Annotated in this window: 54 protein-coding genes and 2 tRNA genes (1 of these 56 running past the window's edge); 29 read left to right on the top strand and 27 right to left on the bottom strand. The window is 69.6% G+C overall.

The features are described 5' to 3' along the window. The 4 genes from proB to ACIBCT_RS10670 form a co-directional block, all read left to right on the top strand. Positions 1 to 784, top strand: partial view of a glutamate 5-kinase gene (gene proB, locus ACIBCT_RS10685; RefSeq protein ID WP_344895813.1) — the 3' portion only. 341 nt of this gene lie to the left of the window's left edge; only the last 784 of its 1,125 coding nucleotides appear in the window; the start codon falls outside the window, past its left edge; it ends in the stop codon at positions 782 to 784. Positions 785 to 802: 18 nt separating this feature from the next. Continuing rightward, a complete protein-coding gene (locus tag ACIBCT_RS10680; RefSeq protein WP_399187146.1) occupies positions 803 to 2,092 on the top strand; it encodes a glutamate-5-semialdehyde dehydrogenase in 1,290 nt (429 codons plus the stop codon). A gap of 291 nt (positions 2,093 to 2,383) precedes the next feature. Continuing rightward, positions 2,384 to 2,518, top strand: coding sequence for a hypothetical protein (locus tag ACIBCT_RS10675; RefSeq protein WP_399187145.1), 135 nt, complete (start codon positions 2,384 to 2,386; stop codon positions 2,516 to 2,518). A 258-nt stretch (positions 2,519 to 2,776) separates the two neighbouring features. Continuing rightward, on the top strand, positions 2,777 to 4,513 hold the full coding sequence (locus ACIBCT_RS10670; protein WP_399187144.1) for a serine/threonine-protein kinase: 1,737 nt from the start codon (positions 2,777 to 2,779) through the stop codon (positions 4,511 to 4,513). A gap of 67 nt (positions 4,514 to 4,580) precedes the next feature. Here ACIBCT_RS10670 and ACIBCT_RS10665 read toward each other — a convergent pair whose 3' ends face one another. Next, a complete protein-coding gene (locus ACIBCT_RS10665) occupies positions 4,581 to 5,360 on the bottom strand; it encodes a neutral zinc metallopeptidase (protein ID WP_399187143.1) in 780 nt (259 codons plus the stop codon). Positions 5,361 to 5,633: 273 nt separating this feature from the next. Beyond that, on the bottom strand, positions 5,634 to 6,659 hold the full coding sequence (locus ACIBCT_RS10660) for a M48 family metallopeptidase (RefSeq protein ID WP_399187142.1): 1,026 nt from the start codon (positions 6,657 to 6,659) through the stop codon (positions 5,634 to 5,636). Positions 6,660 to 6,733: 74 nt separating this feature from the next. On the opposite strand from ACIBCT_RS10660, the gene nadD reads away from it, so the two are divergent. After that, on the top strand, positions 6,734 to 7,354 hold the full coding sequence (gene nadD, locus ACIBCT_RS10655; protein ID WP_399187141.1) for a nicotinate-nucleotide adenylyltransferase: 621 nt from the start codon (positions 6,734 to 6,736) through the stop codon (positions 7,352 to 7,354). 9 nt (positions 7,355 to 7,363) lie between these two features. Here the strand turns inward: nadD and ACIBCT_RS10650 are convergent, their stop codons facing one another. From ACIBCT_RS10650 to ACIBCT_RS10620, 7 genes are all read right to left on the bottom strand, one after another. After that, a complete protein-coding gene (locus ACIBCT_RS10650) occupies positions 7,364 to 8,593 on the bottom strand; it encodes a tyrosine-type recombinase/integrase (protein ID WP_399187140.1) in 1,230 nt (409 codons plus the stop codon). After that, on the bottom strand, positions 8,590 to 8,772 hold the full coding sequence (locus tag ACIBCT_RS10645; protein ID WP_399187139.1) for a helix-turn-helix transcriptional regulator: 183 nt from the start codon (positions 8,770 to 8,772) through the stop codon (positions 8,590 to 8,592). Before ACIBCT_RS10645 ends, ACIBCT_RS10650 begins: the two co-directional genes overlap by 4 nt. Before the next feature lie 22 nt (positions 8,773 to 8,794). Next, entirely contained in the window at positions 8,795 to 10,150 is a 1,356-nt protein-coding gene (locus tag ACIBCT_RS10640) for a replication initiator (RefSeq protein ID WP_399187138.1), read from the bottom strand. A 101-nt stretch (positions 10,151 to 10,251) separates the two neighbouring features. Then, on the bottom strand, positions 10,252 to 10,413 hold the full coding sequence (locus ACIBCT_RS10635) for a hypothetical protein (protein WP_399187137.1): 162 nt from the start codon (positions 10,411 to 10,413) through the stop codon (positions 10,252 to 10,254). Between the two features lie 69 nt (positions 10,414 to 10,482). Beyond that, on the bottom strand, positions 10,483 to 11,166 hold the full coding sequence (locus ACIBCT_RS10630) for a DUF2637 domain-containing protein (protein WP_399187136.1): 684 nt from the start codon (positions 11,164 to 11,166) through the stop codon (positions 10,483 to 10,485). A gap of 31 nt (positions 11,167 to 11,197) precedes the next feature. Continuing rightward, positions 11,198 to 12,562 (bottom strand): FtsK/SpoIIIE domain-containing protein, encoded by a 1,365-nt coding sequence (locus ACIBCT_RS10625; protein ID WP_399187135.1) that lies wholly within the window; start codon positions 12,560 to 12,562, stop codon positions 11,198 to 11,200. Next, positions 12,552 to 12,896 carry a hypothetical protein gene (locus ACIBCT_RS10620; RefSeq protein ID WP_362806054.1) on the bottom strand — a complete coding sequence of 115 codons (345 nt, stop codon included), beginning with the start codon at positions 12,894 to 12,896 and terminating at the stop codon, positions 12,552 to 12,554. The genes ACIBCT_RS10625 and ACIBCT_RS10620 overlap by 11 nt, the downstream gene beginning before the upstream one ends. Before the next feature lie 130 nt (positions 12,897 to 13,026). Here ACIBCT_RS10620 and ACIBCT_RS10615 point away from each other — a divergent pair, with 130 nt between their 5' ends. Next, positions 13,027 to 13,362, top strand: coding sequence for a winged helix-turn-helix domain-containing protein (locus tag ACIBCT_RS10615; RefSeq protein ID WP_399187134.1), 336 nt, complete (start codon positions 13,027 to 13,029; stop codon positions 13,360 to 13,362). Between the two features lie 13 nt (positions 13,363 to 13,375). Here ACIBCT_RS10615 and ACIBCT_RS10610 read toward each other — a convergent pair whose 3' ends face one another. Together ACIBCT_RS10610 and ACIBCT_RS10605 are read right to left on the bottom strand one after the other, a co-directional pair. Further along, the gene (locus ACIBCT_RS10610) at positions 13,376 to 13,552 is read right to left on the bottom strand and encodes a hypothetical protein (protein WP_399187133.1); all 177 of its coding nucleotides are present in this window, start codon (positions 13,550 to 13,552) and stop codon (positions 13,376 to 13,378) included. Further along, positions 13,549 to 13,764, bottom strand: a complete 216-nt coding sequence (locus ACIBCT_RS10605; RefSeq protein ID WP_399187132.1) for a hypothetical protein — start codon at positions 13,762 to 13,764, stop codon at positions 13,549 to 13,551. Before ACIBCT_RS10605 ends, ACIBCT_RS10610 begins: the two co-directional genes overlap by 4 nt. A gap of 151 nt (positions 13,765 to 13,915) precedes the next feature. Here ACIBCT_RS10605 and ACIBCT_RS10600 point away from each other — a divergent pair, with 151 nt between their 5' ends. Both ACIBCT_RS10600 and ACIBCT_RS10595 read left to right on the top strand, forming a co-directional pair. Beyond that, complete coding sequence (locus tag ACIBCT_RS10600) at positions 13,916 to 14,653, top strand: XRE family transcriptional regulator (RefSeq protein ID WP_362806046.1); 738 nt, start codon at positions 13,916 to 13,918, stop codon at positions 14,651 to 14,653. Positions 14,654 to 14,655: 2 nt separating this feature from the next. After that, positions 14,656 to 15,132 carry an NUDIX hydrolase gene (locus ACIBCT_RS10595; RefSeq protein WP_399187131.1) on the top strand — a complete coding sequence of 159 codons (477 nt, stop codon included), beginning with the start codon at positions 14,656 to 14,658 and terminating at the stop codon, positions 15,130 to 15,132. Here ACIBCT_RS10595 and ACIBCT_RS10590 read toward each other — a convergent pair. From ACIBCT_RS10590 to ACIBCT_RS10580, 3 genes are all read right to left on the bottom strand, one after another. Beyond that, positions 15,115 to 15,666 (bottom strand): HD domain-containing protein, encoded by a 552-nt coding sequence (locus tag ACIBCT_RS10590; RefSeq protein WP_399187130.1) that lies wholly within the window; start codon positions 15,664 to 15,666, stop codon positions 15,115 to 15,117. The genes ACIBCT_RS10595 and ACIBCT_RS10590 overlap by 18 nt on opposite strands. A 66-nt stretch (positions 15,667 to 15,732) precedes the next feature. Further along, on the bottom strand, positions 15,733 to 16,206 hold the full coding sequence (locus ACIBCT_RS10585; protein ID WP_399187129.1) for a GntR family transcriptional regulator: 474 nt from the start codon (positions 16,204 to 16,206) through the stop codon (positions 15,733 to 15,735). 11 nt (positions 16,207 to 16,217) lie between these two features. After that, a complete protein-coding gene (locus tag ACIBCT_RS10580) occupies positions 16,218 to 16,562 on the bottom strand; it encodes a hypothetical protein (protein ID WP_399187128.1) in 345 nt (114 codons plus the stop codon). 173 nt (positions 16,563 to 16,735) lie between these two features. Here ACIBCT_RS10580 and ACIBCT_RS10575 point away from each other — a divergent pair, with 173 nt between their 5' ends. After that, a complete protein-coding gene (locus tag ACIBCT_RS10575) occupies positions 16,736 to 17,470 on the top strand; it encodes an XRE family transcriptional regulator (protein ID WP_399187127.1) in 735 nt (244 codons plus the stop codon). Positions 17,471 to 19,337: 1,867 nt separating this feature from the next. Here ACIBCT_RS10575 and ACIBCT_RS10570 read toward each other — a convergent pair. Then, entirely contained in the window at positions 19,338 to 19,613 is a 276-nt protein-coding gene (locus ACIBCT_RS10570; protein ID WP_399187126.1) for a hypothetical protein, read from the bottom strand. Positions 19,614 to 20,255: 642 nt separating this feature from the next. Here ACIBCT_RS10570 and ACIBCT_RS10565 point away from each other — a divergent pair. Continuing rightward, a complete protein-coding gene (locus ACIBCT_RS10565; RefSeq protein ID WP_399187125.1) occupies positions 20,256 to 27,434 on the top strand; it encodes a LamG-like jellyroll fold domain-containing protein in 7,179 nt (2,392 codons plus the stop codon). Positions 27,435 to 27,875: 441 nt separating this feature from the next. Continuing rightward, the gene (locus ACIBCT_RS10560; protein WP_399187124.1) at positions 27,876 to 28,781 is read left to right on the top strand and encodes a WD40 repeat domain-containing protein; all 906 of its coding nucleotides are present in this window, start codon (positions 27,876 to 27,878) and stop codon (positions 28,779 to 28,781) included. Between the two features lie 254 nt (positions 28,782 to 29,035). Here ACIBCT_RS10560 and ACIBCT_RS10555 read toward each other — a convergent pair whose 3' ends face one another. Next, positions 29,036 to 29,185, bottom strand: coding sequence for a hypothetical protein (locus tag ACIBCT_RS10555; RefSeq protein WP_399187123.1), 150 nt, complete (start codon positions 29,183 to 29,185; stop codon positions 29,036 to 29,038). Between the two features lie 146 nt (positions 29,186 to 29,331). Between ACIBCT_RS10555 and ACIBCT_RS10550 the strand changes: the two genes are divergently transcribed. From ACIBCT_RS10550 to ACIBCT_RS10535, 4 genes are all read left to right on the top strand, one after another. After that, the gene (locus ACIBCT_RS10550) at positions 29,332 to 29,760 is read left to right on the top strand and encodes a hypothetical protein (protein WP_399187122.1); all 429 of its coding nucleotides are present in this window, start codon (positions 29,332 to 29,334) and stop codon (positions 29,758 to 29,760) included. A gap of 538 nt (positions 29,761 to 30,298) precedes the next feature. Next, complete coding sequence (rsfS, locus tag ACIBCT_RS10545; protein ID WP_344895858.1) at positions 30,299 to 30,706, top strand: ribosome silencing factor; 408 nt, start codon at positions 30,299 to 30,301, stop codon at positions 30,704 to 30,706. Beyond that, complete coding sequence (locus ACIBCT_RS10540) at positions 30,703 to 31,359, top strand: histidine phosphatase family protein (protein WP_399187121.1); 657 nt, start codon at positions 30,703 to 30,705, stop codon at positions 31,357 to 31,359. Before rsfS ends, ACIBCT_RS10540 begins: the two co-directional genes overlap by 4 nt. Before the next feature lie 203 nt (positions 31,360 to 31,562). Beyond that, positions 31,563 to 31,635 (top strand) — tRNA-Ala (locus ACIBCT_RS10535). A gap of 366 nt (positions 31,636 to 32,001) precedes the next feature. Here ACIBCT_RS10535 and ACIBCT_RS10530 read toward each other — a convergent pair. Genes ACIBCT_RS10530 through ACIBCT_RS10520 form a run of 3 tightly spaced genes read right to left on the bottom strand, consistent with a single transcriptional unit; the run spans position 32,002 to position 34,541 of the window. Further along, positions 32,002 to 33,318 carry a sensor histidine kinase gene (locus ACIBCT_RS10530; protein ID WP_399187120.1) on the bottom strand — a complete coding sequence of 439 codons (1,317 nt, stop codon included), beginning with the start codon at positions 33,316 to 33,318 and terminating at the stop codon, positions 32,002 to 32,004. Continuing rightward, positions 33,315 to 33,992 carry a response regulator transcription factor gene (locus tag ACIBCT_RS10525; protein WP_399187119.1) on the bottom strand — a complete coding sequence of 226 codons (678 nt, stop codon included), beginning with the start codon at positions 33,990 to 33,992 and terminating at the stop codon, positions 33,315 to 33,317. Before ACIBCT_RS10525 ends, ACIBCT_RS10530 begins: the two co-directional genes overlap by 4 nt. 42 nt (positions 33,993 to 34,034) lie before the next feature. After that, complete coding sequence (locus ACIBCT_RS10520) at positions 34,035 to 34,541, bottom strand: hypothetical protein (protein ID WP_399187118.1); 507 nt, start codon at positions 34,539 to 34,541, stop codon at positions 34,035 to 34,037. On the opposite strand from ACIBCT_RS10520, the gene ACIBCT_RS10515 reads away from it, so the two are divergent. Next, positions 34,531 to 34,731 (top strand): hypothetical protein, encoded by a 201-nt coding sequence (locus ACIBCT_RS10515; RefSeq protein ID WP_399187117.1) that lies wholly within the window; start codon positions 34,531 to 34,533, stop codon positions 34,729 to 34,731. The genes ACIBCT_RS10520 and ACIBCT_RS10515 overlap by 11 nt on opposite strands. A gap of 46 nt (positions 34,732 to 34,777) precedes the next feature. On the opposite strand, the gene ACIBCT_RS10510 is transcribed toward ACIBCT_RS10515, so the two are convergent. After that, entirely contained in the window at positions 34,778 to 35,890 is a 1,113-nt protein-coding gene (locus ACIBCT_RS10510) for a DNA glycosylase AlkZ-like family protein (RefSeq protein WP_399187116.1), read from the bottom strand. A gap of 342 nt (positions 35,891 to 36,232) precedes the next feature. Between ACIBCT_RS10510 and ACIBCT_RS10505 the strand changes: the two genes are divergently transcribed. After that, the gene (locus tag ACIBCT_RS10505) at positions 36,233 to 37,996 is read left to right on the top strand and encodes a PQQ-dependent sugar dehydrogenase (RefSeq protein WP_399187115.1); all 1,764 of its coding nucleotides are present in this window, start codon (positions 36,233 to 36,235) and stop codon (positions 37,994 to 37,996) included. A 59-nt stretch (positions 37,997 to 38,055) separates the two neighbouring features. Here ACIBCT_RS10505 and ACIBCT_RS10500 read toward each other — a convergent pair whose 3' ends face one another. Next, the gene (locus ACIBCT_RS10500; RefSeq protein ID WP_399187114.1) at positions 38,056 to 38,589 is read right to left on the bottom strand and encodes a DUF523 domain-containing protein; all 534 of its coding nucleotides are present in this window, start codon (positions 38,587 to 38,589) and stop codon (positions 38,056 to 38,058) included. Between the two features lie 140 nt (positions 38,590 to 38,729). Between ACIBCT_RS10500 and ACIBCT_RS10495 the strand changes: the two genes are divergently transcribed. The 4 genes from ACIBCT_RS10495 (at position 38,730) to ACIBCT_RS10480 (ending at position 41,705) form a co-directional block, all read left to right on the top strand. Further along, complete coding sequence (locus ACIBCT_RS10495) at positions 38,730 to 39,092, top strand: hypothetical protein (protein ID WP_399187113.1); 363 nt, start codon at positions 38,730 to 38,732, stop codon at positions 39,090 to 39,092. Continuing rightward, positions 39,089 to 39,469 (top strand): hypothetical protein, encoded by a 381-nt coding sequence (locus tag ACIBCT_RS10490; RefSeq protein WP_399187111.1) that lies wholly within the window; start codon positions 39,089 to 39,091, stop codon positions 39,467 to 39,469. The genes ACIBCT_RS10495 and ACIBCT_RS10490 overlap by 4 nt, the downstream gene beginning before the upstream one ends. 66 nt (positions 39,470 to 39,535) lie before the next feature. After that, on the top strand, positions 39,536 to 40,207 hold the full coding sequence (locus ACIBCT_RS10485) for an SRPBCC family protein (RefSeq protein ID WP_399187110.1): 672 nt from the start codon (positions 39,536 to 39,538) through the stop codon (positions 40,205 to 40,207). A 265-nt stretch (positions 40,208 to 40,472) separates the two neighbouring features. Then, positions 40,473 to 41,705 (top strand): CynX/NimT family MFS transporter, encoded by a 1,233-nt coding sequence (locus tag ACIBCT_RS10480; RefSeq protein ID WP_399187109.1) that lies wholly within the window; start codon positions 40,473 to 40,475, stop codon positions 41,703 to 41,705. A 179-nt stretch (positions 41,706 to 41,884) separates the two neighbouring features. On the opposite strand, the gene ACIBCT_RS10475 is transcribed toward ACIBCT_RS10480, so the two are convergent. After that, complete coding sequence (locus ACIBCT_RS10475; protein WP_399187108.1) at positions 41,885 to 42,658, bottom strand: MBL fold metallo-hydrolase; 774 nt, start codon at positions 42,656 to 42,658, stop codon at positions 41,885 to 41,887. An 89-nt stretch (positions 42,659 to 42,747) separates the two neighbouring features. Here ACIBCT_RS10475 and ACIBCT_RS10470 point away from each other — a divergent pair, with 89 nt between their 5' ends. Further along, positions 42,748 to 43,347 (top strand): CGNR zinc finger domain-containing protein, encoded by a 600-nt coding sequence (locus tag ACIBCT_RS10470; RefSeq protein ID WP_399187107.1) that lies wholly within the window; start codon positions 42,748 to 42,750, stop codon positions 43,345 to 43,347. Here ACIBCT_RS10470 and ACIBCT_RS10465 read toward each other — a convergent pair. After that, complete coding sequence (locus tag ACIBCT_RS10465) at positions 43,314 to 44,522, bottom strand: NAD(P)-binding protein (RefSeq protein ID WP_399187106.1); 1,209 nt, start codon at positions 44,520 to 44,522, stop codon at positions 43,314 to 43,316. The two genes, ACIBCT_RS10470 and ACIBCT_RS10465, sit on opposite strands and share 34 nt — an antisense overlap. A 105-nt stretch (positions 44,523 to 44,627) precedes the next feature. Beyond that, on the bottom strand, positions 44,628 to 45,512 hold the full coding sequence (gene sigJ, locus ACIBCT_RS10460; RefSeq protein ID WP_399187105.1) for an RNA polymerase sigma factor SigJ: 885 nt from the start codon (positions 45,510 to 45,512) through the stop codon (positions 44,628 to 44,630). Positions 45,513 to 45,622: 110 nt separating this feature from the next. Between sigJ and ACIBCT_RS10455 the strand changes: the two genes are divergently transcribed. From ACIBCT_RS10455 to ACIBCT_RS10425, 7 genes are all read left to right on the top strand, one after another. Beyond that, positions 45,623 to 47,053, top strand: coding sequence for an MFS transporter (locus ACIBCT_RS10455; protein WP_399187104.1), 1,431 nt, complete (start codon positions 45,623 to 45,625; stop codon positions 47,051 to 47,053). A gap of 19 nt (positions 47,054 to 47,072) precedes the next feature. Then, a tRNA-Ala gene (locus ACIBCT_RS10450) sits at positions 47,073 to 47,145 on the top strand. Positions 47,146 to 47,492: 347 nt separating this feature from the next. Next, entirely contained in the window at positions 47,493 to 47,921 is a 429-nt protein-coding gene (locus ACIBCT_RS10445) for a MarR family winged helix-turn-helix transcriptional regulator (protein WP_399187103.1), read from the top strand. A 68-nt stretch (positions 47,922 to 47,989) separates the two neighbouring features. Next, positions 47,990 to 48,955 (top strand): diacylglycerol/lipid kinase family protein, encoded by a 966-nt coding sequence (locus ACIBCT_RS10440; RefSeq protein ID WP_399187102.1) that lies wholly within the window; start codon positions 47,990 to 47,992, stop codon positions 48,953 to 48,955. A gap of 370 nt (positions 48,956 to 49,325) precedes the next feature. Continuing rightward, positions 49,326 to 49,799 (top strand): SRPBCC family protein, encoded by a 474-nt coding sequence (locus ACIBCT_RS10435; protein ID WP_399187101.1) that lies wholly within the window; start codon positions 49,326 to 49,328, stop codon positions 49,797 to 49,799. Positions 49,800 to 49,840: 41 nt separating this feature from the next. Then, positions 49,841 to 50,581, top strand: a complete 741-nt coding sequence (locus ACIBCT_RS10430; RefSeq protein ID WP_399187100.1) for an SAM-dependent methyltransferase — start codon at positions 49,841 to 49,843, stop codon at positions 50,579 to 50,581. Positions 50,582 to 50,747: 166 nt separating this feature from the next. Beyond that, on the top strand, positions 50,748 to 51,581 hold the full coding sequence (locus ACIBCT_RS10425) for a hypothetical protein (RefSeq protein ID WP_399187099.1): 834 nt from the start codon (positions 50,748 to 50,750) through the stop codon (positions 51,579 to 51,581). Between the two features lie 88 nt (positions 51,582 to 51,669). Here ACIBCT_RS10425 and ACIBCT_RS10420 read toward each other — a convergent pair whose 3' ends face one another. The 3 genes from ACIBCT_RS10420 to ACIBCT_RS10410 form a co-directional block, all read right to left on the bottom strand. Further along, entirely contained in the window at positions 51,670 to 52,917 is a 1,248-nt protein-coding gene (locus tag ACIBCT_RS10420; RefSeq protein ID WP_399187098.1) for a serpin family protein, read from the bottom strand. Between the two features lie 156 nt (positions 52,918 to 53,073). Next, positions 53,074 to 53,715, bottom strand: coding sequence for a hypothetical protein (locus ACIBCT_RS10415; RefSeq protein ID WP_399187097.1), 642 nt, complete (start codon positions 53,713 to 53,715; stop codon positions 53,074 to 53,076). A 144-nt stretch (positions 53,716 to 53,859) separates the two neighbouring features. Further along, positions 53,860 to 55,245 (bottom strand): selenium-binding protein SBP56-related protein, encoded by a 1,386-nt coding sequence (locus ACIBCT_RS10410; RefSeq protein ID WP_399187096.1) that lies wholly within the window; start codon positions 55,243 to 55,245, stop codon positions 53,860 to 53,862. Positions 55,246 to 55,746 lie beyond the last annotated feature (501 nt).

Below are 55,746 nucleotides of genomic sequence, written 5' to 3'. Positions count from 1 at the left end.
CATGATGCGCCGCTCGCACCACGTCAACGCCGAGCGCACGCTGGCCCGGCTGCTGGAGCTGGGCATCGTCCCGGTGGTCAACGAGAACGACACCGTGGCCACCGACGAGATCCGCTTCGGCGACAACGACCGGCTCGCCGCGCTGGTCGCCCACCTGACCCGGGCCGACGCGCTGGTGCTGCTGTCGGACGTGGACGCCCTCTACGACGGTGATCCCCGCCGTCCGGGTGCCCGCAGGCTCACCGACGTACGCGGGCCCGCCGATCTGGTCGGGGTCGAGCTCGGCAAGGGGGGAGCGGTCGGCACCGGCGGCATGGTCACCAAGGTGCAGGCCGCCACGATCGCCACCGGCGCGGGGGTCCCCGTGGTGCTGACCGCGGCCGCGCACGCGGCCCAGGCGCTGGCCGGGACCGACGTCGGCACCTACTTCCACCCGGGCGGGCGTCACCCGGGCACCCGCCTGCTCTGGCTGGCCCACGCCACCACCGGCCGGGGCCGGCTCCACCTGGACTCCGGCGCGGTCGAGGCCGTGGTGGGCCGGCGCATGTCGCTGCTGCCCGCCGGGGTCACCGGTGTCGAGGGCGAGTTCGCGGCCGGTGACCCGGTGGACCTGTGCGGGCCGCGCGGCCGGGTGGTCGCGCGCGGCCTGGTCAACTTCGACGCGGCCGAGATCCCCGGCCTGCTCGGCCGCTCCACCCGGGAGCTGGCGGCCAGCATGGGCCCGGAGTACGAGCGAGAGCTGATCCACCGCGACGACATCGTCATACTGGAAACCCACAACTAGTTCTTTTGGAGCGCGAAGATGTCCGAGGACTTCCTGAAGGTGGCCCTGGCGGCCAAAGAGGCCGCCGCCGAGCTGGCCCCGCTGCCGAGGGCGCCGAAGGACGCCGCGCTCCGGGTGGTCGCCGACGCGCTGGTGGCCGCGTCCGCAGAGATCGTCGCGGCCAACGCGCTCGACGTGCGCCGGGCGGGCGAGAACGGCGTGTCCGAGTACATGATCGACCGTCTCCGCCTGGACGAGGCCAGGATCGCCTCGATCGCCGAGGCGGTCCGCCAGGTGGCCGACCTGCCCGACCCGGTGGGCGAGGTGGTCCGGGGCAACACCCTGCCCAACGGGCTGGAGCTGCGCCAGGTGCGGGTCCCGCTGGGGGTCATCGGCATCGTCTACGAGGGCCGTCCCAACGTGACCGTGGACGCGGCGGCGCTCTGCCTGAAAAGCGGCAACGCCACCCTGCTGCGCGGCTCGTCCAGCGCGTACGAGTCCAACACGGTGCTGGTGAGGGTCATGCAGGAGGCGCTGGCGGGCACCGAGGTGCCGGCCGGGGCGGTCCAGCTGGTCCCGGGGACGTCCCGCGACTCGGTCAAGGAGCTCATGCGGGCCCGCGGCCTGGTGGACGTGCTGATCCCGCGCGGCGGCGCGTCGCTGATCAACTCGGTGGTGGAGGAGTCCACGGTCCCGGTGATCGAGACCGGGGTGGGCAACTGCCACGTCTACGTCGACGCGGACGCCGACGTCGAGCTCGCCGTGCAGATCCTGCTCAACTCCAAGGTCCAGCGGCCCTCGGTGTGCAACGCCGCCGAGACGGTGCTGGTGCACGCGGCCGTCGCCGACGCCTTCGTGCCGCGGGCGCTGGCCGCGCTGGCCGCCGAGGGCGTGACGGTGCACGGGGACGCCCGGATCGCGGCCTACGGCGACGTGGTGGCGGCCGGGGAGGAGGACTTCCGGACGGAGTACCTCTCGCTGGACATCGCCGCCGCCGTGGTCGACTCCCTGGACGAGGCGGTCGCGCACATCAGGAGGTACGGCTCGGCGCACACCGAGGCGATCGTGACCCGCTCGGTCGGCGCGGCGCGCAGGTTCGTCTCCCTGGTCGACTCCGCGGCGGTGGCGGTCAACGCCTCCACCCGGTTCACCGACGGCGGGGAGTTCGGGTTCGGCGCGGAGATCGGCATCTCCACGCAGAAGCTGCACGCGCGCGGCCCGATGGGCCTGCCGGAGCTGACCTCCACCAAGTGGGTCTACACCGGTGAGGGCCAGCTGCGCACCGCGCAGGGCACGGTCCTGGCCTCGACCGAGGCCTGTTCCCGGTAGCGCGACGACCGGCCTTCCGGCAGGCCGGTCGGGTGTGGTGTCCCGGCGGCACGGGTGCCGCCGGGACGTAGGGACGCCGGTGGGCGAGCCTGCCGGTTCGGCGGGCAGGTGGCGAGGGCGGCCCCTATGGTGTGACGGGCGCTCCGTGAGGGCTCGCACGACCCGTCGCGATTACTCGTAGTTATGGTGTGTCGCTCCGGGTAATCGGCATAGCTTATGGTTTGACTGGACTCCATGGAAATCGGAGTTGCATTCCTATTTATAGCTCTTGTTCTTTTTGGGGCTGATCGGGTGCTGCTGGTCCTGGAGAGCCGCGGCCATGTCACCTGGCGCCGGAGCAGGCGGCGTGACCTGTCGGCCGAGCCCACGGCCGGTCTCGACAGCCTGCTGGAGGACCCGGTCCGCCGGCCGCAGGACGGTCCCTGAGGCGCTTCACACGATCCGTCCCGGCCGGCCGGGTGGGGGAGGGGGCGCGGATCCGGCCGTACGGCGGCCTGCGTCACGGGGGACGGGTGCGTCCCGATGACGGGACACTTTCCGCAACTCCGGCGTGCCGCCGGGAAAACATCACTCTCGCCCGCTATGGTGTGGTCTCCTATGGCTGGAGAGCAGGGAAGCGAGCATGAGCGAGCGACCCGATAGGCGCAGCGGTCCCTGACCCATGTGGCCGACGCAGGAGGTCACGTGGGTCGTCTCGGGCGGGTCGGTCCTTACACGTTGCTGGAGCGTCTCGGCCGCGGCGGCATGGGCGAGGTCTACCTCGCCTCCGGGCGCCGGGGCGACAGCGTCGCGCTCAAGGTCCTCCACGACATGGTCGACGCCGACTTCGAGGCCCGCATACGGCTGGAGCGGGAGGTCCGCGCGCTCCGCAGGGTCGAGAGCCCCTACGTCGCCCGCGTCGTCGACGCCGACCTCGAGGGGGAGCGTCCCTACCTGGTCATGCAGTACATCGAGGGGGAGACCCTCCTGGAGCGGGTGCGCCGCGCAGGTCCCGTGGAGGGCGGCGGGCTGCTCACGCTCGCGCACGGCCTGGCCACCGCCCTGTCGATCATCCACGCGGCCGGGGTGGTCCACCGCGACCTCAAACCCGCCAACGTGCTGGTCGGCGAGGACGACGAGCCGGTGCTCATCGACTTCGGCATCGCCCACGTGCTGGACGCCACCCGGCTGACGCTGACCGGCACCTTCCTCGGCACCCCCGGCTACGCCGCCCCCGAGCTGTTCGCCGACGAGCCGGTGGGCGAGCCCGCCGACGTGCACGCCTGGGCGGCCACCGTGGCCTTCGCCGCGACCGGGCGCCCCACCTTCGGCCGGGGCACGGTCGAGGCGCAGATGTACGCGATCCTCAACGGGCAGGCCGACCTGGAGGGTGTCCCGGCCGCGCTGCTCCCCCTGATCCGCGCGGCCCTGCACCGCGAGCCCGCCAAGCGCCCCACCGCGGCCCAGCTGTGCGGCCGTCTCGGCCGTCTCGTCCGGGTGGCCCCGGAGGCGTCCCGCAGGCCGGGGCCGGCGGCCGGGAAGCAGGGGGCACGGGCCGGGGCCAGGGGCGACGCCGCCGGGAGCGACCGGCCGCCCCCCGGAACCGGTGAGACCGCCCGCGCCGGGCGGGGCCAGGCACCGGAGAGCGCGCGTACCGGCCGGGGATCGGTCTCCGAGGCCCCGCGTACGGGCCGGGGCTCCGTGTCCGACGCTCCGCGCGCCGGGCGAGGGGCGGTCTCCGAGACCTCTCGGTCCGGGCGGAGCGCCGCCGCGGAGAGCGCGCGCGCCGAGCGGGCCGCCACGGCCGAAGGCGCGCGTCCCGGGCGCCGGACCCCCGGAGGCACCGGGACCGTGCGGCGCGGGCCGGTGAGGAACCGCCCGGACAAGGCGGCCGGGGAGCCCGGAGCGCGAAGCGGGTCGGGGCCGCTGCCCGCGGGTAACGCGTCGCTGCTGTTGCTGGCGGTCCTCGCGGTGCCGTGCGTCGTGGCCACGGTCCTGTGGCCGGTGGCCACCTTCGCCGTGACCGCCCTGTTCACCACGCTGGCCCGGACGCTCTGGGTCGGGCACCGGCTGGTCAGGAGGCGCCGGTCGGCCAGGGCCCGGGCCGCGCTGCGGGTGGCGGGCTTCCCGTTCGTCCTCGCCGGTTCGCTGCTGACCGCCCTGGTGTGGCCGGGACTGCCTGCGGCGGCCCTGGCCGGGGCGGCGCTCTGGCTGACCTTCGGCGGCTCGCTGCCGCCGCACTGGTGGGAGGTCCCCGCGCCGGTCGCCCTGGCCGGGGTGGTGTTCGGTGTCGTCTGCGGCGGCGTGCTCGGCCGGGAGATCGAACGGATCGGGGCCGAGCTGGTCGAGCTCCGCAAGGAGGGGCTCCGCGCGCTGGCCGTGCTGGGCGGGTTCGTCGCCCTGTGCTCCGCGGCCGTACAGGCGATCGCCCTGCTGGTGTAGGGGCAGGGCCCGGGTCCGGGAAACCGGGTCCGGGCCCTGTGAGACGGCCGAGGCCGGGGCGGGAGGTCTAGGAGACCTTGGAGGAGGGGGCGCTCCAGGTGTTGCAGGCGCCCGGGTCGGCTTCGGCGTAACCGCGGGCCGACCAGGACACCCGGGTCGAGCCCTTGCCGAAGGTCCGGTCCTCACCCTTGTGGTCGCCGCTGGCCTTCAGGACGCCCGTCAGCTTCTTCCAGTCCCGGCTGCCGCGGCCGAGGGAGTCCTGGACGCTCCGGACGAACACGGCGCCCAGGCAGTCGCTCTGCAGGCTGTAGCGGCGGTTCTGCTCGTGCAGTTCGCCCTTGTTCCTGTACGGCGCCTTCTCGTACGCCGTGACGATGCCCGCCAGGCCCATCACGTGGCTTCCGTACAGCGCGCCCGTGGCGTGCAGCATCCAGAGGTCGTCGGTGCCCTGGAGCCAGTCCCGGCCGAGCCGGATCATGATCGTTCGCGACTGGAGGCAGTACATGGCGTACGATCCCGGTTCGGTCTCCAGCGTGTAGCCGCAGTACTTCTTCGGCAGCTTGTCGAAGAACACGACCTTCGGCTTGGCGAACGAGATCCCCGCGGCCGTGAGGTGCCCCTCCCACGCGGTGTCCAGGCAGCCGACGACGGCCCGGATGTACCGCTTGGCCTGGGCGCGGGAACCGTCCTTGATCGGCGGTTCGGTGCAGGTGGAGTCCGCGAGCCTGCCGGAGCCGTACAGGGAGTTCTCCGTCAGGGTCGAGTCCTTGATCGGGTAGGCGTGCGCCGTGCCCGTCAGGAGCATCGCGGCCGCCCCGGCCATAGCGATGATCATGCGAATTCTCATGAGAAACGATGGTAGGGGTAATGCTCGGCACCACAGTGGGCAAAGGAATTCTTTTTCGGTGTCCCGCCGTGGTCCGTCGCGTGAACCGGCCTGCCGGGCGCGTTCGCCGGGCGGGCCGCGTTTTCGCCGTCCGCGCCCTGTGCCGGGCGGGCCGCGTTTCCGTCCGGCCCCGGTCCTGCCCGCCGGGCGTGCTCAGGGCGGCGGCGCGGGCGGGGGAGCTCAGGAAAAAGGGCCCGGGTGACGATCCCCGGACCCCTTCGGTGGCACCCTCCGTCAATTTCCATCGCGGCGGGAGAAGCGGTTGAAGATGCGCTCCCCGGCGTTGACGGCACCCTCGGCGACGTCGCGCAGGACACCGATGAACGGGTCCTGCGACTGGGACCACGATTCCCGGTAGGAACGCGCGGCGGCCTTGATCTCCTCGGAGATCTTCGCGTTGGAGTCGTCGGCGCGGCGAGGGTACTCGCCGCCGACGATCCTGGTGTACTCCCCGCCGCGGCTCCACTTGTCGAGCTCGGCGACCCGGGAGACGGCGAACGGGTGGGTGGTCCCCAGCAGGTTGAGGACCTTGAGCAGGCCGTCGCGGACGTCGCCTGCGGTGTCGTACTCCCGGGCCTGGTCCAGGAAGGCCTCGACGTTCATCTCGTGCAGGCGCGAGCCTCCGGCGAGCTTCATCAGGGCGCGCATCGCGGCGTCCGGGTCCTGGCCGCAGAGCAGGCCGCCACGGTCGGCGGAGAGCTCGGACTTGCGGTGCCACTCCTCCAGGCCGGCCACGATCGCGCGCAGGCCGATGTAGCCGAGCGGGATCCAGGCGACCCGGGTGGCCAGGCGGGTGAGGATGTCGAGCATGGTGCGGTACACCGCGTGACCCGACAGGATGTGGGCGGTCTCGTGGCCGATGGCGAAGCGCTGCTCCTCGGAGTCCATCAGGTCGAGGAGGCCGGTCGTGACGACGATGAACGGGTCGTCGAAGCCGATCGCCTTCGCCTGCACCAGCGGGCTCTGCTGGACGTAGACCTCGGGAATGCGGTGCAGGTCGAGCGTGTAGGCCGCGTCGCGGCCCATGTCGTGCAGTGCTCGGAACTGCGTGTCACTGGTCCGTACGGCCGAGGCGAGGTAGATCAGGCGCAGGCGGCGCTCGCTGACCAGGCCGGACATCTGCTTGAGCACCGTGTCGAACCCGCTGAGCGACCGGAGGGCGACCAGCGCGGACCTGTCGGCGGGATGTTCGTAGGCACGTGAGCTGATGCCGGGGAGCTGCACGCGGTTGCGATCCGGGGTGGTGGTCATGCCCGGCATGCTACGTCGGCCTCGCCTGCCCTGCGCGGGGGGTGATTAAAAGCCGCGTGTGGCTTGCGCGTATGGTCCGTTTCATGATGAACGCGGCTACCGGCGGGACACGGCGGCGCCTGGGGGTCATGGGCGGCACCTTCGACCCCATCCACCACGGTCACCTGGTCGCGGCCAGTGAGGTCGCCCACCACTTCGATCTCGACGAGGTGGTCTTCGTGCCGACCGGGAAACCGTGGCAGAAGGCCGACAGGACCGTCTCGGCCGCCGAGGACCGCTATCTGATGACGGTCATCGCGACCGCCTCCAACCCGCGCTTCTCGGTGAGCCGCGTCGACATCGACCGGCCCGGCCCGACCTTCACCATCGACACCCTCAGGGAGGTCTCCGAGGCCTGGGGACCCGACGTCGACCTGTTCTTCATCACCGGCGCCGACGCCCTCGCCCAGATCCTGAGCTGGCACAACGTCGACGAGCTGTTCACCATCGCCCATTTCGTGGGCGCCACCCGGCCCGGTCACGTGCTGCACGACCCGGGCCTGCCGCACGGCAAGGTGAGCCTGGTGGAGATCCCCGCGCTGGCCATCTCCTCCTCGGAGTGCCGCACCCGGGTGGCCTCGGGGGAACCGATCTGGTACCTCGTCCCCGACGGGATCGTCCAGTACATCAACAAGCGCGGCCTTTACCGAGGACCGGAGGACTGACCAGGGCTTTCACCGTCCTGCCTCCGGTTCAGGGCACATCGAGGGCACATCGGCGAAGACGGAGTCGACGGCGGCTCTCGCCCGGTCGTCGGCGTCCGGCCACAGATGCGCATAGATGTTCAAGGTCGTCACAGCCGAGCTGTGGCCCAGCAGGTGCTGGATGGTCTTGACGCTCTCGCCGTACCGAATCAAGGCCGAGGCGTAGGTATGGCGGCAGACGTGCAGCCCGGTTCCCTGGGGGATGCCGACCGTGTCGGCCGCCAGCCGCCAGATGTCGCTCCACGTTCCCCGCTTGATCGGTGTGCCGCGCGATGTCGTGAACACCAACTCGGCCTCCCGCAGGAACGGTTGCCGGGGATTGGTCCGATCGATGATCTCGACTGCCTTCGCGGGGAACTCCTCGAGATGGGTTGTGAGAATGGTCGTGACGCTGTCAGACAGGGGGATCGTGCGATGACTCTTGGGTGTTTTGGGGGGCCCGAGGTAGACCTCATTGCCCTTTGCCGCGCTGGTGATGAGTTGCTGTTCGACCTTGAGGATCCTGCGCTGAAGGTCGATCTTCCCGATTTCAAGTCCGAAGATCTCGGAAGGGCGTAGACCCGTCCCTACAGCGGTCAGCACGATGGCTCGGTATCGGGCAGGGACGGCGTTCGCGAGTGCCATGACGGTCTGCACATCCAGCGGTGTGATCTTCCTTGTCTCCGGAGCAGGTAACCGGATGCCGACGCACGGCGAGTGCCCGATGACCCGGTCCCGGACGGCCGCCAGGAAGATCGAGCTCACGTAGCCGTACAGGACGTGCACGGTGGAGGGGGCGAGCTCCTCCGAGCATCGCCGTATAAGCGTCTGTACGTGCCCAGGACGGACGGAGGCCATGGTCTGCTCACCGAGTACCGGGTAGACATGGATGCGCAGCGCACGGTCCACCAGGGTGACGGTGGACTCCCTGTGCACCTGGCTCGTCCGCCACTGCTCGGCGAACTCCCGGAATCTGATCTTGCCACGGGCGGCATCTACGTACTGGCCCGAGGAGAGATCACTCTTGGTCTTCGCGTCGAACGTGTCGGCGGCCGACCGTTTCGTGAAGTTCCTCTTCCGCTGTTCGCCTCGGTCGTCTCGCCAGCGGACCTGCCAGCGCTCACCCTTGCCGTGGTCAATGGTGGGGGTTCGACCGTGCTCGGAGCACTTCGGGTCACCTGGCTTGGGGTGGGACTTGTGCCAGCGGTCGTAGACGGTCATGACTGCTCACGCACCCATGCATAGATCTCCTCGGGCAGGTAGCGCACATGACGACCCACTTTGTAGCCCTTAGGTCCTTTGCCGAGGTAACGCCACTGATAGAGGGTGTTCACCGGTAGGCCCAGGAAGTCGGACAGCCGTTGGACATCCCACATGCGTTCGTCGGTGGTCGTGCTCATAAGGCCTCCTCCATTGGGAGGATCACCGAGACGCCGGTGAGTGCGGCGGCGAGGAGTGCGTCACCGAGGGAGTGCCCCTTTCCGGCGTACTCCCATTCGGCGATGACGAGGACGGTGTCCTCGTCGAAGAGGGCAGCCGGCCGGTGGTGATCTCCTCGTCGCGGGCGTAGGTGGTGCGGTCGGCGCGGATGTCGCCGAGGGTGGTGGAGTAGTGGCGAGAACGGGTGGAGAAGTGGCCGCGGAAGCCGAGCATGTGGGCCCATTGGGTCAGCCGGAGGTCGGCCAGTTCGTCGAGGGCGCCGAGGCGCCGGCATTCGGCGATGAGGCGGCGGGGGTGTTCGCGGAGGTTGAAGGCGGCCAGGTCGTCGAGGGGGTTGATGCGTCGATCGAGGGTGCCGACGCATTCGGCGGCCTTGGTGGCGTACTTGGCGATGTAGCCGGCAACGGCCTGGTCGGTGAGGTCGCCGTCCAGGGTGATCGGGCGGGTGTCGATCTGTTCGCCCCAGTGCAGCACGCGGGCGGGTGCGTCGAGGACGGCCGGAGCGGTGACAGAGACGACGGAGGCGGCATGCCGTACGGCGTCCGTCAGGGTGTCGGTGGTGGCCCAGGCCGGAGGCGGGGAGGTGGGACCGTCAGGGCCGTCGAGGCGAATGACGGCGTGGAAGTGGACGACGCCACGTCGCTGGTACTCGGCGACCTTGGCGAAGGAGACGGTGGCCTGCTCGCGCAGTTCCCACAGGGCCAGGCCGGCGGCTTTGGCGACGCGGCGGCGCAGGGCGTCGGTGAAGTACCGCCACAGTTGCGGGGCCAGGGCGTTGAAAAGCACCGAGCCTTCGTAGTCGTAGCAGTCCGGGCAGAGCGGTTCACCGAGGCAGGTCTCGTCGGCGCGGTGCCGGGCCGTGCAGGACATGACCCGGCCGTGCGGGCAGGTGGGGGCGTCACGGCGGGCGTGACAGGGCAGCGCTTTGCCGTTCGTCTCCCGGCGGGTGTGCACGGTGCCGAAGGACGGGGCGGTGAGGGTGATGAACAGGCACGGGTGTGCGGTGACGGTTTCGGGGACGCCCTTGCCGCCGGCCAGGCCCGCGCGGATGAGCTGGTAGGTGTCGGCGCGGTAGGTCTCGGCGCAGGCCGGGCAACGGGAGGCGCGGCGGGTCTTGCACGGGACGCGAAGGATGCCCTCAGGTTCGGTGCGGGTGCTGTAGCGGTGGAGCAGTTCGCCGGTGGCCCGGTCGATGTGGTCGACGCGACCTCGCAGGTGGATCGGCTGGCGGCAGCCGTTCGTTGCGCGGACCTGGGCGGCCCAGCGGGTGTAGTCCGGGTCGTGCAGTCGGGTGATCATGCCCCTGATCGCGTGCGGGATGGCCGTGGATGCGGGCAAGATGAAGACCTCCTTTCACTCGTTGGGGTGCGAAGGGGATGGCCCCCGACCTGGCAGATGTCTTGGCGGATGTACGGCCAGGCCGGGGGCGCCGACGACTCTCAGCAGAAGCCGAGACCGTCGCAGTAGGAGCAGGTGTCGCCGTAGGAGTCGAGGCCACCCCCGCCACACAGGCAGCGCCAGCGGTGCGGCGTGGCCGGAGAGAGCGGTTCCCGCTCGCAGATGGGCAGGGCGATTGCTTCATGGCCAGCATCAGACGACATCGGCGACTCCCAGGTAGGCGGCCAGGTCCCGCAGCCCCTTGACCACGACGGGTCGGTGCTCGGGGTCGGTCATCGTGGTTCTCCTTGTCTCTGGGCGGGTTCGGTGACGGTGTGCAGGCTGCGGAGCAGGTCGGTGGCGAGTTGGTCGGAGACGCCCAGTCGGGCGCGAAGCGTGTCGGCGGTGATGGGTCGGCCGTGTTGGGTGTGGTGTTCGGTGGCCACGCGGCGGGCGAAGGTGACCAGCGCCGGGGACGGTCCAGTTGAGTCGTCGGGGACGGCGTCGGCGGCGGGGGTGAGTTCGGGGATCGGAGGCGTGGGGGCCGGTGTGGTGGAGGCAGTGACCGTCACCGCGGACGAGGGGGCGGGGCGAGGAGCGGTGGCGCGGCGTTCCAGCATCGAGACCGCGATGAGGAACGCCCCGGCGGGTGTGGCGGCGACCAGCCAGCCCCATACCGATGCTTCGGCCTGGTGCAGGTTGGCCGCCAGGGACAGCAGGACGCCGCCGGCCAGGACGAGCGCCGGCCAGGAGACCGGTCCGGAGCGCTGGCGTCCGGTCTTGGCGTCGCGCTGGCGTTCGCGGGCGGCCATGACGCAGGTGAGGTCGACGCAGACGGCCACGGCCCAGGCCATCCAGCCGTGTTGTCCGTGCTGGGTGGCGGTGTCGTGGATGTGGGTGAACGATCCGGCATCCGCGATGGCGGCCAGGATGAGGACCGGCCCGGAGTCGAGCAGGTAGCGGGCGAGGTGTCGCATCGTGTCCCCCTTTCTGGTCGGGTCGGTTGGTTCAGGCGTCGAGGAGTTCGGTCAGGTCGAGCTCGCTCGTGGCCGCGTCGTGGATGCCGGAGGTGATGTCGGCCCAGGCCGGGGTGAGGTCTGAGTACATGCGGGCGGCGTGTTCGGCGGCCTGCTCGGAGACGTAGAAGGAGCGGGCGCGGTACCACTGGCCGTCCTGGCCGGCCACGATCGCGACACCGGGCGTCTCGGCAGGGATCGCGCGGGCAGAGACCAGCGCGGCGGGGTCGAGGTCGCCTAGGGTCATGGTTGCGGTCTCCGGGTCATTGACCCGGTGGCAGATGCGGCCCGAGCACTGAGCGCGCAGGGCGGTGACGCCGGGGCCGAGGTCGGAGCCGATGCGCTGGCCGCAGCAGAACAAGTAGATGCCGAAGGCCCGCCCGAGCTGGGCTACGCGGAGCAGCGCGGTTGAGGTCTTGGCGATCTCGTCTTTCTCGCTCTTGTCGGCCATCAGGTACAGCTCGGCGAGCTCGTCGACCAGGACCACGATGGGGATCGGCCGTACGCCGGGTGGGAGTTGCCAGATGTTGCGGGCGCCTGCCGTACGGCACAGGCCCATCCGGTCGATCATCAGTCCCACCAGGTTGTCGAGCAGGCCGACCGACTCGGCGCGGGAGGTGGCCAGTGCCGACAGGCGTGAGGCATAGGGGGTGAACTCCACGCCGCCTTTGAGATCGAAGCCGACCAGCGCCACCGGCTGCGGGGCCAGGCCGACGATCAGGGCGTTGGCGAGGTTGGATTTCCCGGACTGGGTCGCTCCGGCGTTGAGCCAGTGCGGCACGGTGCGAAAGTCGATCTCCCAAGGCTTGCCGGTCTCCAGCCGTCCCACGGTGACCTTGAGCAATTCGGAGGAGGGTGGCAGGTCGGCGACCCGAACGAGAGGATCGCGCATGGTCGTGGCCAGGACGACCCGTCCGGGGCGAGGTGAGGAGACGCGGACGGCGTGGACCCGCCAGGAGTGGGCGAGTCGTTCGGCGGCCTTGGTGTAGTCCTCGGGGATCTGGCCTTCCAGCAGGTGGAGGGTGACGCGCCAGCCATGCCGGGTGGGCAGGGGCAGCCACATCCACGGCTTGGTGTCGACGGCGATGCGCTGGAAGCGGCGGCGGACTTTGACCAGGCCGGTGGAGGCAACCGCGCCGGGGGTGAGGGTGAACCACCAGCGCTGGCGCTTCTTGGTCAGGCCGCAGCCGAGGGCGACCTTGCGCCAGGTGGCGCGGACGGAAAGAGCCATGAGCGGGTAGCCGGCCACCAGCCAGAAGGAGCGGTAGTGCCAGCGCCGCCAGGCCCACAGTCCGGCCACCACGACGGCCAGGACCACGCTTGCATCGAGGAATGTGAGCAGCAGGTCATCGCGCAAGAGTGCTCACCTCCATCGGGAGGATCGAGGCGGCGCGGTAGCTGATGCCCCAGCGGACTTCGCCGTTGCGGGTCTGCTCCCAGACGAAGCCGACCAGGTCGACGGGGTGGACGGGCATGCCGAGGGTGACGGGCGGTTCGCCGGAGGTGTTGACGCGGATCAGCTCGATGCGGCCGGTCGCGTCGATGGCCGACATGGCGACCTCGTAGACGGGGTTGCCGCTCTTGTCGGTCTTGATCTCGCCGGTGTCCTTGTTGACCAGGCGGGGGCGGGGTGCGGCGACGCAGACGAACTGCAGTTTGGCGGTGTCGACGGGGATGGGGATGTTGCGCATGGTGTGGGACCTCCTATTCGACGTAGCCAACATAGTTAACCTGGTTGGCTCGGTTGTCAACGTTCTCATGGTTGGCTTGGTTGCGCGTCTGTGCTGAACTAGGAGCAAGCAGACGGCGGAAGAGGGACGGATGGTCAAGAACACCGGGCGGCCCGGCTACCTGCAGATCGCCGATGATCTGCGTGAGCAGATCCGCGCCGGCGCCCTGGCCCCCGGAGCCCCGCTGCCGTCCACCACCCAGCTCGCCGAGCGCTATGAGGCCTCGTTGAGCGTGGTGAAACTCGCCGTCGGCGTCCTGCGCAACGAGGGCCTGGTGATCGGCCAGCAGGGCAAGGGCGTCTTTGTCCGGGAGGGCGCCGCGCCGGCGCCGGCCTCGTCGGATGAGCTGACCGAGATCCGCGCCACCCTGCACGACCTGTCGGAACGGCTCGCCCGGGTCGAGTCTGCTCTGAACGACCGCCCGTAGGCGGTATGTGCGGTCATCCGCGGACGTGGCAGCCGGTCACCCGCCGCGCCAGGACCGCCGAACGGGTCGGCGCGGCCGTGCGAAGGCTCATGCACCGGTCCTCCTTGCGCATCCCGATCAGAACGAGCGTGTAACCGACGACCACGACGGTCGTGAGCACCAGGGCGACGATGAGAGGGATCGCGCTCACGTCCAGATCACCCCCGCCTCCACGGTGCCGCGCGGGTAGCCGACCGGGCGCCGAACCTCACCGCGCCGCTTACTCGCCTTACGTCGCTTGGCCTGCCGCCGCAGCCAGCGTGCCGAGGCGTGGCACTTCCGGCAGAGCGTCTGTCCTTCCTCCACGGCCGCGCCGCAGGCGCAGACCGGTCCCTCCTCCAGCGAGGCCATCAGGTCGATCATGGTCGTGTCTCCCTTCGTCGAGTCGGTGTCGTGCGGTGTGACACCGAGAATCCGCCCGAAGGGTGGGACGAGATCACTACAGGACGGGACATGTTCGGGACGTCCGGCATACGATGTCCAGGTCCCCGGACGTCCCTGACGGGCAGGTGAGATGGCGAACGAGCGGCTGCGCGCGGCGCTGTTGGCGAAGGGTATGAGCGTCGCCGTACTGGCCGAGGCCATCGCGGTTGACCCCAAGACCGTCGAGCGGTGGATCACCAAGGGACGCGAGCCGTACCGGAAACACCGATTCGCCGTGGCGTCGCTGCTGGGTACGGACGAGACCTACCTGTGGCCGCAGGCCCTCAGCCAAGAGCAGGTCGTGGCCGCGTCCGAGAGTGAGATCATCAATGTGTACCCGCACCGGTGGACGATGCCCCGGGGTGCGTGGGAGGGCCTGTTCCGCGGCGCGTCAGAAAAGATCGACATCCTGGTGTACGTCGGGATGTTCCTCGCCGAGGATGCCGGGCTGATCCGGCTTCTCGCCGAGAGGGGAAGGTCCGGGGCCCGGCTTCGCGTCCTGCTCGGCGACCCGGAATCCGAGGAAGTGATCCGGCGTAGCGCCGATGAGGGCATCGGCAAGGACGCGATCTCAGCGAAGATCCGGAGCGTGCTCTCCCTGTACGCGCCGTTGCGCGAGGTGGCCGAGTTCCGGATGCACGGCACGACGCTCTACAACTCGATCTTCCGGGCGGACGACCAGGTTCTCGTGAACACGCACGTGTACGGCGAGGTGGCCTCCAACGCCCCCGTGCTGCACCTGCGCCGGGTGGCCGGCGGGGACATGGTGACCACGTACCTGGACAGTTTCGACAAGATATGGAACGAAGCCCGCCCGGTAGAGTGGTGATCATGTCTCGGCGGATCGACTATCACGACGACCCCGGCGCCCCCACGCCCAACAGCATGGTTCCGTCCGTGAACGCGGTGGTCACCAACGACGCCGGCGACATTTTGATGATCCACCGCACCGACAACGACAACTGGGCACTCCCCGGGGGGGCGATCGATCTGGGCGAGTCGGTCCCGCAGGCCGCGGTACGCGAGACGGCCGAGGAGACCGGGATCACGTGCGAGATCACCGGAATGGTCGGGATCTACACCGACCCCCGGCACGTGATCCTCTACACGTCCAACGGCGAGGCCCGGCAGGAGTTCTCCATCGTGCTCACCGCACGTGCCATCGGGGGATCACCGACGACGAGCAGCGAGTCACGCGAAGTGCGATGGGTCCCGCGCGAGGACGTCCTGTCCCTCCCGATGGACCGGGCGATGCGGATGCGGATCGAGCACTACCTGAAGGACGCCGACCTACCTCACATCGGCTAGCGCCGCTTCAACAGAGACGACCGCGGCCAGAAGCAACGGTTCGTTGATGCCGATGACGCGGGTCACCAGGTCGCCGGGACCGTAGCGGGCACGGATCTCCGCCAGGCGCTCATGCACGGTGAACCGCTCGCCCTTCGGGCCGGTGGTGATGTCGCAGTAGATGAGCGCTTCGGACAGTTCGGGCCGTCCCTCACGGAACTCGGCGGTCAACAGGTCGACCAGACCGCGCTCCCGAGCCTCGTTGACCGCACCCGAGTGGTAGGCCACCAGGCCGCACAACGTGTCGTCGGCCCGCTCGATGTCTCGCAGGTATCGGGCACCGTCGAGCGGATGAAAGCCGGTGTCGACGAGATCGGGTGCGTAACCGATGTCATGCAGCCAGGCCGCGGTGATCAGCAGATCAGCGTGTTTCCCGAGGATCGGCGTCAGCGAGACGGCACGCGCGGCCACCCCTTGCGTGTGCGCCCAGCGGCGCGGCAACGGCTCCTTGAGAAGATGTTCGGCCAGCTCACAAGCCCATTCGGCGTGTCCCATGCGGTTCACGATAAATGCCGACCCCCGGAGGACGACCAGAGCGAGAGCGAGACGTCTCAAGACGTCTCAGAGTTGGGCCGACCGGACGAACCGGCCCTTACCGTGTTCGGCGACGATCAGCCCTTCGCGCTCCAGCTCAGCCAAGGCATGACGGACGGTGTTGCGCGAGGCCCGATGCCGACGGCGCAGCGCATGCTCGCTGGGCAGCGTGGCGCCGACGGGAAACGCGCCTGCGCGGATCTGTTCACGCAAGGCGCGAGCGATCACCTGATAGCGGTAGGTCGCCTGCAGATCTGGGGCATCACCTCTCACGACACGTCCTTTGCCGGGCAGGGTGACGATCAAGCCTTCGTCCTCCAGGACGGCTAAGCCACGACGGGCCGTGGACCGGGCGATGCGGAACTGGTCGACGAGGGCCATCTCTGAGGGCAGGACGCTGCCCGGCGGGTACGCGCCCGTGGTGATCTGGTCGCGGAGCCAATCGGCGAGCAGGTGGTAGACCCGCCCGCCGGTCAGCCATCTGTTTTCGCTGTGGGACATCGTCGCCGAGCTCAGGAACGATAAGCGTTGACGATCTGACCCAGATCCAGGCCGAGCTCTCCCTGCTCGCCGTCGCGCCAGCCGGCCTGGGCCGCCTCAGCGATCCGATCGGCGGCGGGGAACAGCTTCAGGCACGAGACCCGCTCGTCGTGCTGATCGCCCCAGTAGAACCACAGGAACGGCAGATGAACGTAGACGCGGCGAGGGCGGAATGTGCTGTCGGTGACGTCCAGGCACGGTCGATCCTTGCTGTCGGTGATCAGGACCGCGATGATCTCCCGGTTGATCAGCTCGTTGCGGAGTGCGGTGAGCAACTCGACCTGATAGGCGTACTGGTTCTCTTTCACGGTGGCCATGGATGAAGGACTCCCATCGGATGGTGAGGGCGGAGTCCCGGGTGGGCGGGGCTCCATGCCGACGAGCTTCGCTGTCCGGTAGGGACTCGGGCACCGCAAGTTAGGGACGTCTAGGGACGTCTTATGTTAGCGTCGCAGGCACCGCCCCTCCTGCCGCGGAAGGCACGTCCCCGATGAACGAAAACCTTCGGCACGCCTTGATCCGAGCCCGACTGCAGCCCGTTGACATCGCCGCCCGCCTGGCGGTCGACCCCAAGACCGTCGCCCGCTGGATCAGCGGCCGCATCCCCCACCCTCGCCACCGCTTCGCGGTCGCCGATCTCCTCGGAACCCACGAGAACGACCTGTGGCCTGACGTCTCCTACGGCCGACGCCACATCACCGGCGAGATCAAGGCCGTCTATCCCCACCGCTGGGCCGTGCCCGCCGAAGTCTGGCGCTCGTTCTTCCAGGCTTCGGAGAAGGAGATCGGCATCCTCGTCTACAGCGGACTGTTCCTCGCCGAGGATGCCGGCCTTCTCCGCATCCTCACCGAGCGAGCACAGGCAGGGGTACGGGTCCGCATCCTGCTGGGCGACCCCGACAGCCCGCAGGTCGCTGCCCGAGGCGCAGAGGAAGGCACCGGCAGCGACGTCATGGCAGCACGCATCCACAACGCCCTTGCCCTCTACCGCCCCCTCCAGGACATCGAGGGCATCGAGATCCGCCGGCATCGCACCGTGCTCTACAACTCGATCTACCGCGCCGACGACAGCCTGTTGGTCAACCTGCACGTGTACGGCACCCGAGCCTCCGAAGCGCCCGTCATTTACCTAACCCGCACCGAGGCCGACAACGCCGCCCTAACCTACCTCGACAGCTTCGAACGCGTCTGGAGCAGCACTGAAAGCGCAGGCCAGACGACCTGATGACCTTTTGGCTTCAAGATCGAACGTAACTTATCTGTTCGCTTTTAAAGGCGATCCGCCTGCGGCGTATCGCCGCGCTTGGGCGGTCGCTGGCCGCGCTGCGGCTCTTCGGCCGGTCGCGGCCAGCGCCGCCCACGCGCCACAACTGGAAGCATCGCAGCACGAGCGGGAGTGGCCACACATCCGCAGCAGCGAACGTCATGCGGCTTGCAAAGGGATTTTCAACCCCGACGCGATCCGTACAACCGCATGTTAAAATCCAGCTATCCGGTCGCGAAGGCCCGGAGGCGCAAGGACGACATGTGGCCCTGGATCTGCATGTGGATGCGCGAGGGTGTGGTGCACCTGCTTCGCATCGAAGATAGACGGTGGAACGGCAGCGAGCTTACACATCGGCCAGGCGATGTATGGGCGGAGCCATGCCAGAATCCAGCCGGAAATCCATTGCCAGGCGTCGCGCGCAGTTCACGGGTGAGCGATGGGAAGCCGCCCACCTAGGAGTGGCGCGCAATAAATCCTTCGGCCTCGATGAGTGCACTCCTGATCAACTAGAGCTCCGTGCTCTATTGGCACTAGGCCTTTTTAATACCAGACGTGCCGAGAGTGTTGCAGCCGCCTGGGCAATTCATTACCTCACCGCCTACACAATTACCATGTCTCCGCGATGGGATCGTCTGGTCCTCATTGCCGAAGCACCCGTGAATGTCACAAACTATATCACTCGGAAAGAGAATGGAATTTCTTGGATTCCGGGAATGAGGTTGAAGGCAAGGTATCGCAACCGCGGATTCGCTTTGAAGCATATCCCTACGTCGGCAGAGCTGGTTGTTACGGGCAACAAAAAAGGAGTAACTTCTAAGGAGCGAGAGGATTGTGAATGGTATTCATGGACTTCCGTTGATCTAGACGAAGAAGACGAGCGCCTATTCGCCGGGGTGCCGAGCTGGAGTCCGGATGCTCAACGGCTACTTGCTGGACTCGCTGTTCGACTGTCCCTTCGGGACCCTAACGGTAGGTGGGCTATTGGGAACTGGTTCTGGGATCCACTGCAAAGAAGGGAACGTAAAGATCGTCCGAGAGGAGAGGAGCGCAGATTATTGGGAGGGGGTGGTATCTGGGAACTAGATTGGAACGGGTATCCCTATCAAGAGGACTTGGTAGCTGCACTTACTCACCCTGAAGCGGGAATCCGAGAAGCTAAATATAGGCCATCAATGAATGGCTATACCGTCTCCCTTGGTGACGCCTCGCTCGCCATTAGGGGGCCAAAGGCATGATTCCTGGTCTGCCGATCGAGTTGTTGGGCATCCTGCCGCCGTGGATAATTTCACTATTAGTCATCGCATCCACCATCGGATACATTATAATTCGAATTCTTAGGGTGCTAATGCCGATGGATTCTCGGGATCGTTTGTTATGGTGGAAAGAGTTCTTCGCGTATCGGCGTGACATCTCTCAGAAAAAATATAGAAATCGTCGTATACCTAAGAGGAAATGATGTCATGACGCTGCTGTGTCATGGACTGTGAAAAGCGTATCTGCCTCGCCGCTTCCGGTGCTCGGGCCTTGGCGGCCCTGCGCTCCGGGTCGGCTTGCCATCGGGTGACGTGGTGACCCATCTCGACGGGTGCGGGACATATACGGGATGATCCTGCAAGGGATATGGGCTGCGCAGAGCGTTCACGCAGTTCACGCCATATGCGCCAGCCATAGGCCCGCTGCTCTCCTAATACGGGTGTCTCGCGACGAAGCACCCTCGTAGGGTGGCATCGTGCAACGACTCGCGCTTTTTGACCTGGACAACACCCTCATCAACCTCGACGAGGCTTTCCGGGATTGGGCTGGAGAGTTCGCCAAGGGGCACGATTTAGGTCGCGAAGCGGTTGGTTGGCTGATCGCTCTCGATCGGGCTGGCTACCCGCACCGTGAGGTCTTCTTCACCAAGGTTCGCGACCTGATGTACCCCGAGTTCGGTGGAGTCGGCACCGACCAGGTCGACGAACGCATCCGCGTGCTCAGCCGCCCACGCGAGCAACCACTCCCGGTAGGCCAGCGCCTGGCGCCGGTAAGGGGTCACCGTGTTGGTCGCCAGCGCGCACCGATCGAGATACGTGGCCAACGCCGCCTCCGCGGCGGCCGCCACCGATCCTGGCCCGAGCCCCGCCGTATTGCCGGCCCCGGAGCTGCCCGATCGGCAACGCGGTTCTCAGCTGGGCCGCCGTCCCGCCTGTCACCCTGATCGTCAACCGGGTTGCCGGTTCTGGCGTCGCCACCGCTGTTGATCTTGTCGTCGGTGCTCGCGGTCACTCGCCGGATCCCTCTCCTTCCTGTCCAGGGAGCACACGGAGCTCGCGATTCGTCACGTACGGCAGTTGGCCATGTACGCGCACGATCGGTCCTCAAGTGAAACCTGACCAACATGTCTTTTATTTGTTCCTTACGAAGATCTTGCGGGGTTGGAGGATCTATGTGTAACTTCTGATCGTTTGCTCACAACTGTTGCACTCCGAACCGTTTCCCCCGGCTCTGTCGGGATTCTTGGCGAGCTGGGGTAACGTGCGCGTGTTCAGACCTCGCGTTGGCTTATTTCGGAGGGTGACGGCATATGCGCCGAAACGTGTTATGGTCTCGCTCGGCTCGTTTGGCGTTACTCGCCGTTGTTCCGGGATTGCTGCAAATTCCTGCCCTGCCGGCCTTTGCAACCGCTGGCTCGGTAGCATCGGCCTGGGCCGCACCTTTGGTGGCTCCCCGGCAGTTGACCGGATCGGCGGCTGGTTTCCCCTCCATGGTCAGCAGCAAGACGACCACAGAAATGTCGGCAACGCTGGTTGACGGGCAATGGCGCTCGGATCTCGAACCTCCCAAGAATGCGGTTCCGGTCGAGGAGCGATTTGTTGACCAGCGAGAGGCAGGCGCGCAAACCGGATCATCATCGAAGCCGCCGACTGCGCCGGCGCAGCAGCAGGCTGCGTTGTTGGCAGATGAGCCGGTGCTGCTGAACGCCTTCCCACGCAGTGGAATGTTGATGGATTCGCTGACGTCCACCTTGCGCGCGCAGGGGCGCAGTCCTTTGGGCGGGACGTTGCGATATGCGTTCAAGATTTGCGACAAGGAGACGATGACCGGGACGGGTTGCACCTCCTCGGGCACCCTGAGCGCCGGGGTGAGCACTTGGAAGGTCCCGGCCGCGAAACTGGCTTGGGCCAAGCAGTACTGGTGGACCGTGACCATCACCGACATCACCAACTCCCTGAGCACCGTCTCAGCAGTGCACACCTTCGTCACCGGAGTACGTCAGCCGGTGATCACCTCACAGCTGTCCATCTCTGAGAACAAGAACCAGGAGTTTCACCAGCAAAGCGGTAACTACACCACGACCGCGACCGATCTGTCGGTGCCGACCGTGGGGCCGCCGCTGTCGGTGACGCGCTCCTACAACAGCATGGACCCGCGCATTAGCGGCGTCTTCGGCGCCGGATGGTCAACCCGCTGGGACATGAAGATTGAAAAAGAGGTGCGGGGTGCGGCGACCGCGGCGCTGGTGACCTACCCCGACGGCCGCCAGGTACGTTTCATGGGCAGCGGGGCGGGGGTCTTCCAGCCGCCGCCGGGCATGCACGCGACCCTGGCCGAGGAAAGCGGCGGCACCTGGAAGCTGATGGACAAATCCGCCACCACCTATGCTTTCGACGCCCAGGGCCGGTTGAGTGAGGTCACCGATTCTCGCGGCCGTGGCCAGGAATTGACCTACGGTGCGGGTGGGAAGCTGGCGACGGTGACGGCCACGGGCGGGCGGTCGTTGACGTTCACCTGGACGGGTGCTCACGTCACCTCGGTCTCCAGCGACCCGGTGAACGGATCACCCCTGACGTGGACCTACCACTACGACGGGGACCGGCTGACCGGGGTGTGCGCGCCGGTGGCCGCGCCCAACTGCACCTACTACAGCTACGGCACCGGCTCCCAGTACCGCAGCGGCGTACTGAACTCCGACCCGTACGCCTACTGGCGGCTGGGTGAGGGCTCCGGAACGGTGGCGGCCGACCAGGGCGCGGGTCAGACTGATGCGACCTATCAGGCGGTCAGCTATGCCAAGCCCGGCGCGCTGGCCGGCAGCACCGACACCGCGGTGGAGTTCACCACCGGTTCGGCGCTGAAGCTTCCCGCTCATACGGTGCCGCAGCTGGGAGATCAGATCTCGGTGGAGGCGTGGTTCAAGACGAGCCAATCCGGAGTTCTGATGGCCGCTGGCACCCAGGAGACGTCCGGGATCCCGTGGGGGCCGATGCTGTATGTCGGCACTGACGGCAAACTGCGAGGCTCGCTGGCCGCGGTCGCCGCGCCGATCACCTCCACCGGCGTGGTCAACGACAACACCTGGCACCACGTCGTGCTGACCGCCTCCGGCCAGAACCAGACGTTGTTCCTCGACGGTGCGCAGATCGGCACCTTGAGTGCGGCGGTGAGTACCTGGCGGCAAAGCGCGACGGTGGGCAACGGTGTGGCCGATCCGGGCACCTCCCCGGCGGTGCCCACCCCGCGGGCGGCGTTCCCGTTCAAGGGGCTCATCGACGAGGTCGCTATCTACGACAAGCCGCTTACCGCGACCGAGGTGAGCACCCACCACGCCGCCCGGGCCGAGACGGTGCACAAGCTCACCGGCGTCACGCTGCCCTCAGGGCGCATCTGGGCAACCAACACCTACGACGCCGCGACCGACCGGCTCAAAACCCATGTCGATCATAATGGTGGCACCTGGCAAATCGGTGCGCAGAGCTACGACCCGCAAAACGGCGCCGCCCGCGTCACTGTGGTCGACCCGCGCAATGAAGAGCTGAAGTACCTCTATGACGCCTGGCGCGGCTACCGCGTCATCAGCGAGACCGATCAACTGGGGCATTCCTCCTGGCGTGAGTACAACCTATCGGGGGCGCTGGCCAAGCTGATCGACCGCAACAACATCGTTAATGACGTCTACTTCGATGAGCGAAACAACCTCATCGCTCGCAAGTACTGCCGCGCCGCGGGTGAATGTGCGATCGAGACGTGGAAGTACTACCTCAACACCAGCGACGCCTTCGATCCGCGTAACGACCAGTTAACGGTGCACCGCGATGGCCGCTCGGCCTCGGACACCGACACCACTTACGCCACCACAACCGAATACACCACCCACGGCGAGGTGTCGAAGACGACCAGCCCGGCCACTCCGGACTTCCCCGCCGGTCGGTCGATGATCTCTTCTTACACCGATGGCACCGAGCCCGCGATCGGTGGCGGCACCACCCCGGCCGGGCTGCTGGAGTCGGCCAAGGATCCCAAGCTCAACGAGACGTCCTACCGCTATACCGCTTCTGGGCAGCTGGCCGAGCAGACCAGTCCAGCAGGGTTGAAGACCACGTTTACCTACGACGCGGTAGGACGGCTGACCTCACGCGCCGAGATATCCCAAGCCCACCCCAGTGGGGTCAGTGCGACCTTCACCTACGACGGCCTGGGCCGTCTGCTCACACGCACCGACCCGGGGGTGAAGAACGAGGTCACCAACACTACCCACACGGCCAAGACCACGCTGACCTACGACGCCGACAGCAACCCGCTCACCACCACCGTGACCGACCTGACCGGTGGCGACGCAGCACGCACGACCACCTACACCTACGACGCCAAGGGCCGAGTAGAGACGGTCACCGACCCTGAGGATGGGGTGACCGCCTCCACCTGGGATGTCACCGGCGCTCAAGTGTCACAAACCGACCCTGAGGGCACGGTCATCACCTTCGCCTACACCAAGCGCGGGGAACCGACAGCTACCACGTTGAAGAACTGGACCGGCAGCCCAGTCAACCCACAGGCTGCCCAGGACGTGGTGCTGGAATCCTCCTCCTACGACCCCGGCGGCCGGCTGGCCGGCCAGGTCGACGCTATGGGTCGCAAGAAGACTTACACCTATTGGATGGACAACCAGGCGGCGACGACAATCGGCGATGACGTCCGTCTCAACGGCTTGGTTACCACCACCGACGTAGTGCTGCAGGAGAATGAGTACGACCCGGCGGGCAACCTCGTCCGACAGGTCAACGGCGGCGGCAAGAGCACCATCGAATCCGTTTACGACGCCGCAGGCCGCCTCACCTCCACCACACTCGACCCTGCCGCTCTCGGTCGTAAAACCACTTTCGAGTACGACGCGGTCAACAACGTCAAGAAAAAGACCTTTACCGCAGCGGGTACCACCCGTACCGAATCCGCCTCCTACCTCCACAACGCGTTGAACCAGGTAACCCAACAAACAGTGGAGAACGGAGCCGATGACCTGATCACCACCAGCGTCTACGACGACCGTGGCCTGTTGAGCGCGACCACTGATCCTCGCGGCAACGCCTCCGGCGCCACGCCTGCGGATTTCACCACTACGCTGCGTTATGACCTTGCTGGGCAGTTGGTAGAGAGCAAGGCGCCGCAGGTGGCAATCGAAAAGAATGGCACCGCCATCACTACCGGGCGCCCTACCGTTAAGTACGGCTACAACAGTGCGGGCCTGCAGACCCACACTGTCGATGCTGAAGGGCGCACCATTACCTCGGTCTTCGACAAGGCAGGGCGCCTGACCTCGACCGTCGGCGCGTCCTACACCCCGCCGGGCGGCAGCGCGATCACCCCCAAGATCGACTTCGGTTACGACGCGGCCGGGCGGCAGACCACGGTCACCGACCCGCGCGACCACATCACCTCCACCGTCTACGACGCGCTGGGACGCCCGGTCAAGGTCACCGAACCCGGCCCGTCCGGCCCCGGCGGTGCCTGGGTGGCCGAATACGACCTGCTCGGCGAGAAGCGCGCGGTGATCGACCCCACCGGGGCACGCACCGAGGCCACCTACGACGACCTAGGCCGGCAGATCACCCAGACCCAGATCGAACGCACCCCCACCACCGCCGCGCACATCACCAAGCTGGCCTACGACGCCGCAGGCAATCTCACCAAACGCATCGCGCCAGGGCCGGGGAACAAGACCACCACCTACACGGTCAACGCCGCCGGAGAGGTCACCGCCACCGTCGCCCCGGAGACCCCCACCACCACCAATCCGGCCACCCGCACCACCACCACCGCCTACGACCTGATGGGCCGACAGACCAAGGTGACCGACGCGCTCGGCAACGCCACCGAGACCGTCTACGACCTCGCCGGCCGCAAGAGCGCCGTTAAGGACCTCACCGGCACCAACCCCGTCACGGTCGTGCGCACGCTCGGCTTCGGCCACGACGCGGCCGGCAACCCGACCAGCACCACCTCCGGCGAGGAGTACGTCACCCAGCGCACGTTCGATGCCGCGGGACGGCTGACCTCCCTCATCGAACCGGTCACCGCGAGCTCGTCGATCACCTCGACGTTCGGCTACGACGCCAGTGGGGCACGTACCCGCACCACCGACGGCCGAGGCAACGCCACCTGGACCACCTACAACAGCCTCGGCCTGGTCGAATCCGTCATCGAACCATCCACCACCGCTCACCCCAACGCTGCGGATCGGACCTGGACCAGCGTCTACGACGCCGCAGGCAACGCCACCGCCACCCTGCAGCCGGGCGGGGTACGCATCGACCGCACCTTCGACCAGCTGAACCGGATGACCGCCGAGGCCGGCAGCGGCACCTCGATGACCACGCTGAACCGCGCCGTCACCTACGACAGCGCGGGCCGGATGACCGCGATCGGTGACTACACTCTCGAATACAACGACCGCAGCCTGCTGACCAAGGTCTCCAAGGCCACCAACCAGATCGCTGCCTACACCTACGACGCCACCGGCAACCCCACCCAGCGCGTCGACCCGGCCGGAACGGCGAACTACACTTGGGACGCCGTCGACCGGCTCAAGACCGCCTCCGACCCGGTGACCGGCCGCACCTGGACCTACGGCTACGACAACGCCAACCGTCTGGCCAGCAAAACCTCCGCCAACCCGGTCAACACGCAAACCTACGGCTACGACAGCGTGGACCGGCTCACCTCCCAGACGGTGAAGAACAGCTCCGGCACGGAGCTGTCGAAGATCACCTATGGGTGGGACAAGGACGACAACCTCACCACCAAGACCACCACCGGCACCGCCGGCGCCGGAACCAACACCTACGGCTACGACCGCTCCAGGCGCCTGACCTCCTGGACCGCGCCCGGCGGCGCCGTCACCGCCTATGAGTGGGACGCCTCCGGCAACCGCACCAAGGCCGGAGCCGACACCTTCGTCTACGACCAGCGCAACCGGCTCACCTCCGGCGCCGGGACCGACTACACCTACACCCCCCGCGGCACCACCGCCACCGAGACCAAGGCCGGCGTCACCCGCACCCTCACCTTCGACGCCTTCGACCGCCTCACCTCCGACGGGGACGCCACCTACGGCTACGACGCCCTGGACCGGATGACCTCCCGCACCAAGGGCAGCGCCCAGCAGCGCTTCACCTACTCCGGCCTGAGCAACGACCTCGTCACCACCACCGACGGATCAGGCGCGCTCCAGGCCAAGTACGGGCGCGACCCCTTCGGCGGCCTGCTCAGCTTGCAAGAAGGCGCCGGCCCCGCGCTCGCCACCATGAGCGACCTACACGGGGACGTGGTCGCGACCTTCTCCGGCACCGCCCTGGTCGACTCGGTCGCCTACGACCCCTTCGGCACCGTCACTCACCGCTCCGGCACCCAGCGCACGCCTGGCTATCAGGGGGAGTACACCGACCCCGACACCGGGAAGGTCAACATGCACGCCCGCTGGTACCAGCCCGGCACCGGCGCCTTCACCTCCCGCGACACCATCACCCTCGACCCGAACCCGTCGGTGCAGGCCAACCGCTACACCTACGCCAACGCCAGCCCTCTGACTAACACCGACCCCACCGGACATAACTCATACGAAGTTATCCAAAGCGCAGGCTCCCACGGCGGCGCAAGCGGCGGCACCAGCTGGCAGTCCTACGACATGAGCAGTTACTGGGACAGATACATTGACAGGCAATCTTCGTCCTCAAGCTGGGAATTTACGCCAATAGAAGTTGTTCCAGGGCAGCCGTACTACTCCTGGCCCGATCAACCATGCTGCCTTGTGGCAATGGACTGGTGGTTCGACGAGGAAAGAGGAAGAGCAATAGGTGTCACGGAGAAGGGGAAAACGGCTCCGAAGGGGTATTGGGACGCAACCAATCAACAGCAGCAGCTCTACGACTTGTTTACGGATTTCGTGGATGACAAAAAAGTTCTAAACTATTTGTGGAAGAAAATAAAGTCATCCGATTACAAAAAGGACAATTCGTTCGGCGCGGGATCAGCGCCAGGCATGTTAGACCCCGACAGCGGTAGCAAGTTTAAAAAAGAGCTTGCCGCCTGTCGAAAGACTATGTCTATTGGACAGTGCGCTGAAGCGAAGCGCATCATAAACGCGGCCACCGACTACACCAACCAGCGCATGAAGGATTATAGGCTGACAGGGGATTCGAAAGGATGGGCTAGGAACGTACTGAGGCACTTCGTTGGCATGGCAATGATGTGCTACCACCTAACATGTGAAGTGGCTAAAAAAGTCGCGGAAATTCACGAGCGTTTTGCGCATGAAGGCTACAAGCATCCCAGTGTATATAAAGAAGGGACTAAAAAGTGGGAGGCTGCCAAAAAAAAGTGGGACCAAATCACCAAAGACAGCGCCTTTGACGGAGTAGTGAACTCACTTGCCGTCAATTATTACGAGCAGAACAAGAGTCGCTTTGATCCTCTGGTTCGCGATGAATGCGGTAAACATGCTGCCATTATTCCTGGCGGACAGGCCGCTTGGGATAAATGCGAAGAGCTTGCGCTGTCTGAAGACTTTTTTGCAGCAGGAGCGAATCAAATGTGTGGAAAGAAATTTTCTCTTCCAGGATATATAAGTCAAGAACGTGTAGACTGTCGAAATGTAGATCGCTCTCACTGATTTAGCTATGCATGCTGTATACTCTATGCGATCGGTTCGAGGTGTGGTTCGGGGTAGAAAGAACGGTGAGCAGTGCCTAATGTAGATCCGCTAGACACAGAGGGTTTCGAGGCAACCGGTCATAGCGCGTCCCCGTCGCAAGCAAGTACTCCCCCTGCCTCTGCCCAGCCCGCATCTGTCGACCTCGCGTCACAGGCCTCGCCCGTCGTGCAGAACCTGACTCCCATCGAAAACAGGTTCTCGCGAACTTCGGCTGTGACGCTGCGATCGACGCCTTCCTGCCAACGCCGCGGATGGATCGCCGCGGTGACGACCTGTACGGCGATCGTTGTGCTCGTGGCGGCCTCCTGGCCTTCCGTGAACAGTCCGTCAGCGGATAACAGTCCAAGACCGGCGGCGACAAAAGCGCCATTGGGCCACCACAGGGACGCCGTCTACGCGGTGGCGACTGGTCTGGTCAAGGGCCTTCCTGTCGCCGTCACTGGCGGCGCGGATGCCACCGTACGAGTATGGAATCTGACCACCCGCAAACCACTGGGCCAACCGATGACCGGCCATACCAGTACCGTCGGAGCGGTAGCGGTTGGGCAGGTCAAGGGCCTTCCTGTCGCCGTCACTGGCGGCGCGGATGCCACCGTACGAGTATGGGACCTGACCACCCGCAAACCACTGGGCCAACCGATGACCGGCCATACCGACGCTATCTCAGCGGTGGCGATCGGACGGGTGAGTGGCCGCCCTATCGCCATCACCGGTGGTCAAGACGGCATGGTGCGGGTGTGGGACCTGACCACCCGAAAGCCCCTGGGCCAACCAATGACCGGCCACACCGGTACCGTCGGATCGGTCGCGCTCGGACAGGTTAACAACCGACCCGTCGCCATCACCGGCGGCGCGGGCGACGCCGTGCGGTTGTGGGACCTAAGCACCCGCAAACTCCTCGGCCAACCAATGTCTCGCGACCCCAGCAACGTCTTTTCGGTGGCGGCCGGGCAGGTGAACGGCCGACCTGTCGCTGTTACCGGTAGTTGGGATGCCACGGTGCGGGTATGGGATCTGACCACCCGCAAACCCCTGGGCCAGCCAATGACCGGCCACACTCGCCCCGTCTTTGCGGTGGCGGTTGGGAAGGTCAACGGCCGACCTGTCGCTGTCACCGGCAGCTGGGACGCCACGGTGCGGGTGTGGGACCTGACCACCCGCAAACCCCTGGGCCAACCAATGACCGGCCACACTCAACCAATCGAAGAAGTGACGATTGGGGAGGTCAACGGCCGACCCGTCGCCGTCACTGGCAGCTTGGACACCACCGTACGAGTATGGGACTTGAACTCCTACACAAGATGAAGTCATGTGGTAGGGCGCCCGCCTTCGTCGCGTTCGATGTCGCCTTCTGGGGTAGTACCGCGTCCACGCTCAACCGTCAAGTGCTGCTGAGGATAGCAGCCAGTCAGTAGGCGGCCTGGGAGTCGTTGCGGAGTTCGGTGTTAAAGAACCAGCGAACAAGGGGTGCCGTTAACGAACGTGTCGCCAGCCGTCAAACCTATTGTGACCTGAGACGTTAATGATGACGATTCTCGTCGGGTTGCTCATGTCGTCTCTCACAGACCGGTGATCGGGTTGTCGCTCCAGCGGTCGGCCTCTTCGAAGTAGCCGAGCAGCGCGGTGGAGTCGTCGGCCCAGCCGCCGTGGCGGCCGATGCGCTCCAGGTGGAGAACCGAAACCAGTGATGTGTGACGCGAGACGCCCACAAGCGTAATCCCTGCTCAGGCGCGTGACCGAGTCATTTTCGGGCGGCTAGGTCTAGGACCAGAGATCACCCAGATTTACGAGGGGCGAAGGTTGCTGGTCCTTCGTTGCTGAAGCCGTGCCGGAACAGCGCGAGGATGATGGAGTAGTGGATTTTCCAAGTTTGGAGCATCAGCGCCTGATGGCGGTCACTGCGGCCTTGTTCACCCATGGCGCCGACACTCCCGAGCTTCTGCACCTATGGCTCCACCTGGAGACGGTGACCGTCATGGTCCATGTCGCCGCTGACTGGACGTTCCGCATCACGCCGCACGAGCCGGGGGAGAGCTATGCGATGCAGGAACTCGACAGTCGCGTCGACATGGTCCCTGCCTCCGCAGAGCTTTCCTTCGTGCGGCATGTCGGGGATCGGCTTGTACACGTGGTTGAGGAGTTCGATACCGAGGTTCCCGCCCAGTGCGTGGGGGCGGAGTTCATCTTCGAGACGGGAAGCGTGGTCGCGCAGAGTTTTAAAGGTGATCTCCACCTGGCCGGCCGGTGGTTCGGTAAGGCTGCTGGAGTAGACGCTCGCCGCTGAGGCCGATCCCTCTCGGGGAGGAAGATCGCAGGGCACATCCAGGGCACATGAGGGCGGCAAACCCTGGAAGCCAGTAGAAGGCGTCGAGAGAAGAAAACGTGTCCTGACCAGGTCTAGTGTACGAAGACCCTGGCCAGGGCGCTGGTGGCCGCGCTTCATCAACAAGCGTGGCCTCTACCGGCACCCGGAGGGCTGAGCGGGGGGTCTGCCGGGCTCGTCCCCGACCCGAGGCCGTCGCCTGCCGCGAGTCACAGCGCGTTTCGGAGAGATTCGCTATGATTCGAGAAGTTTGCGTGGTACGGGTATCCGCAGCTCACCCGGTGTGACCGCCGAACCCCCGGATCATCCCGGTCGTCCCGGACCGGCAAGCGCGGCCCCGGCCGCGGAAGACGAACCCGATCGGGCCGCCGATTCCGCCCGCCGCGCGGAATCGGGCGGCATACGACGGGCGTTGTTCGAACTGTGGCTCTTCAAGGAGCACCCGATCGGGCACCCTGATAGGTGACAGCGCCGACTAGCAGGAGGACTGACCCACACCGTGACAGCAACCGACAGATCCGTCCAGCTCGTCAGGCTCGCCGCCGAGGCGGCGGCGGACAAACTGGCCGATGACATCCTGGCCTACGACGTGAGCGACCAGCTCGTCATCACCGACGCGTTCGTGCTCTGCTCCGCCACCAACGACCGCCAGGTCCGCGCCATCGTCGACGAGATCGAGGACCGGCTGCGGATCGAGGCCGACGTCAAGCCCGTCCGCCGCGAGGGCGAGCGCGAGGGCCGCTGGGTCCTGCTGGACTACATCGACATCGTCGTGCACGTCCAGCACGAGGAGGACCGCACCTTCTACGCGCTGGAGCGCCTGTGGAAGGACTGCCCCTCCATCTCGCTGCCGGACAGCGTCACCCAGGTCGCCGCCCAGCGCGCCCGCGGGACGGTAGCTGAGTGAGCCCCCGTGTCGTCTGCCTCAGGCACGGTCAGACGCTGTGGAACGTCGAGCACCGGTTCCAGGGGCACACCGACATCCCGCTCGACGAGACCGGGGTCGCGCAGGCCGCCCGCGCGGCCTCGCTGCTCGCGGCGCTGCGCCCCAGCATGATCGTCTCCTCCGACCTCCAGCGGGCCTTCGACACCGCCTCGGCGCTGGCCCGGGTCACCGGGCTGGAGGTCAGGGTCGACAAGGAGCTGCGCGAGCGGGGAGGCGGTGAGTGGGAGGGGCTCACCCGGGAGGAGATCTCCGAGAAGTGGCCCCGGGAGTTCGTCGCCTGGGAGGCGCCGGGCGGCGAGGCGGTCGCCGACGTCGCGACGAGGGTGTCGACGTCCGTACGCCGCTGGGCGGCCGAGCTCGGCCCCGACGACCTGCTCGTGGTCGTCTCGCACGGGGCGGCGATCCGGCTCGGCATCGCCATGCTGATGAACCTGCCCGAGGAGCTCTGGCCCGCCCTGGGCGGTCTGGGGAACTGCTCGTGGTCGGTGCTCGAGCAGTCCCGCAAGGGCTGGCGCCTGATGGAGCACAACGCCGGCACCCTCCCGGAGCCGGTCAGGAGCGACGACAGCCCCGAGGCCACCGAGGACGATCCCGGGACCGCCGCCCGGGGGTGAGCCCGTCGCGGCCCGGCCCCTGCCGCCGGGCTCGCCGGGTCCGCCGTGGCGGGTGGTGACGGTGGTGACACCGGGGAGGGCCGGCCGGTCCCGGCGTACGCTTGGAGGCCGTCGAGGGCCGCCCGGCCGTCGATTAGGTGAACACGGTGGTGTCCTTATATGCTTCCCGAGCGCCGCGACGAGAGGACTCGCAGCGGTGATCAGGGGCTATGGCGCAGCTGGTAGCGTGCCTCCATGGCATGGAGGAGGTCTGGGGTTCGAATCCCCATAGCTCCACCCTCGGCCGCCCTCCGTCCACGCGTGGACGGAGGGCGGTTCTCGTTCTCCGGGACGCGCTCCTCGCGGTCCCTTTCCCACGATCCCTCTCGTGGCCCTCTCCGTCGCAGCCGCAGCCGCCGCCCGGGCCCCGTGACGCCCGCGGAAGACGTGAGAACGCTCCCGGCCCGCCGCTCCGAACCGGCCACGTGTCCTCCGTCTGAACGCGTGGCCGGCACGACGCGGCGGGCCGGGGACCGCGGATGCGGGCGAGGCGCTCGCGGTTCCCCCACGATGGCGCATATGGAATGGCGAAAAAGCCCCTTTTAGGTGTGCTTAAGGTGGGCTTACCCATGATCTAAATCAACGCCGACCGCCCGCCGGGGGTCACCCTCGCTCGCGACGGGTGCGGACCCGCCCGGACCGGCGCTCGTGCCGGTCGGTACGGAACCAGAGCTGGACCCTGGCGCCCCCCATGGAGGAGGCGTCGATGCGCAGCGAGCCGCCCGTGGACTCGGCGAGCCTGCGGGCGATGTCCAGCCCGAGCCCGGTGGACCCCGCGCCGCTGGCCCCGCGCCGCAGGGCGGCCTCGGGGTCGCCGATCCCGGGCCCGGCGTCGGCGATGAGCACGCCGACGGTTCCGGTGCCCTGGTGCAGGGTCACCGTGAATCCGGTGCCCTCGGGGGTGTGCCGGAAGACGTTGCCGAGCAGGGCGTCCAGTACGGCACCGAGCTCGGTGGCCGCGACCGGGACCCGGGCGGGGGCCGAGGCGCCGATCAGCTCCCAGGGCCGCCGCTGGTCCTCGGCCAGCGCGGACCAGAAGGTCAGCCGCTCGCGGAGCACCTCGGCGGCGTCGCAGTGGACGAGCTCCGGGGCGCGGGAGGGCTGCCTGGCGGTGGCGATGATCTGATCCACCTCGGCCTCCAGCCGGCCGAGCGCGTTCCTGCTCTGCTCGGCCTCCGGTCCCAGGTGCTCCAGGCTGAGCCGCAGGGCGGCCAGGGGCGTGCGCAGCCGGTGCGACAGGTCGGCGGCCATCTCCCGTTCGGCGGCCAGCAGCTGGACCACGCGGTCGGCCATGCTGTTGAACGCCTCACCGGCGGCGACCAGCTCGGGAGGTCCCTCGGGTTCGATGCGGACGCTGAGGTCTCCCGCGCCCAGCGCGCCGGCCGCCCGGCCCAGCCGCCGGGCCGAGCGCACCACCCGTACCCCCAGGCGGTCGCCGACCAGCAGGGAGCCGGCCACCAGGGCCGCCGCCACCCCGCTCAGCACCGCCCACGAGGCGGTGACGCCCCGGGTGAGGTCGCCGGGCGGGACGAAGACCTCGACGACCACCGTCCGGCCGCCGTCCAGGGCGACGGGACGCAGCAGCAGGCGGCCGGAGCCCAGCTCCGCGGTGACGGCCCGGGTCAGCCGGGAGGCCGAGGCCACGGTGGCGGCGGGTGCCCTGACGGTTCCGGCCGAGCCGCCGTCCGGCAGGTGGACCCCGATCCGGTCCCGCGCGCCGGTGCTGAGCAGTGCGTGGGTCAGCCGGGCCGGGTCGACGGTGATGGCCAGCACGGGGACGAGGGCGGACGCCTGCCGTTCGGCCTGGGCCATGGCCCGGTCGTGGGCGATCTCCCTGACCACCAGCCCGAGCGGGATGAGGAAGGCCAGGGCCACCATCGAGGTCCCCGCGACGGTGAGCAGCGCCAGGGTCCGCCTCATGTCGGCGTGGTCAGCATGACCCCGACGCCCCGTACGGTGTGCAGGTAGCGGGGGGCGGAGGCGCTCTCGCCGAGCTTGCGGCGCAGCCAGGACAGGTGGACGTCGATCGTCTGGTCGTCCCCGTAGGACTGCTGCCAGACCTCGGTGAGCAGTTCCTTGCGGGAGACCACCCGGTCGGCACGGGCGGCCAGGTAGGCCAGCAGGTCGAACTCGCGCCGGGTCAGGGTGAGCGGGCTCCCCTCCAGGGTGGCCTCGCGCCGGTTCACGTCCACGGCGAGCGCGCCGACGCGCAGCACCGGGGGCGGGGTGGCGCTGCGCGCGCGGCGCAGCACGGCGTCCAGCCGGGCGTTGAGGTGGTCGCCGGAGAAGGGCTTGACCAGGTAGTCGTCGGCGCCCGCCTGGAGGAGACGGACGATCTCCGCCTCGTCGTCCCTGGCGGTGGCCACGATGACCGGGACGCTGGAGACGCTGCGGACCATCTTGAGCGCCTCGGCCCCGTCCAGGTCGGGCAGCCCGAGGTCGAGGATCACCGCGTCCGGCGGGTTCTGGGAGATCTCCCGCAGGGCGTCCAGGGCACGTCCCGCGCTGCGCACCGCGTGCCGGCGCCTGCTGAGCTCTTGAATGATCGCGGATCGTACGTACTCGTCATCTTCGACCACCAGAACCGTCGCCATGCGTGTAACGGTAGTGAAGAGTGGGACATATGACGTAATAATTCACGACATGCGGCAGACGCTGGGGTTCATCGCGGTGTGGTGCGTCGCCACGGTCCTGGCGGTGTCGGTCGCCTGGTTCGGTGTCCGCGACGTGCTGCGCAGCGAGGTCTTCGAGGACGCGGGCGTCGAGCCGCTCAACGCCGCCATCGGCCGCACCGGCGCGGAGAGACCCCCGTGGCCCGTGACCGCGCCGTCCTCGGCCTCCGGCCGGACCCCGGAACCGCGCCCGGCCTCGTCCGCGAGCCGGAGCGCCCGGCCGCGCCCGGCCCGCTCCCCGTCGGGGAGCGACGCGGCGCCGGAGCGGACGCGGCGGGCCGAACCGCGTCCCGGGACGTCGAGGGCACCGACGGCGCCGACGGCATCGAGGGCGCCGACGGCACCGGCGACCTCGCCCCCGGCCTCCCGCGCCACCCGGGCCGCCACGGCGTCGCCGCGCGCCGGCGCCGGTCCCGAGGCCACCAGGACCCGGTCGGTCTCGACCGAGAACCTGCGCGTGATGAACGTCAAGGGCGGTTCCGTCTCCTTCGCCATCGAGAACGGTGTCTGCCGTCTCGTCACCGCCGCGCCCAGGGCGGGCTACGAGGCCAAGGTCGCCTCGGCCCCCGGATGGATCCGGGTCGATCTGGTCCGGGGGGAACACGGCTCGGCGGTCTTCTGCATCGGCGCCGAGGGCCGCACCGACCTGTGGGAGTACTAGGCGGGCCCGCCGGATGCGGGGCACGCGGGCCGGGACGCGCCGCGCCTCAGTCCCAGACGACCTTCGGCGCCTCGTCGCCGGTGGCCTCGGCGACGAGACGGGCACTGTCCTCGGCCTCGGCGCGGCGCGCGGGTGCCAGGCCGTCGAAGAGGGTGACCGTCAGCTCGCGCTCCTGGCGGCGGTAGCGCCAGGTGCCGGCCACCTCGCCGTCGACGAGCAGCGCCCCCGGCCCGGAAAGGGCCCGCCACACCTGCCGGCGCCTGCCCGGGTCGGGGACGAGCAGGTTCCGGTCGGCCTGGCGCAGGTAGGGGTCGTGCGGCGGGACGAGGACGACCCCCTCGGGGGCGGGTGCCCGTCTCACCTCGTCCAGGAGCGACTCGGGCAGGTCGTAGGGCCGGTCGCCGACCCGTACCCGGACCAGGTCCTCGCCGAGTTCCCTCCACAGGCCGGCGACGGCGGCGGTGTCGCTCCCCATCCAGTCGCGGAACAGGGCCCGGGAGGCCGGGCCGTTCACCCGCAGGTAGGCCCGCAGCAGCGTCAGGCGCGGGTCGCCGTCCCGGTCCTGTCGCTCCTGTCGCTCTCCCCGCGGGGCGTCCGGGACCGGGTACAGCATGGTCACGCGCTGGTCGCCGGGGCCGACGACGAGCCGTGCCCGGCATCCGCCGGCGCGGAACAGCGCGTCGGGGACGTGGTCGGCGTCGCAGCGCTCGCACCGGTTCACCAGCGAGGCCGGTACGCGGCCGTTCACCTCGCGGCTCGCCTCCGGCTTCGGCGTCGGGCCGGTCACCACGGCCCTCAGCGCGGCGGCCACCTCGTCGACCGCCCGCACCCAGGCGGCTCCGCCCTCGTCCGACTCCCGGGGGGCGAGGGCGTCGCGCAGGAGGTCCAGGTCGGCCAGGCGGTGCGCGTGCGGTGCCCCGCGTACCGACCACATGCTCACCAGCGGCCCGCCGGGGGAGACGGCCTCGGCGACGCTCGCGGACCCGACGGTTCCCGTGCGCTGGATCAGCGCCCGCCTGGCGTCGGCCTGCCGGCCGTCCTGGAATCCCAGCAGCAGCAGGTCGTCGGGCGTCCCCTCGCGAGACCGGCGTTCCAGGCCGTGTCCCCGCCACCTGAAGCCCAGCCAGCGGGCCCTGTCCAGTGTGATCGCGTTCCCCATCGCGTCACTGTAATACAGGGCCGGGAGCGGGGGATCGTCCCCTTTCGTCGGCACGATGACGGGCGGACGACCCGTGAACGTGATCTGGACGGTGATGAAAGATTCACTATTTTTCCTGACATTTCCAGTCCAATCTTGACGATCACTCCCGTCAGGACGACACTGGGCGGCAATCCGGTGGAACCCGGCGCAGGCCCGGCGGCAGGCGGGCCCGGCGAGACGGCCCGGAGGATCGAGCGGTACGCGACCCGTACTTGTTAACGTTAACAATGCCCCGGTGCCACCGGCCGCATGTCGCCGTGGAGTGTGGGTCGCCCCCGGAACCTCACGTCAAGGAGACTCATGAGATCAGAGGGATACAGGCCGCGGAAGGCGCTCGGTGGCCTTGTCGCGACGGCCCTGGCGCTGATGACGGCCGTCGCGACGGCGAGCCCGGCGGACGCGGCGACCCGGTACGAGGCCGAGAGCGCCCGCATCTCCCAGGGAGTGGTGGAGTCCAACCACGCCGACTACTCCGGCTCGGGCTTCGTCAACGGCGACAACGCCGCGGGCTCCTACGTGGAGTGGACGGTCCAGGCGGCGAGCGCGGGCACCGCGACCGTGGCGCTGCGCTACGCCAACGGGTCGGCCGGGAACCGGCCCGGCGACGTCTCCGTCAACGGAGCGGTGGTCTCCGCGGCCCGCGCGTTCGGCCCGACCGGCGCCTGGAGCACCTGGGCGACCAGCACGCTCACCGTCACGCTGCGGGCCGGCGCCAACACGATCCGGGTGACCGCGACCACGGCCGCAGGCAACCCCAACCTCGACCACCTCGACCTGGAGACCGCCTCGTCGGACACCGTGCCCCCGACCGCGCCGTCCGGCCTGACCCGGTCCGCCGTCACCGCCACCACGGCCACCCTGAGCTGGACCGCCTCGTCCGACGACACCGGCGTGACCTCCTACGAGGTACGCAGCGGCGGCACCGTCTACGCGACCGTCACCGGCTCCCCGCCGGCCACGTCCGTCACGGTCACCGGCCTGGCCTGCGCCAGCCCGTACTCGCTGCACGTGGTGGCCAGGGACGCCGCGGGCAACGTCTCCGCGCAGAGCGGGACCGTCACCTTCACCACCGCGGCGTGCGGGGGCGGCGTGCCGTCGGGCATCACCCAGATCTCCACCGGCTGGACGGTCCCGTGGGGCGTGGCCTGGCTGCCGGACGGGCAGAACGCGCTGGTCACCGAACGCGACAGCTTCCGCGTCTACCGCACCTCGCTCTCGGGCGCCAGGACGCTGGTCGGCACCGTGCCCGAGACGATGGGCACCGGCGGCGAGGGCGGCCTGCTGGGGGTCGCGGTGGACCCGAACTGGGCGAGCAACCGGTACGTCTACTTCTTCCACACCGCCTCGGAGGGCAACCGGATCGCCCGGATGACCTACGACGGCACCTCGCTGGGCGGCTACACGGCCCTGGTGCGGAACATCCCCAAGAACCGCTACCACAACGGCGGCCGGCTGGCCTTCGGCCCCGACGGGTACCTGTACGCCACCACCGGTGACGCGCAGGTCACCGCCAACGCGCAGAACCGCGACTCGCTCGCCGGCAAGATCCTGCGGATGACCACCGCGGGGCAGCCCGCCCCCGGCAACCCGTTCGGCACGCTCGTCTACAGCTACGGCCACCGCAACCCGCAGGGCATCGCCTGGGACTCGCGGGGACGGCTGTGGCAGGCGGAGTTCGGCAACAGCCAGTTCGACGAGCTCAACCTGATCAAGCCGGGACTCAACTACGGCTGGCCCACCTGCGAGGGGAGCTGCTCCGTGGCCGGAATGGAGAACCCCAAGCGCCAGTGGCCGGTGAGCACCGCCTCGCCCAGCGCCGTCGCGGTCGTCGGCGACGCGGTTTACATGGCGGCGCTGCGCGGTGAGCGGCTCTGGCGGATCCCGCTGGAGGCGGGGGAGGCCACCGGCACGCCGGTCGCCTACTACGTGGGCACCTACGGCCGGCTGCGCACCGTGGTCGCGGTGCCGGGGGCCGACCGGCTCTGGCTGACCACGACCAACGCCGACGCCGGCGGGGGCGAGCCCGCGGGCTCCGACCGCATCTTCAGGGTCGACATCTCCTGACGCCACCGCACCCGTCCGCGTCCGGCGTCACCGCCTGCGTCTGACGTCACCCTCTGACGTCACCCTCCGACGCCATCGTCCCCGTCGCCGGGGTCGCCGCCCTCACCGTGCTCGCGCAGGTACGCGGCGGCCTCGGCGACACGTCCCTCGCCGAAGACCGCGATCCCGTTCCGCTCCAGCAGGGCGGTGGTGACGCCGTGGCCCGGCACCCGCCCCCCGGCGAAGGCGCCGTCGTGGATGGTCAGGCTGCCGCAGGAGGGGCTGCCCTCCTTGAGGATCGCCACCCGCGCGCCACAGGAGCGGGCGGCCTCCAGCGCCGCCCGCGCACCGGCCACGAAGGCCGCCGTGACGTCCTCGCCCCCGGCCGTCAGCACCCTGGCCGTGCCCGCGAGCACCGCCTCGCCCCCGGCGCCGCCCTCGATCTCCGCGGCCGGGCGCGGGACGGGCAGCCCGCCCTCGACCTCGGGGCAGAACGCCACCAGCCGTCCCTGCCGCCGCCAGGCGGCCAGCAGCGCGTCCTCGCTGGTCTTGGCCGCCCCGTCGTACCGCACCCTGCGCCCCATCAGGCAGGCGCTGACCATGATCCTGTCCACCGGCCCAGAGTACGTGGCGCGGAGCGGGGGGCGCCCGGGCCGGGCAGTACCCTGCTGCTCATGTTCTCCGACTTCCCGAGCTTCGCGAGTTCCGCGGGCTCCACGAGCTCCGCGAGCTCCGCGGGTCCCGCGAGGTCTCGATGATCGGGCCGCTCGCGACGGGCCTGATCGTGCTGTCACTGGTGATCGGGCTGTGGGCCCTGGTGAACACCATGCGCGACAGGCCGATGGGAAGGGTGCTGCCGGGCGCGCTCGCGCTGCTGGAGCTCGGCCTGATCGTCCAGGCCGGGGTGGTGGCCGCCGCGCTGGCGCGGGGCGAGGGCCCGCAGGGGACGGCCACCGTCATCGGCTACCTCGCCGCCACCGTGCTCATCCCGCCGGTGGCGCTGTTCCTGGGGTACGCGGAGCGCTCGCGCTGGGGGTCCGCGGTGATCGCGGTGGCCGGTTTCGCGATCCCCGGTATGGTCGGCCGGTTGCTCCAGATCTGGCAGGGCCTGGTATGAGCGAACCGGCGATCGGCACCGGTCCCGGGCGCGTGCTGGTGGCGGTCTACGGGGTGTTCGCCCTGGCGGCCGGGGCCCGCGCCGCCGTGCAGATCGCGACGCGGTTCGACGAGGCGCCGCTGGCCTACGCGCTGTCGGCGTTCGCCGCGGCCGTCTACCTCGTGCTCACCGTGGCGCTGGCCGTGGGGAACAGGACGCTCGCGCTGATCGCCTGCGGGATCGAGCTGGCCGGGGTGCTCGTCGTGGGCACCCTCGGCATGGTCGACCCCGAGGCGTTCCCCCGGGCCACCGTCTGGTCGGGCTACGGAAGCGGCTACCTGTTCATCCCGTTCGTGCTGCCCTTGCTGGGGATCTACTGGCTTTTGCGACGCCGCTAGTTAGAGCCTTTCCCACCTGGGCAGCTTTGCTCCTCGAACCGACCAAACCACAAGGGAGGCACGGTCATGAGCACGATTGAACAGTCCGTTGACGTCAACGTTCCCATCCGGACCGCGTACAACCAGTGGACCCAGTTCGAGAGCTTTCCTGAGTTCATGGAAGGCGTCGAGTCGATCAAGCAGCTGAGCGAGACGCGCACCGCGTGGGTCGTGGAGATCGCCGGGGTCCACCGGGAGTTCGAGGCGGAGATCACCGAGCAGCACCCTGACGAGCGGGTGGCGTGGAAGTCCGTGGAGCGGCCGCACCAGGCCGGCGTGGTGACCTTCCACCGCCTCGGCCCGGACACCACCCGGGTCACGCTCCAGCTCGACTACGACCCCGAGGGGTTCGTGGAGACCGTCGGCGACTGGCTTCAGCTCGTCAAGTTGCGCATCCGTGGCGACATGGAGCGTTTCAAGACCTTCATCGAGTCGCGTGGCGGCGAGACCGGCGCCTGGCGCGGTGAGGTGCCCGGCCCGCACGAGCGCGCCGACGAGGGCGGCCTGACGGGTGGCTCGGGTCTGGGCTCCACCGGCGGTGGCGTCGCGGGCTTCGACGAGCCCGCTCCGCCGCGCACGGTGGGCGGGGACGTCTATCCGCCGGACTCCGCGCTCCCGCCCCCCGGCGGCACGCCGCTCCCGGGTGCCGGTCGCGGTCTCGGCGAGGAGCCGCCGCCCACCCCCGGTCCGCGTATCTGACGCGTTCCCGACTCGCCCGGTGCCGGTGCCAAGGCATCCGGTGCCCGGGCCGTCCGGGTTCCGGGCCTCGGAGCCGAGGTCCGTGCCGTGCGTGAGAGAGCCGGGTCACGCCCTGTAAAGGGGAGCGTGGCCCGGCTTTCACGTTGTCAGCGATTGCCGTCGGCTCCGCCGGTCAGGAACAAACGCAGGTTTCAGTCCTGTTACAGTCGTGGTCAGCCAATCATCCTACGATTGGACGAAACCACCGAGGAGGACTGGAACCCGCATGAGCGTGCTCACCCATCAGACCAGGGGCCGCACCACCGGCACGAACGGCTCCCTCGCCTGGCTGCTCGTGCTGGGGATCATCCTCGCGGCGCTCAACCTGCGCACCGCCGTCACGAGCGTCGGGCCGGTCCTCGACCAGATCACCTCCGCCCTGGGCATGACCGCCGTCGGGGTCGGCCTGCTCACCACGCTGCCCGTGCTCATCTTCGCCTCGGTCGGCGCGGTGACCCCGGCGCTGGCCAGGAGGATCGGCGAGCACCGCCTGCTGCTGCTCTCCCTCATCGTGCTCGGCGCCGGCCTGCTGATCCGGTCGATGGTCGGCTCGGCCGAGGTGTTCCTCTACGCCAGCGCGCTGGCGCTGTCGGGCGGAGCCGTGGGCAACGTGCTCATCCCCAGCCTGATCAAGCGGCACTTCCCCGGCAGGGCCGGGACCATGACCACCGTCTACACCACCGCCCTCGCGGTGGGCACGATGCTCGCGGCCGCCGCGACCGTCCCCATCGAGCGGGCCGCCGACGGGAACTGGCACGTCGCGCTGGGCGTGTGGGGGGCGCTCGCCGCCGTCGCCGCCGTTCCGTGGTTCGCGCTCTCGCGCAGGGAGCCCGAGCGGCACGGCGCGGACGGCGGGACCGGCGCCCGCGCCCTGCTCCGCAGCAGGCTGGCCTGGGCGGTCGCCGCCTACTTCGGCACGCAGAGCATGGTCGCCTACATCATGTTCGGCTTCCTGCCCAAGATCCTGATCGACGGCGGCTACACCACCGCGCAGGCGGGGCTGGTGCTGGGCGTCTTCACCGCGATCGGCATCCCGGTGTCGCTCTTCGTGCCCGCGATCGCCTCCCGGTTCACCGACCAGCGGCCCGTGGTGGTCGCCTTCGTGCTCTTCTACACGGCGGGCTTCGCGGGGCTGTGGCTCGCGCCGTCGTCCATGGCCTGGATCTTCGCGAGCCTGGTCGGCATCGGCATGGGGTCGTTCCCGCTCGCGCTGACCATGCTCGCCATGCGCACCCGCACCCCCGAGGCGACGGCCGCGCTCTCCGCCTTCGGGCAGAGCACCGGCTACCTCATCGCGGGGGCCGGACCCCTGGTGGTCGGCATCCTGCACGAGTCGAGCGGCGGCTGGACGATGCCGTTCCTGCTGCTGTTCGCGGTGGTCGCCGCGCAGCTCGTGGCGGGCTGGTACGCCGGCCGCCCGGGTCACCTGGAGGACGAGGGCGCCCTCGCCGCCCGCTGAGGACACCGGACACCGGGAGGGTCCGCGGCCCGGGGGCGGGTCCCGGGCCGCGCCGGTGACACGCCGCACCGGTGACACCGGGGCCGGCGGTACGGGACCCCCGGGCCGCGGGCCGCGCCGGACCGTCCGGGATCCCCGGACGGTCCGGCGGGGCGTGACCGGCGCCCCGTGGCGTCCGCTCAGTCCAGCCGCAGGCGGTCGGCCAGGCCCGCGGCGGCGAAGGCGTCCACCAGGGCGTCGCGGCCCTCGGTGAAGTGGGTCCAGCTGTCGAAGTGCACCGGTACCACCCGGCGCGCACCGAGGATCCTCGCCGCCTCGGCGGCCTGGGCGCTGTCGAGGACGAGCAGCGCGCCGTCGAGGACGCCGGGGATGCGGGGGGCCCCGGCGAACAGGACCGCCGTGTCCACCGGGCCGAACCGCTCGGCGATCTGCTCGACCAGTTCCAGCGAGGCGTTGTCGCCGCTGACGTAGACCGTGGGCAGGTCGGCCGCGGTCAGGACGAACCCGACGACCTCGCCGGTGACCGCCTCGGCCCCCTCGGGGCCGTGCAGGGCGGGCGCGCCCGTCACGGTCACGGTGCCGCCGTCGGGGCGGCGCAGCTCGGCGGAGGCCCACGGTGCGAGGCCCCGGGCGTCACCGCCGAGGCGGCTGGCGCCGCTCGGGGTGGTGAGGATGACCGGGACGCCGTCCAGCAGGGCCCGTCCGGAGTCGTCGAGGTTGTCGGGGTGCTCGTCGTGGGAGAGCAGGACCACGTCGACGGGGCCCAGGTCCGCCGGGGTGATCGCGGGAGGCGCGGTCTTGGTCAGCAGCGGGCGGCCGGCCCCGGGGTAGTCGCCGGGAGGGTCGAAGGTCGGGTCGGTGAGGAATCTCAGGCCGCCGTACTCGATGAGGGCGGTCGGCCCGCCGAAGACGCGGACGGGAACCTGCTGGTCGGTCGTGCCGGTAGCGGTCATGACAAAACACCTCACGGATGAGAAGGGGCTTATCCGTGAGGAACGGTAGCCGCTTCTCACGGATGAATGCAATCCGTACCATGAGAGGTATGAAGGAGACCGTGACCGCCACGCCCGTCCTGCCTCCCGCTCCGGGAGCCGAGCGGCATCTCGCCCTCGACGTGGCCAACACCGTCATCGCCCTGCCCGGCGGGCGGTGCGTCGATCTCCTCGACACCCCCGACGCCGTCGGCCGCTGGCTCGCCGAACGCGACCTCGCCCCGGCCGAGATCGGGCTGCAGGAGCTGTGCGCGGGACAGCTGCGGTCGCTGCGCGACCAGATCAGGGCGCTGTTCGCCGCGTGTGCCGGCGGGCTGCCCGTGCCGGCCGCGGCCCTCACCGCCGTCAACGACGCGCTCACCCGGGCCCCCGCCGCCTCCCTGCTGCACTGGGACCCCGCCCGAGGCCTCTACCGCGCCCCCTGTCACCCCCTCACCCGGATCGTCGAGCACGCCCTCGCGGTCCTCGCCGCCGACGCCGCGGACCTGCTCACCGGTCCCGACGCCGAACGCCTCATCGCCTGCGCCTCCACCCCCTGCAACCGCTACCTGCTGCGGTACGGCCGCCGCCACTGGTGCTCGACCCGTTGCGGCGACCGTGCCCGCGCGGCCCGCGCCTACGCGCGCCGCCCCCGGCCCGGGACGGGCTGAGGCACGTCGCCCGCCGGTTCCCGGCCCACCGCCCGCAGCGCCGAGGCCGCGGCGGCCAGCGCGCTGTTCGAGGAGACCTCGCTGAGCATGCCCGGGGCGGCCACCGAGTCGCCCGCCAGCCAGACGCCGTCCCCCCGGTCGATCGCCGGCCGGTCCCGCCAGCTCGTCCCCGGCAGGTCCAGGGCGCCGGTGCGGCCGTTGCAGACGGCCTCCCGCCGCCAGGTCGTCCGCTCCCGCCACCCGGGCAGCCCCAGGTCGGCCACCCGCTCCGCGCGTGCGATCGCCCCGTCCTTGCCCTCGCCCTCCCGCAGGGGCATCTGGAGCTGGCAGAGGGAGTGGCCCGCCGGGGCGAGCGAGGGGTCGGGCAGGCTGTACCGCTCCAGGAAGCCGCCCTCGTCCAGGTCGGAGACCAGGAAGAGGTCGTCGGCGCTCGCGCGCAGGCCGAGGTCGAGCAGGACGGCCCGGCCGCTCTCCCAGCGCAGCGACCCGTCCCCGAGCAGGGCCCTGGCGGCGTCCAGCGAGGTCGCCACGATCACCGGGGTGTCCTCGGGCAGGACGTCCACCCGTGAACCGGTCTCGATCCGCACGCCCAGGCCGCGCGCGTGGATGGCCATCCGGTCGACCACCCGTCCCCAGCCGCCGGTGACGTAGCGCGGCGCCGGGGGCTTCGGCGCGGCGGCCCGCAGCACCCGCTCCCAGACGAACGCCGCGGACAGCCGCCCGGGGTCCCCGTCATAGGTGATCACGCCGACCAGCCCGGCGGCGGCGCGCATGCCCTCCTGCCCGAAGCGCCGGCCGGCCCAGGTGGCGAAGTCCTCGTCGACCGGGGCCCGCAGGCGCCGCCTGGCCAGGGCCTTCACCAGCGACAGCGGGGGCCCGCCGAGCCGGCCGCCGTGCCGGAACCTGGACCTGGCCAGCGCGCGCAGGGGGAGCCTGCTGTACGGCTGGACCAGGCCCCTGGCCACCAGCCAGTTCCACGGCTCTCCGTCGGAGTAGAAGACGTGGGTGCCGTCGTTGGCGACGTACGGGCCGTCGGTGCTGCGGGCCCGGCCGCCCAGCCTCCGGTGGGCCTCGTGGAGGGTGACCCGCGCGCCCGCCTCGGCGCACGCGATGGCGGCGGTGAGCCCGGCCAGGCCCCCGCCCACGATGTTGATCTCTCGTGTCTGTCGTGTCATGCCCCCAGGACGCACCGGGAGGGTGCGTTCGTGACACGCATCCGCCGTCACCCCCGTCCCCGTGCCCGTTCCCGGCCGCGTGCCCCGGAGCGCCGGGGCGGGACGTCACAGCCGGGCGAGCTTGTCCGGGTTGGCCACCAGGAAGACGGTCTGGATCAGGCCGTCCGCGACGTCCAGGGAGAACACCGCGGCCGGACGCCCGCCCACCCGCGCCAGCAGGGCCGGCGCGCCGTTCACATCCGCGACCTCCAGGGTGAAGTCGTCACCGGGTCGGGCGCCCACGCCCTCCATGAACCTCTGTGTCCCCTCGTGGCCGCCGATCGCGGTCAGGAAGCGCAGCACCCTGCCCGCGCCCGTGATGACCCGGAGCGGGGCCTTGGCCTTGCCGCCGCCGTCGCTGACCAGCGACGCGTCCTCGGCGAGCATCGAGGCCAGCGTCCTCAGGTCACCGCCCACCGCCGCCCGGGCGAACCGCTCGGTGAACTCACGCCGCAATTGGCGGTCCACCTCGAATCTGGGCCTGCCCTCCCGGACGTGCTCCCTGCCGCGCCGGGCGAGCTGCCGGGTCGCGGCCTCGCCGCGGCCGATCACCTCGCCGATCTCCGCGTACGGCAGGTCGAACGCCTCGCGCAGCACGAACACCGCCCGCTCCAGCGGGGAGAGGGTCTCCAGCACCACGAGCAGCGCCAGCTCCACCGAGCCGGCCAGCTCCACGTGCTCGGCCACGTCCGGGGTCACCACCAGCTCCGGCAGCCACGACCCCACGTAGGACTCCCGCCTGGCCTTGAGCCGGCGCAACCGGTCGATCGCCAGGCGCGTCACCACCCTGACGAGGTAGGCCCGGTCGTTCTCCACCTGGGAGACGTCCACCTCCGACCAGCGCAGCCACGCCTCCTGGACGACGTCCTCGGCGTCGGTCAGGCTGCCCAGGATCCGGTAGGAGACCCCGGTCAGCAGGTCTCGGTATTCCTCGAAACGCTCAACGGTCATGGCGACATAGACGTATCACGGCGCCCGGACGTGACATGACCCGGGTAAACGGTTGTTTACCGCAACGCTCTACCATTTCAGGACGGACGTCGGCAGCGAAGGAGCGCGCAGTGACCGGAACGATCCTCGCCGAACCGGACACCGCGCGGCAGGGGAGGCATCTCTGGCTGACCCTGGTGGCGCTCTCGGCTGCCGGGATGGTCGTCTCGGTCCAGCAGACCGTGGTCATCCCGCTGCTGCCCAGGCTGATGACCACCTTCGGCGTCTCGGTCGCCGAGGTGACCTGGGTCTTCACCGCCTCGCTGCTGGCCGCGGCGGTCGCCACGCCGCTGCTCTCGCGCCTGGGCGACATGTACGGCAAGAAGAGGATGATCCTGTTCACCGTGGGCCTGCTCGTACTGGGGTCGGTGATCTGCGCGCTGTCGGCCTCCCTGCCCGTGCTGATCGCCGGGCGGGCCCTGCAGGGCGCGTCCGCCGCGCTGATCCCGTTGGCCATCGGCATGATCAAGGACAGTTTCCCGGCCGCCAGGGTCATGACGGCCATCGGGGTGGTCAGCGCCACCATGGGCGTCGGCGGCAGCCTCGGCATGATCGTCACCGGCCTGATCGCCGACCGCACCCCCAGCCACCATCCGGTCTTCTGGATCACCGCCGGTCTCGCCGTGGCCGCGATCGTCCTCATCGCGCTGAGCGCCCACGACACCGGGGGAGGCACCGGCGGCCGTCCCGATCTCGTCGGCGCGGCCCTGCTGTCGGTCTGGCTGGTCTGCCTGCTGCTGGCCGTCTCCAAGGGCAACGACTGGGGCTGGGGCTCGGGGACCGTCCTGGGGCTGTTCGCCGGCGCGGTCGTCGTCTGCGCCGCGTGGGTCTACAGCCAGCTGCGCCTCCGTGCCCCGATGGTCCGTCTCCACCTGCTCGTCGGCCCGCGCTCGCTGCCCGCGAACCTGGCCTCGCTGCTCCTGGGCTTCGCCATGTTCGGCTCGTTCACGCTGATCTCCAGCTTCATCCAGACGCCCTCCTCCGCCGGGTACGGGTTCGGCGGCTCCGTCCTGGACGTCGGCATCTACGCGCTGCCCAGCACCGTGACCATGCTGCTCGCCTCCTTCATGGCCGGCCGCCTGTCCGGCCGGCTCGGCCCCGCCTACTCCCTGGCCCTCGGCGCGAGCCTGTGCGCGGTCGGATTCGGCTGGTTCACCCTCTTCAACGACTCGGTGCCCCACCTGATCGGTTCCAACGCGGTGCAGGGGCTGGGCCTCGGCATCGCCTACGCCGCGCTGGGGGCGCTCGCCGTCCAGCACGTGCCGATGCACGAGAGCGGCATCGCCAGCGGGATCAACTCCCTGGTCCGCTCCATCGGCGGCAGCGTCTCGGGCGCCGCGACCTCGGCCCTGCTCACCTCGATCACCATCGCCGGGACCTCCGTCCCGTCCCGGAGCGCGTACGTGATCTCCTTCGCCGTCATCACCGCGAGCGCCGTCGGGTCCGCCGCCATCGCCCTGGTCTCCGGAATGCTGGCGCGAGAGGTGCCGGCGATCGGTTAGGATTTCATCTGCGTCGCAAGGGGCTATGGCGCAGCTGGTAGCGCGCCTCCATGGCATGGAGGAGGTCTGGGGTTCGAATCCCCATAGCTCCACGTCGAGCCGTTCTCGCAGCGGCCCGAGGGTTGTTCACGAGATCCCGTCCGATCACCTCGATCGGGCGGGATCTCGTCGTTTCCCGGCCGTCGTGGCCGTCGAGCGGATCGCCGGGCGGATCGCCCGCGAGGGCTTCGCGCAGAGGACGTGCCCCCCAGGGAGAGTGCGCGGGAGCCCGGACCGGCCGCGGGCCGGGAGGTCGTTCAGGGACTTCGGTATCCCACCCCGGGACGACTCGAGATCCGCGCCCGGGGACTCCGGGGAAGTGAACCCATCGGCGCGCGTACCGTCAAGAGGTTAAGGATGTCAACAATCAACCTGCTGAAGGGGAAGGTACGATCGGGGCATGAGCGCCGATGCCGATCCCGTCGTGGCCGAGCTGACCGAGCTGGTCGGCCAGGTCGCGGGACGCCTGCGCGCGCAGTTCAACGCGACCGCGGCGGAGCTGGACCTTCCCCCCGCCCAGGCGCTGGCGCTGGCCCGTCTGCGGGACCCGGTCCCGATGCGCGAGTTGGCCGACTGGCTGTCCTGTGAGGCGTCGAACGTGACCGGCATCGTCGACGGCCTGGAACGTCGCGGCCTGGTCACCCGCCGGCCCGACCCCTCCGACCGCCGGGTCAAACTCCTGGTGCTCACCGAGGAGGGCACGCGCAGGAGGGACGTCCTGTGGTCGCGTGGCCACGCGCAGGCGATCTCCCTGTTCGCGCTCTCCGGAGACGACCGCCTGCTCCTGCGGGACATGCTCAGGCGGCTCCTGGAGGGCCCGGCCGGCTGAGGCGATGTTTGCCGCCGGGGGGTGAGGGCAGCCGAGAACGTATCCGACGTGGTGCTACAGGAGGTCAGATGGTCCCCCGGAAGCAGAAGGTCGGCACGGTCGCGGTGGTCGCCCATCAGCGCAAGACGTTCGGCGGAGGGCTGGACGAGTTGCGCAGGCTGCTCGCCGACGAGGGTGTCGGCGAGCTGCTCTGGTACGAGGTGCCCAAGAGCAAGAAGGCCCCGAAGCAGGCGCGCAAGGCCCTCAAGGAGGGTGCCGACCTGGTTTTGGTGTGGGGCGGCGACGGCATGGTGCAGCGCTGTGTGGACGCGCTCGCGGAGTCCGGCGTGACGATCGGCATCCTGCCCGCGGGGACGGCCAACCTCTTCGCGCAGAACCTCGGCATTCCGGAGGACCTCCCCAAGGCCGTGCACATCGCCTTTCACGGTGAGAGCCGCAAGCTCGACCTGGGGAAGGTCAACGGCGAGCACTTCGCGGTGATGGCCGGGGTCGGGTTCGACGCGGCGATGATCAAGGACGCGGACCGGGGTCTCAAGGACCGCCTGGGGCGCGCCGCCTACGTCTGGACGGGCCTGCGCCACATCCGTGGCGAGCTCGTGCAGATGGACGTCCGGATCGACGGGGTGCCGTGGTTCGAGGGCGAGGCGAGCTGCCTGCTGCTCGGCAACGTCGGCACCATCACCGGCGGGATCGAGGCGTTCGACGACGCGCGCCCCGACGACGGGTGGCTGGAGGTCGGTGTGACGACCGCCAAGGGGCCGATCCAGTGGGCACGGGTGCTCGGCCGGATGACGACCGGCAGGTCCGACGACTCGCCGTTCGTCCGGATGACCCGGGCGCGCAAGATAACGGCCAAGCTCGGCGCTCCCATGACCTACGAGCTGGACGGCGGCGCCAAGGGCACCGTCACCGAGCTCAAGGCCAAGGTGGTACCGGCCGGCATCACGATCCGTGTCCCCGCGACCACGGACGCCTCGGAGAACCCGGATGCCACGACGGGCACCGGCGAGCCCGCCGACGCCGCGCGCTCCTGAGCGATCGGCCCTGGCGGGACGCGAGGAGCGTGCGGATCCGGCGCGTGTGACGGCGGCGTTCCGGGGGTTCCCGGGCGCCCGGCCGCGCAGGCAGATCCCCTCTTTTCATTAATATTCATAACAAATACCCATTCGGTATGGTTTGTCGATATTTTCGCGTGATGGAAGCGAACGGGCCGATGACCGGTGGTCGCTGGACGGACGCCGGCGTCCCCGGCGCGCGGGGCGGTGACCACTGCGGCCCGTCGGGGACGGGCGGGATCCGAGGCCGTCCCCGGCGGGTCCGGTCCGCCGCCCTCCGGCGAGACGGCGCCGTCCGGCGACGGCGCCGCACCGGGTCGGAGCGCCTGACGGGGATCGTGTACGAGCTGTGATCGAGTTTCACGTGTCGGTCGACATAGCGCACCCCGCGGCCGAGATATGGCGCATCATCGCCGACTTCGGCCAGGACCCCCGCTGGCGCGCGGGCGTGACCACCATGGCGCCGGACCCCCCGGGCCCGGTCGTGCCGGGTACCACCACCGACGAGGTCATCAGCTTCCACGGCCGCGCCTACCGCACCGGCGGCCAGGTGACCCGGGTGGTCCCGGGCACGGAGTTCGCCTGGCGGATGACCTCGGGGATCGACGCCGAGGGAGAGAGGTCGGTCGTGCCGCTGGCCGAGGACCGGTGCCGGGTGACCCTGCGGCTCAGGGTCGGGCTCTCCGGTCTGCACCGCCTGCGCGAGCCCCTGCTGCGCCGCGCGCTCAGGCGCAAGTACCAGGAGGACCTCCGCCGCCTGAGCGACCTGGTGGCACCCGGACCTGACCCTCCCCGGGCGGGACCGGCGGTGACGCGCGGATAACCGGTTGTCCCGCGGTCGCGTGCGGGGAAAGCATGGCGGTCATGTCACTGCGCTTTCACGAGATCGCCGAGGGCGGGCACCGCATCCTCAACCCGTTCACCCACGACAAGCTGGCGCTGCTGGGGGAGATCGCCCGGCTCCGGCCGGGGCACCGCCTGCTCGACCTGTGCTGCGGCAAGGCGGAGATGCTCTGCCAGTGGTCCCTCGCGTACGGGATCGAGGGGGTCGGGGTCGACATCAGCGACGTCTTCCTCGCCGCCGGGCGCGCCAGGGCCGGGGAACTCGGGGTGGCCGGCCGGGTGCGCCTGGAGAAGGGCGACGCCGCGGCCTACCGGGCCGAGCCCGGCGCGTTCGACGTCGTCTCCTGCCTGGGGGCGACCTGGATCGGGAACGGCCTGGCCGGCACGGTCGAGCTGATGCTCCCCGCACTGCGCGCGGGCGGGATCCTGCTCGTCGGCGAGCCGTACTGGGACTCCGAGCCGCCCGAGGGCGCCTACGAGGCGTTCGGCTTCGGCCCCGAGGACTTCACCTCGCTGGCGGGCACGATCGACAGGTTCGAGGCCGCCGGGGTCGAGGTGCTGGAGATGGTCCTCGCCGACGGGGACAGCTGGGACCGCTACGTGGCGAGCCAGTGGTGGACGCTGAGCGACTGGCTCCGCGACAACCCCGGCGACCCCGACGTCGAGGGGGTGCGCGACTTCCTGGAGCGCTGCCGGCGCTCGCACGTCGAGTACGGAAGGCGCCATCTCGGCTGGGGGGTCTTCGTGGTGCGACCTCGTTGACGGCTACCGACGGGTAGGAATAGGTTCCTTGATACCGGCCGGTCGGTCAACGGGGTGTACCCGCGGGCGCCGGACGAGGTCGCCGGCCTCGTCCGGCGCGGGCTGGACGGCCCCGGGCCCCGGCCGGGCACGACGACCCGTTCCGCCCATCGCCCGGAGGCATGAGATGACCGACGTCCAGCTCGCCCGTCAAGCCTGGCGGCGCCTGGAGCCCCTGCACGGGATGATCTACTTCGTTCCCGAGGCCACCGAGCGCTACGCCGCGCTCGGCGTGGAGGGGCGCGCCGGTTACTTCGCCTCCCGGTCGGCGGCCTTCGGCACCGCCTCCGCCGAGCTGGTCATCGCGACCTTCTACAACTTCCACCCCGGGCTCGTCCGGCGCCACATCCCGGCCGTCTGGCAGGTGACGACCCCGGAGAAGATCCTCGACGCCCGCCTGGAGGCCGCGGACGCGGCACTGCGCCGGGCCGGGATTCACGAGATCGACACCCTGGACGAGACCGCGGAGCTGGCCGCCCGCGCGGCGCGGCGGGCCTGCGACCATCCCCAGGGACGCCCGCTGTTCGCCGCGCACGCGACGCTGCCCTGGCCGTCCGAGCCGCTGCTGAAGCTCTGGCACGCCCAGACGCTGCTGCGCGAGTTCCGCGGGGACGCCCACGTGGCGGCCCTGCTGACCGAGGGCGTCGGCCCGCTGGACGCGCTGGTCCTGCACGGCGCGACGGGCCAGATGCCCACGATCTTCCTCAAGTTCAGCCGCGAGTGGCCCGAGGAGGAGTGGGAGGCCGCCGCCGAGGGGCTGCGCGAGCGCGGCCTGATGGACGGCGAGGAGCTCACCGACGAGGGCAGGGCGCTCCGGCAGCGGATCGAGGACCGTACCGACGAGCTGGCGCTGCCCGCCTACGCCGCGCTCTCCGACGAGGAACTGGCCCGCCTGGCCGAGCAGGCCCGCGTCTTCGGCCGGGCCGTGGTGGACGCGGGCCTGCTGACCTTCTCCGGCTGAACCGGGCGGGACCGCCTCACTCCGGGGCGGCCGCCTCGGTCCCGGACGGCCGCCTCACTCCCGGACGGGTCACCCTCGGACGGCCGGGTCACTCCCTGGCGGACGGGTCACCGACCTGGCCGAGGAAGAGCGGGGTCAGCGTCGGCCGGTGCACGATCGCGAACGCGAACGGACGGTCGGCGCGGACCTCGACGTCGGGCGGGGCCGGTGCCATCACCGGGAAGGCGAGACCGGTGACGGCGGCGGCCTCGGTCCCCCACTCGTCCACCGTGACGGTGGCGCGATGGACCGCCTGGGAGAGCGTGGCGCCGTCGACGATCCCGGAGTAGTCGGACCCGCGCAGCCCCAGCGCCCCGAGCGGCTCCGCGAGCTCCATGGTGGTGGAGAGGTCCCAGCGCGGCATGGCCAGCCGTACGGGCCGTTCCCGGAGGCCGGAGGCCACCTCGGCCAGCACCGCGGGGGAGAGCAGGCTCGCGGGGGTGGTGCCCGCGGCCGGCACGAGGACCCACATGGCCAGCTCGTCGCCGGCGTAACGCAGCTCCACGGCCTGCCAGCCCGATCCCGCCACGTACGGGACGGCGCCGTCGCGGCGCATCAGGGTGACGCGCACGGTCGTCCCGTCCGCGCGGGTGAAGGCGGCGTTCTCCTCGGGCGGGTCGGTGAACGGCGTCGCCCAGTCGGCCTTGAGGTAGAGCGCATTCGCGATGACCAGCTTGGTCCGCGGGTCCAGCCGGTCGAACACCTTCGTGATCCGCCCGGCCGTCCGTTCCTCGGCCCAGGCGTCGATGACCCCGGTGGCGTCCCCGGTGAAGTCCACCTGGTGCGCGCCCGTGCCGTACTGCTCGGCGAGCGTGCGCAGGAAGTCCGGCTTGACGCTCAGCCCCTCCTGGACGAACAGCCCCTCGGCGATGCCCACGACCGGGGGACGTGGCGTGCCGTCCTGGGCGTCCCGTTCCTCGTCCGGGTCGGGGACGGGGGGCGGGTCGTCGGTCGTGACGATCTGCCGGGTGAGTGCGTTGAGCGAGATGTGCGGCCCCTCGGAGGGGAAGCCGAAGACCCTGTCGAGCTCGTCGGCGGTGGCTCCGACGGCCCCGGCCCTCGCCGTGCCGAACGCGTGGGCGATGCTCAGGGGCGACAGGACGACGTTGGGCCTTCCGGACGCGGCGGTCGTGAGCAGCGAGTGCCCGAAGGCCGTCAGGCCGCGTACGGTCTCCGCGACCGGGGGGTTCGTGGGGACCAGCCGCTTCACCCCCTTCGCGGTGATCAGGCTGGGCTTGGACATGGCGCATGCCGAGAGGGCGGCGACGGCCAGCAGTGCGGGTAACAGTCGGCGCATGCCTGTGCAACGTATGCGGCGGCCGGGTGGTTCACGCGTCCGGCGACGTATGCGGCGGCCGGGTGATTCGCGTGTCCGGTGAGGTCGATGGCGGCCCGGTGGTTCACCTGGCCGGAGACGTCGCCGGTGTCCGGGGGGTTCACCTGGCCGGGGACGTCAGCCGAACGCGGCGAAGGCGCCCGCGCCGATGAGGGCGACGGCCCAGGCGAGATCGAGGTTGAACCACGCCCTGCGCAGCACCGCCACCCCCAGCCGCTCGTAGACGAGCAGGGCCAGGACGGTGGTCGTGACCAGCATCGCCACCGTGTGCACCCCCGTCGCCAGCAGGCTCTGCGAGACCAGCGCGGCGGCACCGTGCTCGCCGTGGCCCCCGTGGACCCCGTGCCCCTCGTGCCCGGTCCCCGCGCCCAGGGTGACCGGGAGCACCATCAGGCCCGCGCCGTGGGCGGTGGCCATCAGGAACGACCACCCGGCGAGCTGCGGGCCGGTCACCTTCATGCCCACCCGGCGGGGATGATGCCGCCTCAGCAGCCGCCAGACGCCGAAACCGCACACCAGGGCCGCCACGCCGTACGAGACCGCCTTCGGCGGGGCGGCGAGCCGCGCGGCCGACACCAGTCCCAGCGTGACCAGCACCGAGGCGGCGTGACCGAGCACGATGGGCGGGAGCGCGCGCAGCACGCCCGCGCGCGAGCGCTCCTGCAGGCCGAGCGCGACCGCGAAGAGCCATCCCATGGCCGGGTTCAGGCCGTGGAAGGCGCCGAGCCCGGCCACGACGAGCAGGGGGGTCAGATCCATCGGACGCGCCTCACAGGGACGGGAAGACGGCCGGGACCGGTGACGGGCTCGGATGCGGCCGGGAGCGGACGGGACTCGGGGACGGGGAGGGACGGGGAGGGACGGGACAGCGGGACCCGGGGCGGGGGGAGGACGTGGTGAGGGTCAGGGGAAGCAGTAGGAGTCGGAGGAGGAGTCGCCGCCCTGCAGGCGGATCTGGTGCGCGCGACGGCCGTCCGCGGCGAAGTCGGTGAAGAAGGCCGGGTCGAGGGTGAGCGAGCCGTCGTCGGCGACGTCCACCTTCGCCATCCAGCCGGAGATGCCGTCGGGGTAGAAGACGTCGTCCCAGGAGCGGTAGAGCGAGTTGGTGAAATAGACCCGCCGTCCGTCCCTGCTGGCCTCGACCATCTGCGGGCCCCCGTTCAGTGCCCGGTCCGGGGCGGCCGGGTGGGCGTCGCGCCCGACGATCCCGCCGATCCTGACCGAACCGGTCTGCCGGGGGGCGAACGGGTCGGAGACGTCGTACGCCCTGAGCTCTCCGGTGCCCCAGGCCGAGACGAGCAGGATGCGGTCGTCGAGGGTCAGTGAGATGTCGCTGACCAGCGGCGGTACCGCGCCGAACTGCTTGAGCGGCTCCGGCAGCAGCTCGGGGTCGGCGGGTTCGGCCGGGATCGTGATCGTCTTGCGGGCCTTCCAGACACCGTCCTCCAGGTACCAGGTGAAGATGTTGGAGGACAGGTCCTCGACGTCGACCACCGTGTTGACGAACCCGTAGGTCCTGGTCGGGTCGTGCGCGGGCCGCAACTCCAGCGCCATCTGGTGGCGGTCGCCCAGGTCGATCTCCTGGAGGTGCCTGCGCCTGGTCAGGTCCCACACGTGCAGCCGGTGGCCGTACCCGCGGCCGGTGAGCAGCTCCAGCGACGGACCGGGCTCGATCTGGTTGGGGGTGGCCCACTCGCTGGTGATCATGGTGTCGTTTCCCAGGTGCCACCAGAAGTCGTAGTGCAGCCGTTGCGGCCCGCGGTCGGCCTCCCAGCGGCCCTGCGGTTCGAAGGTGTCGTGGTCGAGCGTGAAAACCCCGCCGGGCGCGTCGCCGTCCACGTTGCCGAGCGCGCTGACGTAGATGGCGTCGGTGCCGCAGTGCACGGTGTGGGGGCGGCTGTAACCGGTCTTCTTGAAGATCGTCTCCGGCTCGATCGTCTTGACGAGCTTGGGACGCCGGGGGTCGTCCTTGACGTCGAAGACGTAGATCCTGCTGGACCGGAGCCCCGGAAGGACCAGGTAACGCCTTTCCACGTGCGGGTGCGGCGCGTACGGGCACAGGGCCGCGCTGCACACGTTCCACCCGAAGTGATGGAGTTCGTCACCGGGGACGGACATGTCGTGCACATCGACGATCGAACCGTCGGAGAGGTCGATCGTGGCGAGCCCGTCGGGCCGTTCCTCGCCGGTCGTGTCCAACAGGGCGACGTAGGCCAGTCCCTCCCGAGGCGCCAGCATGGCCTCGCGGGCGGAGGGATAGAAGGTGGGGTCGGGCTGGATGAGCGGCACGGTGAACTCCTGACTCGAGGCCGGAACCGATACCCCACCAATGTTGTAGGAAAATGCGGTCCTGTCCAGGGGACATATCGGTACGACCATCGCGGGTTTCCGCTTCTCCCACCCGGCGCCGTCGGTTCGTGAAGCCGATGCGTGAAGCGGTGGATTTCGCGGGACGGTGTGCCGTGCGGGGCGACGACGTTTCGTGAGGTGAGGGCGTAAGGCGAAAAGGGGTGGACCGAAGGGGAAAGGGGGGGCGTGCCGTTCCGGGGCGGTCCCCGGGACGGATCGCCGGGCTCGATCTTCGTCCGGATCTTCGGAGGCGGAGGCGGAGGCGGGGGCGACGGGCGCGAAGAGGAACGAGCCCTGACGACACGGGGCGGAGAGCAAAGGGAGAGGTGGGGGGGGGGGGGGGCGCGGCCCCCCCGCCGAGAAGCCGGCCCCCGGGGGCCCGGCCGGCCGCGACGGGCGGGGGGGGGGGGTGGCGGGGGGGGGGGCGAACCCCCCGACCAA

The sequence above is a fragment of the Streptosporangium sp. NPDC050855 genome (assembly GCF_044456585.1).
Taxonomy (GTDB): domain Bacteria; phylum Actinomycetota; class Actinomycetes; order Streptosporangiales; family Streptosporangiaceae; genus Streptosporangium; species Streptosporangium longisporum.
The sequence above is the reverse complement of the archived record's forward strand: the minus strand, read 5'-3'. Positions and strand labels throughout refer to the sequence as shown.

Coding starts and splice junctions, on each gene's coding strand:
- ACIBCT_RS10680 (WP_399187146.1), top strand. CDS start 803: ATGTCCGAGGACTTCCTGAAGGTGGCCCTGGCGGCCAAAGAGGCCGCC.
- ACIBCT_RS10665 (WP_399187143.1), bottom strand. CDS start 5,360: ATGAGAATTCGCATGATCATCGCTATGGCCGGGGCGGCCGCGATGCTC.
- ACIBCT_RS10660 (WP_399187142.1), bottom strand. CDS start 6,659: ATGCCGGGCATGACCACCACCCCGGATCGCAACCGCGTGCAGCTCCCC.
- nadD (WP_399187141.1), top strand. CDS start 6,734: ATGATGAACGCGGCTACCGGCGGGACACGGCGGCGCCTGGGGGTCATG.
- ACIBCT_RS10650 (WP_399187140.1), bottom strand. CDS start 8,593: ATGACCGTCTACGACCGCTGGCACAAGTCCCACCCCAAGCCAGGTGAC.
- ACIBCT_RS10645 (WP_399187139.1), bottom strand. CDS start 8,772: ATGAGCACGACCACCGACGAACGCATGTGGGATGTCCAACGGCTGTCC.
- ACIBCT_RS10635 (WP_399187137.1), bottom strand. CDS start 10,413: ATGTCGTCTGATGCTGGCCATGAAGCAATCGCCCTGCCCATCTGCGAG.
- ACIBCT_RS10630 (WP_399187136.1), bottom strand. CDS start 11,166: ATGCGACACCTCGCCCGCTACCTGCTCGACTCCGGGCCGGTCCTCATC.
- ACIBCT_RS10620 (WP_362806054.1), bottom strand. CDS start 12,896: ATGCGCAACATCCCCATCCCCGTCGACACCGCCAAACTGCAGTTCGTC.
- ACIBCT_RS10615 (WP_399187134.1), top strand. CDS start 13,027: ATGGTCAAGAACACCGGGCGGCCCGGCTACCTGCAGATCGCCGATGAT.
- ACIBCT_RS10605 (WP_399187132.1), bottom strand. CDS start 13,764: ATGATCGACCTGATGGCCTCGCTGGAGGAGGGACCGGTCTGCGCCTGC.
- ACIBCT_RS10600 (WP_362806046.1), top strand. CDS start 13,916: ATGGCGAACGAGCGGCTGCGCGCGGCGCTGTTGGCGAAGGGTATGAGC.
- ACIBCT_RS10595 (WP_399187131.1), top strand. CDS start 14,656: ATGTCTCGGCGGATCGACTATCACGACGACCCCGGCGCCCCCACGCCC.
- ACIBCT_RS10590 (WP_399187130.1), bottom strand. CDS start 15,666: ATGGGACACGCCGAATGGGCTTGTGAGCTGGCCGAACATCTTCTCAAG.
- ACIBCT_RS10585 (WP_399187129.1), bottom strand. CDS start 16,206: ATGTCCCACAGCGAAAACAGATGGCTGACCGGCGGGCGGGTCTACCAC.
- ACIBCT_RS10580 (WP_399187128.1), bottom strand. CDS start 16,562: ATGGCCACCGTGAAAGAGAACCAGTACGCCTATCAGGTCGAGTTGCTC.
- ACIBCT_RS10575 (WP_399187127.1), top strand. CDS start 16,736: ATGAACGAAAACCTTCGGCACGCCTTGATCCGAGCCCGACTGCAGCCC.
- ACIBCT_RS10565 (WP_399187125.1), top strand. CDS start 20,256: ATGGTCAGCAGCAAGACGACCACAGAAATGTCGGCAACGCTGGTTGAC.
- ACIBCT_RS10530 (WP_399187120.1), bottom strand. CDS start 33,318: ATGAGGCGGACCCTGGCGCTGCTCACCGTCGCGGGGACCTCGATGGTG.
- ACIBCT_RS10525 (WP_399187119.1), bottom strand. CDS start 33,992: ATGGCGACGGTTCTGGTGGTCGAAGATGACGAGTACGTACGATCCGCG.
- ACIBCT_RS10515 (WP_399187117.1), top strand. CDS start 34,531: ATGAACGTCAAGGGCGGTTCCGTCTCCTTCGCCATCGAGAACGGTGTC.
- ACIBCT_RS10510 (WP_399187116.1), bottom strand. CDS start 35,890: ATGGGGAACGCGATCACACTGGACAGGGCCCGCTGGCTGGGCTTCAGG.
- ACIBCT_RS10505 (WP_399187115.1), top strand. CDS start 36,233: ATGAGATCAGAGGGATACAGGCCGCGGAAGGCGCTCGGTGGCCTTGTC.
- ACIBCT_RS10495 (WP_399187113.1), top strand. CDS start 38,730: ATGATCGGGCCGCTCGCGACGGGCCTGATCGTGCTGTCACTGGTGATC.
- ACIBCT_RS10490 (WP_399187111.1), top strand. CDS start 39,089: ATGAGCGAACCGGCGATCGGCACCGGTCCCGGGCGCGTGCTGGTGGCG.
- ACIBCT_RS10485 (WP_399187110.1), top strand. CDS start 39,536: ATGAGCACGATTGAACAGTCCGTTGACGTCAACGTTCCCATCCGGACC.
- ACIBCT_RS10480 (WP_399187109.1), top strand. CDS start 40,473: ATGAGCGTGCTCACCCATCAGACCAGGGGCCGCACCACCGGCACGAAC.
- ACIBCT_RS10475 (WP_399187108.1), bottom strand. CDS start 42,658: ATGACCGCTACCGGCACGACCGACCAGCAGGTTCCCGTCCGCGTCTTC.
- ACIBCT_RS10470 (WP_399187107.1), top strand. CDS start 42,748: ATGAAGGAGACCGTGACCGCCACGCCCGTCCTGCCTCCCGCTCCGGGA.
- ACIBCT_RS10465 (WP_399187106.1), bottom strand. CDS start 44,522: ATGACACGACAGACACGAGAGATCAACATCGTGGGCGGGGGCCTGGCC.
- sigJ (WP_399187105.1), bottom strand. CDS start 45,512: ATGACCGTTGAGCGTTTCGAGGAATACCGAGACCTGCTGACCGGGGTC.
- ACIBCT_RS10445 (WP_399187103.1), top strand. CDS start 47,493: ATGAGCGCCGATGCCGATCCCGTCGTGGCCGAGCTGACCGAGCTGGTC.
- ACIBCT_RS10440 (WP_399187102.1), top strand. CDS start 47,990: ATGGTCCCCCGGAAGCAGAAGGTCGGCACGGTCGCGGTGGTCGCCCAT.
- ACIBCT_RS10430 (WP_399187100.1), top strand. CDS start 49,841: ATGTCACTGCGCTTTCACGAGATCGCCGAGGGCGGGCACCGCATCCTC.
- ACIBCT_RS10425 (WP_399187099.1), top strand. CDS start 50,748: ATGACCGACGTCCAGCTCGCCCGTCAAGCCTGGCGGCGCCTGGAGCCC.
- ACIBCT_RS10420 (WP_399187098.1), bottom strand. CDS start 52,917: ATGCGCCGACTGTTACCCGCACTGCTGGCCGTCGCCGCCCTCTCGGCA.
- ACIBCT_RS10415 (WP_399187097.1), bottom strand. CDS start 53,715: ATGGATCTGACCCCCCTGCTCGTCGTGGCCGGGCTCGGCGCCTTCCAC.